The 57,671-nt window shown below is 71.9% G+C and carries 44 protein-coding genes and 1 pseudogene (1 of these 45 running past the window's edge); 21 read left to right on the forward strand and 24 right to left on the reverse strand.

Going from position 1 to position 57,671, the window contains the following annotated elements; genetic code table 11:
- Window positions 1–403 precede the first annotated feature (403 nt).
- A complete protein-coding gene (locus OO67_RS27005) occupies window positions 404–853 on the forward strand; it encodes a PTS sugar transporter subunit IIA (RefSeq protein WP_033304207.1) in 450 nt (149 codons plus the stop codon).
- Between the two features lie 75 nt (window positions 854–928).
- Window positions 929–2,599: a phosphoenolpyruvate--protein phosphotransferase gene (gene ptsP / locus OO67_RS27010; RefSeq protein ID WP_033304208.1), complete on the forward strand. Its 1,671-nt coding sequence runs from the start codon at window positions 929–931 to the stop codon at window positions 2,597–2,599.
- A 69-nt stretch (window positions 2,600–2,668) separates the two neighbouring features.
- On the opposite strand, the gene OO67_RS27015 is transcribed toward ptsP, so the two are convergent.
- Both OO67_RS27015 and OO67_RS27020 read right to left on the reverse strand, forming a co-directional pair.
- Window positions 2,669–3,583: a hypothetical protein gene (locus OO67_RS27015; RefSeq protein ID WP_051709898.1), complete on the reverse strand. Its 915-nt coding sequence runs from the start codon at window positions 3,581–3,583 to the stop codon at window positions 2,669–2,671.
- Window positions 3,584–3,660: 77 nt separating this feature from the next.
- Window positions 3,661–5,646 (reverse strand): acetoacetate--CoA ligase, encoded by a 1,986-nt coding sequence (locus OO67_RS27020; RefSeq protein ID WP_033304209.1) that lies wholly within the window; start codon window positions 5,644–5,646, stop codon window positions 3,661–3,663.
- 220 nt (window positions 5,647–5,866) lie between these two features.
- Between OO67_RS27020 and OO67_RS27025 the strand changes: the two genes are divergently transcribed.
- Window positions 5,867–8,236, forward strand: a complete 2,370-nt coding sequence (locus tag OO67_RS27025) for a glycoside hydrolase family 31 protein (protein WP_033304210.1) — start codon at window positions 5,867–5,869, stop codon at window positions 8,234–8,236.
- Here the strand turns inward: OO67_RS27025 and OO67_RS27030 are convergent.
- Complete coding sequence (locus OO67_RS27030) at window positions 8,227–8,724, reverse strand: NUDIX domain-containing protein (protein WP_033304676.1); 498 nt, start codon at window positions 8,722–8,724, stop codon at window positions 8,227–8,229. The two genes, OO67_RS27025 and OO67_RS27030, sit on opposite strands and share 10 nt — an antisense overlap.
- 60 nt (window positions 8,725–8,784) lie before the next feature.
- Between OO67_RS27030 and OO67_RS27035 the strand changes: the two genes are divergently transcribed.
- Together OO67_RS27035 and OO67_RS27040 are read left to right on the forward strand one after the other, a co-directional pair.
- Complete coding sequence (locus OO67_RS27035) at window positions 8,785–9,591, forward strand: M15 family metallopeptidase (RefSeq protein WP_033304211.1); 807 nt, start codon at window positions 8,785–8,787, stop codon at window positions 9,589–9,591.
- Between the two features lie 121 nt (window positions 9,592–9,712).
- Window positions 9,713–10,060, forward strand: a complete 348-nt coding sequence (locus OO67_RS27040) for an Mpo1-like protein (RefSeq protein WP_033304212.1) — start codon at window positions 9,713–9,715, stop codon at window positions 10,058–10,060.
- 131 nt (window positions 10,061–10,191) lie between these two features.
- On the opposite strand, the gene OO67_RS27045 is transcribed toward OO67_RS27040, so the two are convergent.
- From OO67_RS27045 to OO67_RS27060, 4 genes are read right to left on the reverse strand one after another with little or no spacing between them, the layout of a single operon-like run.
- Window positions 10,192–10,797 (reverse strand): GTP-binding protein, encoded by a 606-nt coding sequence (locus OO67_RS27045; protein ID WP_033304214.1) that lies wholly within the window; start codon window positions 10,795–10,797, stop codon window positions 10,192–10,194.
- A complete protein-coding gene (locus OO67_RS27050) occupies window positions 10,778–11,215 on the reverse strand; it encodes a DUF742 domain-containing protein (protein WP_033304215.1) in 438 nt (145 codons plus the stop codon). The genes OO67_RS27045 and OO67_RS27050 overlap by 20 nt, the downstream gene beginning before the upstream one ends.
- A gap of 9 nt (window positions 11,216–11,224) precedes the next feature.
- Window positions 11,225–11,668, reverse strand: coding sequence for a roadblock/LC7 domain-containing protein (locus OO67_RS27055; RefSeq protein ID WP_033304216.1), 444 nt, complete (start codon window positions 11,666–11,668; stop codon window positions 11,225–11,227).
- Complete coding sequence (locus OO67_RS27060) at window positions 11,665–14,469, reverse strand: nitrate- and nitrite sensing domain-containing protein (protein WP_033304218.1); 2,805 nt, start codon at window positions 14,467–14,469, stop codon at window positions 11,665–11,667. The genes OO67_RS27055 and OO67_RS27060 overlap by 4 nt, the downstream gene beginning before the upstream one ends.
- A 510-nt stretch (window positions 14,470–14,979) precedes the next feature.
- Here OO67_RS27060 and OO67_RS27065 point away from each other — a divergent pair.
- Window positions 14,980–15,450 carry a hypothetical protein gene (locus tag OO67_RS27065; RefSeq protein WP_033304220.1) on the forward strand — a complete coding sequence of 157 codons (471 nt, stop codon included), beginning with the start codon at window positions 14,980–14,982 and terminating at the stop codon, window positions 15,448–15,450.
- Window positions 15,451–15,471: 21 nt separating this feature from the next.
- On the opposite strand, the gene OO67_RS27070 is transcribed toward OO67_RS27065, so the two are convergent.
- The 7 genes from OO67_RS27070 to OO67_RS27100 all read right to left on the reverse strand — a co-directional run bounded on the left by OO67_RS27070 (window position 15,472) and on the right by OO67_RS27100 (window position 29,993).
- Window positions 15,472–20,205, reverse strand: a complete 4,734-nt coding sequence (locus OO67_RS27070; protein WP_051709902.1) for a hypothetical protein — start codon at window positions 20,203–20,205, stop codon at window positions 15,472–15,474.
- A gap of 76 nt (window positions 20,206–20,281) precedes the next feature.
- Window positions 20,282–21,193 carry a membrane protein gene (locus OO67_RS27075; protein WP_033304222.1) on the reverse strand — a complete coding sequence of 304 codons (912 nt, stop codon included), beginning with the start codon at window positions 21,191–21,193 and terminating at the stop codon, window positions 20,282–20,284.
- A gap of 67 nt (window positions 21,194–21,260) precedes the next feature.
- Window positions 21,261–22,787, reverse strand: coding sequence for a hypothetical protein (locus tag OO67_RS27080; protein ID WP_033304223.1), 1,527 nt, complete (start codon window positions 22,785–22,787; stop codon window positions 21,261–21,263).
- Between the two features lie 57 nt (window positions 22,788–22,844).
- Entirely contained in the window at window positions 22,845–26,459 is a 3,615-nt protein-coding gene (locus OO67_RS27085) for a hydantoinase B/oxoprolinase family protein (RefSeq protein ID WP_033304224.1), read from the reverse strand.
- Between the two features lie 172 nt (window positions 26,460–26,631).
- A complete protein-coding gene (locus OO67_RS27090; RefSeq protein WP_033304225.1) occupies window positions 26,632–27,762 on the reverse strand; it encodes a glycosyltransferase family 4 protein in 1,131 nt (376 codons plus the stop codon).
- A 177-nt stretch (window positions 27,763–27,939) separates the two neighbouring features.
- Complete coding sequence (locus tag OO67_RS27095; protein WP_033304227.1) at window positions 27,940–29,358, reverse strand: hypothetical protein; 1,419 nt, start codon at window positions 29,356–29,358, stop codon at window positions 27,940–27,942.
- 242 nt (window positions 29,359–29,600) lie between these two features.
- Entirely contained in the window at window positions 29,601–29,993 is a 393-nt protein-coding gene (locus OO67_RS27100) for an ankyrin repeat domain-containing protein (protein WP_033304228.1), read from the reverse strand.
- Between the two features lie 322 nt (window positions 29,994–30,315).
- Between OO67_RS27100 and OO67_RS27105 the strand changes: the two genes are divergently transcribed.
- Window positions 30,316–30,510: a hypothetical protein gene (locus tag OO67_RS27105; RefSeq protein ID WP_033304229.1), complete on the forward strand. Its 195-nt coding sequence runs from the start codon at window positions 30,316–30,318 to the stop codon at window positions 30,508–30,510.
- Between the two features lie 37 nt (window positions 30,511–30,547).
- Entirely contained in the window at window positions 30,548–32,173 is a 1,626-nt protein-coding gene (locus OO67_RS27110) for a membrane protein (RefSeq protein WP_033304230.1), read from the forward strand.
- An 81-nt stretch (window positions 32,174–32,254) separates the two neighbouring features.
- Here OO67_RS27110 and OO67_RS27115 read toward each other — a convergent pair whose 3' ends face one another.
- On the reverse strand, window positions 32,255–33,754 hold the full coding sequence (locus tag OO67_RS27115) for an SCO1417 family PLP biosynthesis transcription factor (RefSeq protein WP_033304232.1): 1,500 nt from the start codon (window positions 33,752–33,754) through the stop codon (window positions 32,255–32,257).
- A 101-nt stretch (window positions 33,755–33,855) separates the two neighbouring features.
- Between OO67_RS27115 and yczE the strand changes: the two genes are divergently transcribed.
- From yczE to OO67_RS37235, 4 genes are all read left to right on the forward strand, one after another.
- Entirely contained in the window at window positions 33,856–34,524 is a 669-nt protein-coding gene (gene yczE / locus OO67_RS27120; protein ID WP_033304233.1) for a membrane protein YczE, read from the forward strand.
- Complete coding sequence (locus OO67_RS27125) at window positions 34,521–35,294, forward strand: glycerophosphodiester phosphodiesterase family protein (RefSeq protein ID WP_033304235.1); 774 nt, start codon at window positions 34,521–34,523, stop codon at window positions 35,292–35,294. Before yczE ends, OO67_RS27125 begins: the two co-directional genes overlap by 4 nt.
- Window positions 35,295–35,340: 46 nt before the next feature.
- A complete protein-coding gene (locus OO67_RS27130; protein ID WP_033304237.1) occupies window positions 35,341–36,705 on the forward strand; it encodes an MFS transporter in 1,365 nt (454 codons plus the stop codon).
- 264 nt (window positions 36,706–36,969) lie between these two features.
- Window positions 36,970–37,344 carry an RNA polymerase-binding protein RbpA gene (locus OO67_RS37235; protein ID WP_078598328.1) on the forward strand — a complete coding sequence of 125 codons (375 nt, stop codon included), beginning with the start codon at window positions 36,970–36,972 and terminating at the stop codon, window positions 37,342–37,344.
- Between the two features lie 2 nt (window positions 37,345–37,346).
- Here the strand turns inward: OO67_RS37235 and fxsA are convergent.
- The 4 genes and pseudogenes from fxsA to OO67_RS27150 all read right to left on the reverse strand — a co-directional run.
- Window positions 37,347–37,874 (reverse strand): annotated as a pseudogene (gene fxsA, locus OO67_RS27135) (FxsA family membrane protein); the annotation flags it as partial.
- Between the two features lie 71 nt (window positions 37,875–37,945).
- On the reverse strand, window positions 37,946–38,713 hold the full coding sequence (locus OO67_RS27140) for a polyprenol monophosphomannose synthase (protein WP_033304239.1): 768 nt from the start codon (window positions 38,711–38,713) through the stop codon (window positions 37,946–37,948).
- Between the two features lie 534 nt (window positions 38,714–39,247).
- Window positions 39,248–40,888, reverse strand: a complete 1,641-nt coding sequence (locus tag OO67_RS27145) for an amidohydrolase (protein ID WP_033304240.1) — start codon at window positions 40,886–40,888, stop codon at window positions 39,248–39,250.
- Between the two features lie 67 nt (window positions 40,889–40,955).
- Window positions 40,956–41,396 (reverse strand): Lrp/AsnC family transcriptional regulator, encoded by a 441-nt coding sequence (locus OO67_RS27150; protein ID WP_033304241.1) that lies wholly within the window; start codon window positions 41,394–41,396, stop codon window positions 40,956–40,958.
- Window positions 41,397–41,599: 203 nt separating this feature from the next.
- Between OO67_RS27150 and OO67_RS27155 the strand changes: the two genes are divergently transcribed.
- On the forward strand, window positions 41,600–42,019 hold the full coding sequence (locus OO67_RS27155) for a hypothetical protein (RefSeq protein WP_033304242.1): 420 nt from the start codon (window positions 41,600–41,602) through the stop codon (window positions 42,017–42,019).
- A gap of 441 nt (window positions 42,020–42,460) precedes the next feature.
- Here the strand turns inward: OO67_RS27155 and OO67_RS27160 are convergent, their stop codons facing one another.
- Window positions 42,461–43,633 carry an acyl-CoA dehydrogenase family protein gene (locus tag OO67_RS27160; RefSeq protein ID WP_033304243.1) on the reverse strand — a complete coding sequence of 391 codons (1,173 nt, stop codon included), beginning with the start codon at window positions 43,631–43,633 and terminating at the stop codon, window positions 42,461–42,463.
- A 349-nt stretch (window positions 43,634–43,982) separates the two neighbouring features.
- Between OO67_RS27160 and OO67_RS27165 the strand changes: the two genes are divergently transcribed.
- Window positions 43,983–45,248 carry a glycoside hydrolase family 18 protein gene (locus OO67_RS27165; protein ID WP_033304244.1) on the forward strand — a complete coding sequence of 422 codons (1,266 nt, stop codon included), beginning with the start codon at window positions 43,983–43,985 and terminating at the stop codon, window positions 45,246–45,248.
- A 90-nt stretch (window positions 45,249–45,338) separates the two neighbouring features.
- On the opposite strand, the gene OO67_RS38310 is transcribed toward OO67_RS27165, so the two are convergent.
- Window positions 45,339–45,485 carry an SCO1431 family membrane protein gene (locus OO67_RS38310; protein WP_106972832.1) on the reverse strand — a complete coding sequence of 49 codons (147 nt, stop codon included), beginning with the start codon at window positions 45,483–45,485 and terminating at the stop codon, window positions 45,339–45,341.
- Window positions 45,486–45,801: 316 nt separating this feature from the next.
- Between OO67_RS38310 and OO67_RS27170 the strand changes: the two genes are divergently transcribed.
- The 3 genes from OO67_RS27170 to OO67_RS27180 all read left to right on the forward strand — a co-directional run bounded on the left by OO67_RS27170 (window position 45,802) and on the right by OO67_RS27180 (window position 49,138).
- Complete coding sequence (locus OO67_RS27170; protein ID WP_051709904.1) at window positions 45,802–46,281, forward strand: hypothetical protein; 480 nt, start codon at window positions 45,802–45,804, stop codon at window positions 46,279–46,281.
- A gap of 506 nt (window positions 46,282–46,787) precedes the next feature.
- The gene (locus tag OO67_RS27175) at window positions 46,788–48,122 is read left to right on the forward strand and encodes a hemolysin family protein (RefSeq protein WP_033304245.1); all 1,335 of its coding nucleotides are present in this window, start codon (window positions 46,788–46,790) and stop codon (window positions 48,120–48,122) included.
- Window positions 48,119–49,138, forward strand: a complete 1,020-nt coding sequence (locus OO67_RS27180) for a hemolysin family protein (RefSeq protein WP_033304247.1) — start codon at window positions 48,119–48,121, stop codon at window positions 49,136–49,138. The genes OO67_RS27175 and OO67_RS27180 overlap by 4 nt, the downstream gene beginning before the upstream one ends.
- Window positions 49,139–49,307: 169 nt before the next feature.
- On the opposite strand, the gene OO67_RS27185 is transcribed toward OO67_RS27180, so the two are convergent.
- Window positions 49,308–49,952 (reverse strand): DUF1707 SHOCT-like domain-containing protein, encoded by a 645-nt coding sequence (locus OO67_RS27185; protein ID WP_051709939.1) that lies wholly within the window; start codon window positions 49,950–49,952, stop codon window positions 49,308–49,310.
- Window positions 49,953–50,264: 312 nt separating this feature from the next.
- Here OO67_RS27185 and OO67_RS27190 point away from each other — a divergent pair, with 312 nt between their 5' ends.
- Complete coding sequence (locus OO67_RS27190) at window positions 50,265–51,473, forward strand: oxygenase MpaB family protein (protein WP_033304249.1); 1,209 nt, start codon at window positions 50,265–50,267, stop codon at window positions 51,471–51,473.
- 120 nt (window positions 51,474–51,593) lie between these two features.
- Here OO67_RS27190 and OO67_RS27195 read toward each other — a convergent pair whose 3' ends face one another.
- Window positions 51,594–52,799 carry a TetR/AcrR family transcriptional regulator gene (locus tag OO67_RS27195; protein WP_033304251.1) on the reverse strand — a complete coding sequence of 402 codons (1,206 nt, stop codon included), beginning with the start codon at window positions 52,797–52,799 and terminating at the stop codon, window positions 51,594–51,596.
- Window positions 52,800–53,081: 282 nt separating this feature from the next.
- On the opposite strand from OO67_RS27195, the gene OO67_RS27200 reads away from it, so the two are divergent.
- Window positions 53,082–54,110 carry an endonuclease/exonuclease/phosphatase family protein gene (locus tag OO67_RS27200; RefSeq protein WP_033304253.1) on the forward strand — a complete coding sequence of 343 codons (1,029 nt, stop codon included), beginning with the start codon at window positions 53,082–53,084 and terminating at the stop codon, window positions 54,108–54,110.
- Between the two features lie 274 nt (window positions 54,111–54,384).
- Here OO67_RS27200 and OO67_RS27205 read toward each other — a convergent pair whose 3' ends face one another.
- Window positions 54,385–55,755 (reverse strand): peptidase C39 family protein, encoded by a 1,371-nt coding sequence (locus tag OO67_RS27205; RefSeq protein ID WP_033304254.1) that lies wholly within the window; start codon window positions 55,753–55,755, stop codon window positions 54,385–54,387.
- Between the two features lie 186 nt (window positions 55,756–55,941).
- Here OO67_RS27205 and OO67_RS27210 point away from each other — a divergent pair, with 186 nt between their 5' ends.
- Window positions 55,942–56,556 (forward strand): uridine kinase family protein, encoded by a 615-nt coding sequence (locus OO67_RS27210; protein WP_033304256.1) that lies wholly within the window; start codon window positions 55,942–55,944, stop codon window positions 56,554–56,556.
- A 368-nt stretch (window positions 56,557–56,924) separates the two neighbouring features.
- A protein-coding gene (locus tag OO67_RS27215; RefSeq protein ID WP_033304258.1) for an AAA family ATPase crosses the window boundary here: on the forward strand, window positions 56,925–57,671 show its 5' end (the start). Its footprint extends 1,161 nt past the window's final position; only the first 747 of its 1,908 coding nucleotides appear in the window; the start codon lies at window positions 56,925–56,927; its stop codon lies beyond the right edge, outside the window.

Here is a 57,671-nt window from a genome sequence, read left to right on the forward strand (position 1 = left end):
AGACTCTTTCGTGTCCGATTCCCGGCCGAAGCGGGTTCCTGCTCATTCGCTTTCCAGTTCTTCGCTTTCGCGTTTCCCTTTCCGGCGAGTCCGACTCTAGCAGGCCTTTTCCCTTTCCTTTGACCGGGGTTCCGCGAGCATGCGGAAGCACAATCAGAGTTATGGTCTGGGCTTGGGAGTCGCTGCCGACCCCGGACTCGAAGTCACGTTGGGGTCAGGCAGGGGTACGACAGTACAGGCCGCTGTGGGGCGAGGCAAATCGTTTCCGGTGCGTCCCCGGGTCGGCCAACCGGTAGCTCTCGGGCGGAACCGGGACTTCATATGACTTACGCTGCTGATCAGTGCCGCCCTCCATCAGCCGTGGCGGTGACATACGGATCCCCACCCCCCTTGGAGGCCCTCCATGACCACAGTGACGTCCCCCCTCGCCGGCCGCGCCATCGGGCTCACCGCGGTTCCCGACCCGGTGTTCTCCGGCGCGATGGTGGGTCCCGGTACTGCCATCGACCCCGTGCGCGAGCCTTCGGAGGCCGTCTCTCCGGTGGACGGCATCGTCGTCTCCCTTCACCCGCACGCCTTCGTGGTCGTCGACGACCAGGGCCACGGGGTACTGACGCACCTCGGGATCGACACCGTGCAGCTCAACGGCGAGGGATTCGAGCTCCTCGTGAACAAGGGAGACACAGTGACCCGTGGTCAGGGCATCGTCCGGTGGGACCCCGCCGGTGTGGAGGCGGCCGGAAAGTCCGCGATCTGCCCGGTCGTGGCCCTTGAGGCCACTGCCGAGTCCCTCTCCGACGTGCGCGAGGACGGCGACGTGAAGGTCGGCGAGACGCTGTTCGGATGGCAGTGACACCCTCGGCGCAGTAACGAGCCAGTTGGGATCCACCGCGGCGGCTCAGCCGCCGCACAATCGGAGACGGGTGAAATGGAGACAACGCTGCGAGGCGTCGGCGTGAGCCACGGTGTGGCCATCGGCGAGGTTCGGCACATGGGTACGGCGGTACTCGAGCCGCCGGCCAAACAGATTCCCGCGGAAGAGGCCGAGCGCGAGCAGGGGCGTGCCCGCCAGGCCGTGGAAGCTGTCGCGGCCGACCTCATCGCGCGCGGCAACCTGGCGGGGGGCGAGGCACAGCACGTGCTCGAGGCCCAGGCCATGATGGCGCAGGACCCCGAGCTCATCGCCGATGTCGAACGCCGTATCGCAGTCGGCAGCACCGCTGAGCGCGGTGTCTACGACGCGTTCGCCGCGTACCGGGCTCTGCTGGCCAACGCCGGGGAGTACCTCGCGGGTCGCGTGGCCGACCTCGACGACGTGCGGAACCGGATCGTGGCGCGACTGCTGGGCGTTCCGATGCCGGGCGTGCCGGACAGCGATGAGCCGTATGTGCTGATCGCGCGTGACCTGGCTCCCGCGGACACCGCCCTGCTCGACCCCACGCTGGTGCTCGGCTTCGTCACGGAGGAGGGCGGGCCCACCAGCCACAGCGCCATCCTCGCGCGGGCGCTCGGAGTTCCGGCCGTCGTGGCTCTCCCCGGAGCGGGCGAGATCACCGAGGGCACGGTCGTGGCGGTGGACGGCAGTACCGGTGAGATCTTCGTCGAGCCGAGCCAGGAGAAGCGCGCCGAGATGGAGGCCGCCTCGGCGGCCCGCAAGGCGGCGCTGTCCGCGGTGACCGGTCCGGGGGCCACCTCCGACGGACACAAGGTGCCGCTGCTCGCCAATGTCGGCGGTCCCGGTGATGTGCCGGCTGCCGTGGAGGCCGGTGCCGAGGGCGTCGGACTGTTCCGCACGGAGTTCCTCTTCCTGGACGACAGCAAGCAGGCGCCGTCCGAGGAGAAGCAGATCGCGGCCTACCGCGCGGTGCTGGAGGCGTTCCCCGAGGGCCGTGTCGTCGTGCGGGTGCTGGACGCCGGTGCCGACAAGCCGCTGGACTTCCTGACACCGGCCGACGAGCCGAACCCCGCACTGGGTGTGCGTGGGCTGCGCAGTCTGCTGGACCACCCCGATGTGCTGCGGACCCAGCTGACGGCACTGTCGAGGGCGGCCGAGGGGCTGCCTGTCTACCTCGAGGTCATGGCCCCGATGGTGGCCGACCGTGCTGACGCGAAGGCGTTCGCCGATGCCTGTCGTGAGGCGGGACTGCAGGCGAAGTTCGGGGCGATGGTCGAGATTCCGTCGGCCGCGCTCAGGGCTCGCTCGATCCTGCAGGAGGTGGAGTTCCTGTCGCTGGGCACCAACGACCTGGCGCAGTACACCTTCGCGGCCGACCGCCAGGTGGGGGCCGTCTCGCGGCTGCAGGATCCGTGGCAGCCCGCGCTGCTCGACCTGGTCGCGCTCTCGGCCGACGCCGCCAGGGCCGAGGGCAAGAGCTGCGGTGTCTGTGGTGAGGCCGCGTCGGACCCGCTGCTGGCGTGTGTGCTGACAGGCCTGGGTGTCACCTCGCTGTCGATGGGTGCGGCGTCCATTCCCTACGTCCGGGCGACGCTGGCGAAGCACACACTCGCGCAGTGCGAGCGTGCCGCCTCCGCCGCCCGTGCGGCGGACTCCGCCGACGAGGCACGGCTCGCGGCGCAGGCGGTGCTGTCGGGCGAGTGACGCCGTCCGCCGGACGCAGTCGGATGTGAAGGGGTTCCCGCCGGTTCCGGCGGGGACCCCTTCGGTCTCTCAGTGGTGGGCCTCCGGTTCATCGGCACCGAGGTCGAATCCCGCGCAGTACTCGACGCCTGATTCCGGCGACACGGGTTCGCCCGTGTCGGCGTCGGTGCAGTAGGCGCTGAACACCTCGCCCGCCGTGAGCGGGAGCAGGCTGCCCCGGTGCAGGCGCCAGCCGTGCACCCGGTCCGGGGAGCCGGGCGCCGTGGTGCGCAGTACGACGCCTCCCTGGGTCTCGAGCGCGACGCCCACGGCGAGCACCGTGGCGAACTCGGCTCCTTCCGACGACTCGATGCGGGCCGCGTCGTCCGTGTTCCGGACGGTGTGGAGGACGGCGAGGAGCTGCTCGCTCTCCGTGGGCACGCTGCAGACGACATGATGCGTTCCCGGTCCCGCGGTCTCCAGCAGACGCATCAGCAGGTGGGACGCCCGGTCGAAGGCGGACCGGCCGACGTCCTGCCCGCAGTCCGCGCAGTCGCCGAGGCCGGCGAGGAGCATCGTCGCGTACTCCCATGTGGCGCGGCGGACGGCTCGTGAGACGAGCAGCGGGATCAGGGTGTCGATGGGCTGGCCGGTGTACGCCACGGTGGCGCCGGCTGAGGCGATCTCAGCGGTGTAGCGGCTGCGGCTCGTGTGCTCGTCCGGGTCGAGGCCGGACCCGGTGCAGAACTCCGCGTAGTCCTCCGGGTCGAAGAGGGCGACGGTGGTGTGTGTTCCCTGCGCGGCGAGCGTGCGCAGCAGGCCTTCGACCTGCCGCAGGTAGACGGAGTGGTCCTCGAAGGTGAAGCTCCGGTAGTGACGCATGGCCGCGAAGTCCTCGGGGTCGACCAGGAGGCCGACCGTACTGGACACTTCGCGGCGCAGTGTGCGTCGCATGGATGTGGCGGAGCGTTGCCGGCTGCGCTTGGTCTGCCTGATGTGCGCCATGTGTCCCCCTGTGCGCTGTCGATCGATGCTCACTCAGCGTAATCAGGGGGACTGACAACGGCTTGGGGGCGGCCTGGTCAGAGGCGCCTGCGGGCGAGGTCCTCGTAGAAGCTGAGGAGTTCGAGGTTGTCGACGGAGCCGGGGTTGACCGCCCGGGGAAGGGCTGTGCCCTGGAGGAGCCGTTTGACCGGGACCTCGATGCGCTTGCCGGTGAGGGTGTGCGGGATGCCCGGGACCTCGATGACCTCGTCCGGTACGTGTCGGGGGGAGAGGTTCTCGCGGATGGTCCGTTTGATGCTGTCGCGGAGTTCGTCGTCGAGCGTGGCGCCCTCGGCGAGGTGGACGAACAGGGGCATCCAGTAGCCGCCGTCCGGCTCTTCCAGGCCGATGACCAGGGATTCACGGATCTCGGGGAGCCGCTCGACCGCCTCGTAGATGTCGGCGGAGCCCATCCGCACGCCCTGACGGTTGAGGGTGGAGTCGGACCGGCCGTGGATGACGACCGAGCCGCGGTCGGTGAGGGTGATCCAGTCGCCGTGGCGCCAGACTCCGGGGTACATGTCGAAGTAGCTGTCGTGGTAGCGGCTGCCGTCGGGGTCGTTCCAGAAGCGGACCGGCATGGACGGCATGGGCGCGGTCACGACGAGCTCGCCGACCTCGCCGATGAGCGGTTCGCCGGCGGGGTCCCATGACTGGAGATCGGTGCCGAGACAGGGGGCCTGGAGCTCTCCGATGTGGACCGGCAGGGTGGGGACCGCGCCCGCGAAGCAGCTGCAGACGTCCGTCCCGCCGCTGACGGAGGCGATCCACAGGTCGACACCGGTGTCGGCGAACTCGTCGTGCAGCCAGCGGAAGCCGTCGGGCGGGAGCGGGGAGCCGGTGGTGGCGACGCACTGGACGCGGCTGAGGTCGTGGTCACGGCCCGGGTGGACGCCCGCTTTCCGGCAGGCCATGACGTAGGCGGCCGACGTGCCGAAGAAGGTCGCGCCGGTCTGTTCGGCGACGCGCCACTGGGCTTGGACGTCCGGATATCCCGGACTGCCGTCGTACAGCACCAGGGTGGTGCCGGTGAGCAGGCCGGAGACGAGGAAGTTCCACATCATCCAGCCGGTGGAGGTGTACCAGAAGAAGCGGTCGTCGGGACCGAGGTCGCAGTGCAGCCCGATCTGCTTGAAGTGTTCGAGGAGGATTCCGCCCTGGGACTGGACGATCGCCTTCGGGAGTCCGGTCGTGCCGGAGGAGTACAGCACCCACAGCGGGTGTTCGAAGGGGACCTGTTCGAACTCCGGTTCGGTGTCGGAGGCGGTGAGCGCCGACCATTCGAGGGCGCCTTCGGGCGCGTCCGTGCCGAGGAGCGGGATGTGGACGACCGCACGCAGGGTGGGGAGTTCGCGCCGGAGCTCGGCCACGGTGCCGGTGCGGTCGTGTTCCTTGCCGCCGTAGCGGTAGCCGTCGACGGTGAACAGGACGACGGGTTCGACCTGCTGGAAGCGGTCCAGAACGCTTCGGGCTCCGAAGTCGGGTGCGCAGGAGGTCCAGACCCCGCCGACCGCGGCGGTCGCGAGGAACGCGACGACGGCCTGGGGGATGTTGGGGAGGTAACCGCTGACCCGGTCGCCGGGCGTGACACCGAGGGCGCGGAGCTCGGCGGCCAGCGAGCCCGCCTGCCGCCGGAGTTCGGACCAGCTGAGGGCGACCTGGGTGTGGGTCTCGTCCACGTACAGCAGGGCGGGGGCGTCCGCGCGGAGCGGGTCGTCGGCCGTACGCAGGGCGTGCTCGGCGTAGTTGAGGGTGGCGCCGGGGAACCACTGGGCGCCGGGCATGGTGCGGTCGCCGATCACGGCCTCGTACGGGGTGGAGAAGCGTACGTCGAACCACTCGGCGACGGCCTGCCAGAAGGTGTCGAGTTCGTCGACCGACCAGCGGTGCAGTGCCGCGTAGCCGCCGTCGGCCGGTGCTCCGTGGTGTCCGGCCGCCCATCGCTGGAAGCGGGTGACGGCCGCGGCCTCGACGCGGGCGGGATCGGGCTGCCAGAGGGGGGCTTCGCCGGCTGCAGAGGTCATGGAGATTCCCTGGCCTTTCGGTGTACGCGAGGGTGTGCGTGCGTCCCGCGCACGGGCTGGGGTGTGCGCGTGCACGGCTTTGACGGACGATGCCATGTGATCGTCCCGCGCACCAGGGTCCCCCTGCCATGCTTGCGTGTCCCGCTGTGTGGCGCGGCCACAGGTGAACGGAAGCTGAACGGCCCACGTTTCCGTCGCGGCGAATGGCAGGGTGACCGTCATGGATGGTCGTGACCTGGTGCGCTCGATGAAAATGGCCGGTTCTGTGCAGGGGATGCGTACGGTGCGCTCGGCCTGGCGGCACAGGCGTGCGGATGCGCGGGCGCTGACGCCGCGCGGTGTGGAGCGGGCACGTGTGCCCGGCCTTCTGATCAGTGGGGAGCCCGGGCCGGGCGGTGGGGTCGTACGCTTCGCCCGCTCGCAGCTGCTGGTCAGGGTGGCGGTGGGCGGTGCGGTGTTCTGGTCATGGGACGGGGCGGGACCGCTGCCCTCGTACGCGTTGCCGGGGGACGGTCCGGAGCCCGACCCGCGGGCGCGTCTCGAACCGGACGCGAACGGCCGCTGGAAGGTGGTGTCGGAGCGGCTGACGGTCGTCGTGTCACGGGACGGGGCGGTGGAGCTGCGTACGCCTGGTGGCGTGCTGCTGCGCCGGGAGCTGCCGCCGCGCTGGTGGGAACCCGTGGAGGGTGGCGAGGCGCGGTGGGTGCAGCGGTCCGAGCTCCCGGCCGACGCGCGCTTCTTCGGACTGGGCGGGCGGGCCGGCGGGCCCCGGCTGAGGGAGGGCACGTACGGGCTGTGGAACACCGATCCCGGCGGACGATTCGGCCCGGGGGACGATCCGCTGTACCTGACGATGCCGGTGCAGGTGGTGGTCTCCGACGCGGGGACCCATCTGGCGTTCCACGACAACTCCTGGTCGGGCGCGGTGACTCTCCGGGAGGGTGAGGAGGGTGCCGGCTCGGGGCATGACCGGGCGGGCACCTGTGAGGTGCGGGTGGACGGCGGCCCGCTCCGCTGCTGGGTGGTCGCGGGTACCCCGGCCCGGGTGCTGCAGGGCTGGACGGCGCTGACGGGGTCGCCGGCGCTGCCGCCGTCGTGGGCGCTGGGTCCTCAGCACGCCCGGTGGGGGTTCGGCAGCGAGCAGGAGGTGCGGCGGATCGTCGCGGGGTACCGGGAGCGGAAGCTGCCGCTCTCGGCGCTGCACCTGGACATCGACCACTACGACGCGCATCAGGTGTTCACGGTCGACCGGGAGACGTTCCCCGGTCTTCCCCGGCTGGCCGAGGAACTGCGTGAGGACGGCGTCCGGCTGGTGTCGATCGTCGATCCGGCGGTGAGGGCGACGGCGGGCAACGCGGTGTTCGACAGCGGTCTGGAGGTCGGTACGGAGGGCGCGTTCGTCCGGGATCCGCAGGGTGTGCCCGTGCGCGGTGAGGTGTGGCCGGGCGAGTGCGTCTATCCGGACTTCACCGATCCACTGGTGCGGGAGTGGTGGGGTGCGCTGTACGAGGAGCGGCTCGGCCAGGGATTCGCCGGGGTGTGGCACGACATGAACGAGCCGGTGGCGTTCTCGGCCTTCGGTGACCCTTCGCTGCCCCGTTCGTCCCGGCACTCCCTGGAGGGCCGTGGCGGGGACCATCGGGAGGCGCACAACGTGTACGCGCTGGCGATGGCGAGGGCCGGTTATGAGGGGCTTCGCCGGCTGCGCCCGGGCGAGCGGCCTTTCCTGTTCTCCCGTTCCGGGTGGGCGGGGATGCAGCGGTACGGCGGCACCTGGTCCGGTGACGTGGCCACGGGGTGGCCGGGGCTGCGGGCCTCACTGGCCCTGGTGCTGGGGCTCGGACTCTGCGGGGTGCCCTACTCGGGGCCCGATGTCGGCGGGTTCGACGGGTCGCCGTCGCCCGAGCTCTATCTGCGCTGGTTCCAGCTGGGTTCGTACATGCCGTTGTTCCGCACGCACGCGGCCATCGGCGCGGGCCGGCGGGAGCCGTGGGAGTTCGGGCCTCAGGTGCTCGGGCATGCGAGGCGGGTGCTGGAGGAGCGGGAACGGATGCGGCCGTACTTCGTGACGCTGGCGGAGCTGGCCCGGCTGACCGGCGCGCCCTATGTGCGGCCGGTGTGGTGGGGCGCGCCGGGTGACAGGGAGCTGCGGGACTGCGAGGACGCGTTCCTGCTGGGTGACGCACTGCTGGTCGCGCCGGTGCTGGAGGAGGGGACGGACCGCAGGCCGGTGCGGCTGCCGCCCGGGCGCTGGTACGACACGGCGACCGGGCAGGCGCACGAAGGGCCGGGCCAGGCGGTGGTGGACGCACCGCTGTCACGGATTCCGGTGCTGGCGCGGGCCGGTGCGGTGATCCCTGTGCGGGGCCCGGAGGGTGGCGTCGAACTGGAGGCGTGGGCTCCGGCCGCCGGGCGCACCGGGGGCGGGCTGGTCGTGGGGGACGTGGGCGACGGGTGGGCGCGGGCCGAGGTGGAGCGCTACACGTCGTGCGTGAGGTCCGGGCGTGTGGTCGTGGAGCGTGACGGTGAGGAGGGACTGGTGCCGTATCCGGTCCGGGTGCGGGGGCTGCCGGCCCCGTCTCAGCGGTAGGCGCCGTCGAACCAGGACCGCACGGCCCGCGTGTGCAGAGGGAAGACGAGTTCGCCGGGGGTGCGCAGCACGTCGTATCCGGCTGTCTCGTCCGTCGGCGCGGAGGGCGGGAGTTCGCCGGCGGGGCGCGGCGGGAGCAGTCCGAAGAGCAGGAGGTGGCCGTCCGGGGAGCTCAGGGCGTCGGCGAGGCGTACGTCCGTCTCGTCGGCCCCGATGCCGGTCTCCTCGCGCAGTTCGCGTACGACGGCGTGGCGCCAGTCCTCGGTCCGGTCGATGTAGCCGCCGGGCAGCGCGATCCCGCCGGCGTGCGGAGGGATGCTGCGGGTGATGACGACGAGGCCGGTGCCGTGCGGTCCGGTGACGGGCAGCAGGGCGACGGCCACGGGCAGCGGGTTGCGGTAGGCGGTGTGACCGCAGGCCGTGCAGGTGCGGGGCCAGGCGTCGGTGGCGTACGAAGCCCCGCAGCTGCCGCAGTGGGTGTCCTTCACGGGCGGACTGTATCCGATCACTCTTCTCTTGTGGCCCCGAAGCTGATAGACGGTGTGCCCATGACAGGAACTGCTCGCATTCTCCGCGCCCTTGCCGCCGCCGGCGCCGCTCTGCTGGCCGTGACCGCCGCCGCCCCGGTGGCGGTGGCCAGGCCCGAACCCAAGGCTCCGCCGGAGTTCGTCGACCTCCGCTCCGTAGATCCGACGATCATCACGGAGATGCGGTACACCACCGCGCACAACTTCATCGGAGAACCGGTGGACGGCTACCGGCAGTCCGTCTGCATCCTGACCCGGCCCGCCGCCCGCGCACTGCGCACGGCCCAGCGGAGCCTCCTGCGTCAGGGCTACTCGCTCAAGGTGTACGACTGCTACCGGCCACAGCGCGCTGTGGACCACTTCGTGCGCTGGGCCCAGGATCTCGACGACCAGGTCATGAAGGACGAGTTCTATCCGCTGGTCGACAAGGCCCGGCTGTTCGAGGACGGTTACATCGCCGAGAAGTCCGGTCACAGCCGGGGCAGCACGGTGGACCTCACCCTGGTGAAGCTGCCTGCGCTTCCGACCAGGCCCTACGAGCCGGGCGAGGATCTGGCTCCGTGCTACGCGCCGAAGGACGAGCGCTTCCCCGACAACTCGGTGGACATGGGCACGGGTTACGACTGTTTCGACACCCTGTCCCACACGGACGACCCCCGGGTGGGGGGAGCACAGCGTGCCCACCGGCAGCTGCTCAAGCAGACGCTCGCCGGCCTCGGATTCTCGAATCTGGCGGAGGAGTGGTGGCACTTCACCTACAAGCCCGAGCTCTTCCCGGACACCTACTTCGACTTCCCGGTGGCGAGGCGCTCCGTCGCGGGGCACTGACCGCCTGCCCGGGAGGAGAACGGGCGACCGGGACCACCCCCGTGGGCTCCGGCCGCCCGTTCTTATTGTCGGACGCGGAACTGCCGTGTCCGGTTGCCGATCCAGCCATTACGGTGCCTTTATGTCACAGCAGACGTTCGAGTCGTATGAAGAGTTCTGGCCCTACTACGTCGCCATGCACTCCAGGGCGGCGACCCGATGGGTGCATCTGACCGGGACCCTGACCGGCCTCGCGATCACCGCGTACGGCCTCTCCCGGGGCCGCAAGCGCTACGCCCTGGCCCTGCCTCTGGTCGGGTACGGCGCCGCGTGGCCCGCGCACTTCCTCATCGAGAAGAACAACCCGGCGACGTTCGGGCATCCCGCGTGGTCGTTGCGCGGCGATGTGCAGATGATCCGGATGATGCTTGCCGGCCGGGACGGCGAACTGGCCGAGATCGCGGCCGAGTGGCTCGCCGGGAATCCGTGACCTGCGTGCGCGCGGAGGGTTGACGGCCCGTCACCCCGGGTGAAGACTCCTGTCACGCCCGCTGCCCCCCGCACCGTACGCGCGGTCCGTACCCCGGTCGGCGGGGGTACGGGCCGCGTCACGTGCGGATGTCAGGTCCTGGCGGGTTCCCGGAGCCGGTCGGCACGCACCATGGCGTGCTCCACGACCGCGACGAGCACATCCCGTACGGACGCCAGGTCGCGCGCGTCGCAGAGGAGCACCGGCACCTCGGGGTCGAGGTCGAGTGCCGCCCGGACCGTCTCGGTGGGGAACTGCTCCGCACCTTCGAAGAGGTTGACGGCGACCGTGAACGGGATCCCGCGGCGCTCGAAGTAGTCGACCGCCGCGAAGCAGTCCTCCAGCCGCCGGGTGTCCGCGAGGACCACCGCACCCAGGGCTCCCTGGGCCAGTTCGTCCCAGAGGAACCAGAAGCGGTCCTGTCCGGGGGTCCCGAAAAGATAGAGGACCAGGTCCTCACGCAGGGTGATCCGGCCGAAGTCCATGGCCACCGTGGTGGTGTTCTTGCTTTCGACCCCCGCCACGTCGTCGACGGGACGCCCCGCCTCGCTCAGTCTCTCCTCCGTACGCAGCGGTCTGATCTCGCTGACCGCGCCCACCAGGGTCGTCTTGCCCACGCCGAAGCCGCCCGCCACCAGGATCTTCAGAGTGACGGGCTCGACGTGCCGCTTTCTGCGGCTAGAGCGCCCGAAGGCCATTGATCACCTCGCGGAGAAGGCTCTCGTCCGGCAGCTCGGCCGGCGGAACGGGACGGGTGACGTGCACCAGTTCGTCCTCGACGAGGTCACCGACCAGGACACGGACCACCCCGACGGGGAGGTCCAGCCCGGAGGCGAGTTCGGCGATCGACTGGGGCATGTCGCTGCACAGTTCGACGATCTCCACGTGTTCCGGGGAGAGCGTCTGGTCCCTGCCGGGATCGTCCGCCGCCGGTTCGGGGATGACGATCGCGATCAGGTCGAGGCGATGACGGGTCGCGCTGCTGGTACGCCCCCGGGTCATCGCGTAGGGCCGGACCACCGGCCCCGCTTCGGCGTCGTACCAGCGCGAGGAGCCCGCTCCGGTGGGAGCGGATGGTGATCCGGACGCGGTGTCCCGGAAGGAGTCTGCGCTCATCCCCTCACCTCACCCTCCGGCGGGCAGACCGTCGGTACGGGGGGCGTTGGCCAGGTGCGCCCCCACGCGCTTGACCATCAGGGTCATCTCGTACGCCACCTGTCCGACGTCCGAGTCGGAGTCGGCCAGGACGGCGAGACAGCTGCCGTCGCCGGCCGCCGTGACGAAGAGGAAGGCCTCGTCGAGCTCGACCACGGTCTGGCGGACCCGGCCGGCGTCGAAGTGGCGTCCCACGCCCTTGGCGAGGCTGTGGAACCCCGAGGCGACGGCCGCCAGGTGCTCGCTGTCCTCCCGGGTCAGGTCCTGGGACGTGCCGGTGGCGAGGCCGTCGCTGGACAGGACCAGCGCCTTGCGGATGCTCGCGACGCGCTCGACCAGTTCGTCGAGGAGCCAGTTGAGCTGGCCGGAGCCCTGGCGTGCGGCGTTGTGTGCTGCGGCGTTCGGTGCGGTCATCGACCGTCCCCTCCCGGAGTCGTTCCTGGTGCTGTCTCGCCGGGGCCGGCCGCGTCCTCGGCGTTCTGCCGACGGCCGCGTTGCCAGCCGCGTTGAAGCGAAGCCATGCGATTGCGTACTTCGTCCGCGTCACGTTCGAGGTCGTCGTCCGTGTCCACGGGGGCGTGGCCGGAAGTCCGCCCTGCGGAGTCCTCCCGGAGCTGTGGGGCGAGGCTCGCCTGCCGGACCCTGCGAGGGAGGCCGCCCACCGTGTCCGGCGCGGACGGCCGGGGCGCGGGCCTGAGCCGCGTCGGGGCCCCGTCGGCCCGCCGCGTGCCCGGACCGGGCTCCGCGGTGACGGTTTCCGGTCCGGGGAACGAGGGGAAGCCCTCGGGTGCGCCGGGATGGGCGCGTCCCCCGTCGCCGATCCGGCGGCCCTGGTCGGTGACGAGCGTCGGCGGCTTGCGGCGCGGCAGCGGCACGGGGCCTGCGGGCCGCATCGGCCGGACGTCCGCGGAGCGGCCGTCCGACGCGTCGAAGGCCTGCTGGTGCTGTTCCCGGTCGGCCGCCCTGCGCAGGTCACGGGCCCGGAAGATGCCGCCGCGCTCGCTCTCGGTGTCCTCCAGATCGGATACGCCGTCGAGGACGGGCCCGAGAGCCGGATCGAGCTCCCGGTCGAGTGCCGGGTCGTCGGTGAACCCGAGCGGGCCCACCGGGCTTTCGAGCTCGACGGGACCGTCGAGCACCGACGGGTCGGTGAGGCCGGCGGGGACCGGGGAGAGCCCGGAGGGCCTGCCCGGAATGTCCTTGTCCGCGACTCCGTCCCTGCGGGCCTTGTCGCTGCCCGGCACGAGGCTGCCCGGCCGGCCGCCACCGATCGCCTTCTCCGCCCGGCGGTCGAGGCGGAAGCCTGTGCCGTGCGTGTCGGGAGCGTCGGTGAGCAGCTGCGCCGGGATGAAGACGACCGCGGTCGTCCCTCCGTACGGTGAGGTCTGCAGCGACACCCTGACGTTCTGCCGCTGGGCCAGCCGGCTGACGACGAAGAGGCCGAGCCGGTCGGTGTCGGAGAGCTCGAAGTCGGGTGTCTCGGCGAGCCGCAGGTTGGCGTCCAGAAGCACCTCCGGCGCCATGCCGAGCCCGCGGTCGTGGATCTCGAGGGTGAAGCCGTTGGCCACGCGCTCGCCGTGCACCTGGACGGCCGTGTGCGGGGGTGAGAACACCGTGGCGTTCTCCAGCAGTTCCGCGATCAGGTGGGTGAGGTCGGCCACGGCAGGGCCGCCCACGCCGATGCGGGGCAGGCGCCGGACCTCGATGCGCTCGTAGTCCTCCACCTCGGCGACCGCCGCGCGCACCACGTCCATCAGCTGGATCGGCTTGCGCCACTGCCGGGACGGGGCGGCCCCGGAGAGGATCACCAGGCCTTCCGCGTGGCGGCGCATGCGGGTGGTGAGGTGGTCGAGGCGGAAGAGGTCGGCGAGCTCGTCACCGTTCTCGGTACGCCGCTCCATGGTGTCCAGGAGCGTCAGCTGACGGTGCAACAGCACCTGGTTGCGGCGTGCGAGGTTGACGAAGACCTCGGAGACGCCCCGGCGCATGTCGGCCTGCTTGACGGCGGCCTCGACGGCGGCCCGCTGCAGGGTGTTGAGGGCCTGCCCGACCTGGCCGATCTCGTCGCGCTCGTAACTGAGGTGGGGGGCTTCCGTCTCCACGTCCACCTGCTCCCCCGCGGCCAGCCGCCGCATCACGCTGGGCAGCCTCACCCCTGACACCTCATGGGCGTCCTTGCGCAGCCGGGACAGGTCACGGACGAGTTCGCGCCCCACGCGCACGGACACGAAGACCGACACGAGCAGGGCGACGAATCCCAGGACACCGGCGACACCGGCCTGGATCAGGACCCGGTAGCCGGCGGGTTCGGCGCGGTCCTGGAAGCGGTTGGACATCTCGGTGCCGTCGTTGGCCAGGTGGTCCAGGACCGGCGGGGCCGCCTCCTGCCAGCGCTCGGCGTCGACCGCACCCGGTTTCGTGACCGGGCCCGCGGCGATGAGCCTCTGTTCGGCCGTTCGCAGCGGCTCGGTGTCGGGGCTGCTCCAGTACTGCTCCATACGGCTGCGCTCGCCGGCCGGCAGGAGCTCGAGGTTGACCTCGTACAGGAGCTTGCGGCTGGCGGCGAGGTCGGAGACGACGCGGAGTTCGGGGGCACCGAGGCGTCCGGCGATGAGGCCCGACGCGATCAGGGCGTCCTCACGGGAGAGCATCTCGCGGGCCCGGGAGATGCCGACCAGGGCCCGGACCTGCTTGTCCATCGACACGTTCTCCATCGTGTGGAGACCGTTCAGGAAGCGGTAGGACGGGTCGACGAGACCGTTGTAGAAATCGAGGGCCCTGGTCCGGTCGATGGTGCGCTTCTCGACGGATCCGCGCAGCGCGTCCAGCCCGTCGATCTCGCTGAGGATCGAGTCGAGCTGGGCCTCCGCCTCGGGGCTCAGCTTGTCGCGGATGTCCTCGCTCTCCGCGCTCTGCCTGACCTCGGCCACGACACGGTCGGTCTGGGCACGCTGGCGGCGCAGCAGGGGCAGGGCGTCCGAGGCCCGGGGGTCGGCGAGGAAGACGAGTGTCTGGCGGCGTTCGCCCTGGACGGCGCGGATGGTGTCTTCCAGGGGGTGGCCGACCTGCTCCACGATGGCGCTCGCGCCCATCAGCTCGCCGGCCTCACGACCGGTGACGTAGGTGGCGAAGACCCAGAGTCCCGTGAGGGAGGCGAGCGGCACCAGGAGCAACGCCACGATCTTCCTGCGGATGGACTTCCCGCGAAAGCGCATGGCCTCCCCCAGCTCGGCCCCGCTCAGCGGGGGTGGTTGTGTCGGTGTCCCCGGTGGGTCCGGTCGCCCGGACCTCCTGGTTGTTCCGGTGTTCCTGCCGCGGCCCACCGAGCGTCGGCCGGAGTTCCGTCAACAAACGGCGCGAGCCTACTACTGACCTACCGGTAACTCGAAGACGTGTCCGGACGAATTCCGGCCGCACCGCCCCGAGTTGCTCACCAGTTGTCCCGGTATTCCCGGTGAAGAAATTCGCGAAAGCGACAGAGAACTGCTGGCCGGAGACGATGGATTCACACACGGCAGTTGGCTGGAATTCTTCGTTCCGTGACCTTTCGGGGCTGGTTGCTGCCCCCGGGCGGGAATCTTCACGACGTGGCGTTCGTCCACACGTACGGGGCAGAAGAACCCCACGGGGGTACGTGCGACAGGCGACCGGCTCCGCCCGCGTAGAACGGGCGCGAGCCGGGCAGCCACCCTTGAGTCGGACAGTGGTGGGGAGTTGAAGGTCCTTTGGACACGGACGAGCGCAGGAGCACGGCCGCACCGCCGGCGGGCACGAGTGCGGCAGGTGCGTCTGCGGCGGGTGCCCGGATCCCGCGGCAGCTGTGGGTCGAGGAACCCGCGATACGGCGGAGGATGCCGGACCCGGTGAGGACGGCCGCCGTGCGCGCCGTCCTCATCATGTCGCTGACGATCATCCAGGCCATGGTCGCCTTCCTCTGCACACTGGCCGGGTCCTGGCTCGCCTTCCCGATGGTGCTGAGCGGCGTGGCCGGCACGGTCGTGGCGACGTGGTCGGTGCTGGACGTCTGGGTGACCCGCCAGGTGTGGAACCAGCGCAACGGCGTGGTGTCCGTGCCCAGCAGCACGGCGCGCAGCATGCGACGGGAGCGCCGGGCCGGCAGGCGCGCCGCCCGTGCCCAGGCGCGCAGGGAAGCACGGATACGACGCCGGGGCGACGGCCGGCTCTCCCGGGCCTGACGGCCGCGCTCCGGCTTCCCCCTACCGCTTCTCCGAGGCCTGCGCGGGCCCGGTGTGCGTACCCGTCGTCTCCGTGCGCATCTCCGGGACCGGCGCGCCGCCCACGGTGCCGGGCGCCTCGCCGGTCCGCTTGAACATGCGGGTCGCGGTGATCTCGCCGTGGACGGTCTCACCCTCCGGGTCCTGTTGGGGCAGACCCGGCCTGAGGTGCTCCTCCACGCTGATGTACTTCAGCCCCGCGCGCAGGTCCGCATCGTTGCGGAGGCGGATGACGAGCGGGAATTCGGCGAGCGCCGTGGTGTCGAAGAGCCCGGTCGTGTAGAGCAGCTGGACTCCCAGCGCGTCGGAGACCGCGCGCTGAAGCTCCAGCAGATACGTGGCGTTCGCGCGTCCGATCGGGTTGTCGAGGAAGAGGGTGCCCGCGTGGCGGTGCCGGTCGCGGCCCCGGTCGTTGCTGCGCAGGGCCGCCATCGTGCAGTACAGCGCGATCGCGGCGGTCAGCAGCTGGCCTCCGGAGAAGACGTCGCCCATCTGTCCGACCGGCACACGCTCGGCACGCAGCACCGCGTCCGGCTTGAGGATCTCCACGGCGATGCCCTTGGGCTGCAGCGCCGCCTGAACACCTCGCAGCAGAAGGGACATGCCGTCCCTGCGCATGTCGGAGTTCTTCTTGAGGGCCGCGTGCGTGGCCTCGTCGATGACCTCGCCGAGCCGCTCGGTGAGCGTGGCCTGGTCGGGTTCCTCGAAGCGGATCCGGAGGAATTCCTGGCCGGACCACTCCCCCAGTCCTTCGGGCAGCTGCGAGAGCCGCTGCGCGGAGCGGAGCGTCGTGAGGGCAGACTCCACGAGCCCGCGGAGCCGGTCGACGATGGAGTCGCGGTTGCGCTCCAGCTGGGCGAGCTCGTCGGTGAGCACGCGCAGCCTCGGAGCGAAGGCCGCGGCCCACTTCTCGGCGTGGTCGGGCAGGGCGGCCGCCGGGAGTTCCCGGATCTGCTGCCGTGCCGGTGTGCGGACCTGTTCGTACCGGGTGGAGTTGGCGTGCCGCACGAGGACGTCGCTCGCCTCCCGCACGGAACTCTCCGCAGCCGACAGGTCGGTGGCGCAGCCGCGCAGTGAGCGGCGTGTCTCGGCGGCGGAATGCCGGGCCTCCTCCAGGGTGCCCTGGTACGGGTCGGAGGCTTCGGTCTCCTCGTCCGCGCCGTGGTCCCTGAGCAGGTCACGCAGGAGCGCGGCGGTCTCGTCGAACCCGCCCGCCGAGTCCTCCGCGGTCCGGTGGGCGCGCAGCAGCTCGGCGTGGGCGGCGCGCGCGGTGTCCAGCGCCGTGGTGGCGGAGGCCAGTTCGGCCGTCGCCGTGCGGAGCAGGGCCTGGGCCTGGTCGGCGTCGGCAGGAACCAGGTCGGCGGGGAGCTGGGTGTGGTGGGGCGCCTCGTCGGCGGGGGCGAGCCGTTCGGTCTCTCCGCGGAGCCGGCCGAGCTGTTCGCTGGCCGTGGACGCCCTCGTCTCCAGAAGCTGGACCAGGGACTCGGCGCGGGCGGCGGCCGCCTGCCGGGAGGGCCCGTCGGCGCCGTCGGTGCCTTCGAGGAGCAGCGCCGCGCGTGTACGGACCTTGTTGGTGAGGCGGTCGAGTTCGGCCAGGGCCGCGCTCTCGTCGCTCTCGGCACGCGCCTGCTCGGCCCGCAGGTCGGCTCCGACTCCCACCTTCTCGTACAGCTGTGAGGCCGCACGGTATGCCTCGCGCAGAGCGGGCAGGGAGGTCCGCGCGGCGGAGGCGTCGGGCTCCGGGAGCGTTTCCGGGGCACCCGCGATCTCGGCGCGTTCGGCGCGCAGGGCACGGGCGGTCCGGTGGGCGTCGTCCGCGGCGCGCTGGGCGGCACGGCGGTCCTCGTCGGCTGCACGTGCCCGCTCCAGACACGCCGTGGCGCGTGCCTCGGATTCGGCTGCCTCGTCGGTCAGTTCACGCAGCCGCGCCTGCCAGCCCGCCCGGTCACGGAGGCGGTGGGCGAGGCCGGCGAGCGCGTCGGCGGCGCGGCGGGCGCGCTGGGCCGCCTCCTGGCGCTCGTCCCGGACACGTGCGGCGTCGGCAGCGGCCTCGTCGGCCTCGGCGCGCACGGTACGGGCCTCGGCCAAGGCGGATTCCGCGGTTTCCGCGGCGGCGCGAGCGGTACCGGCGGCCTCGCCGAGCTCGGCCAGCATGCCGGGCGGGCAGTCGGCGCGCCACGAGCCGATACGGGCGGCGAGGGAGCGGTCGGCGGTGAGGCGGGCCGCGAGCGACCTGATGTCCTCGTCGCGTGCCGCGGCCCGCGCCCTGAGCGTCTGGCGCTCCTCGTCGGCGGCGTGTTCGTCGTGCATAGCGGGGTTGGGCGGGACGAGGAACACGTCGTCGGCACCGGCGCCGTCGGGCGCCGGTACGGGGGCGAGGAGAGCGGCCGTGGTGCCGACGGCGACGGCCGACCGGGGCAGCAGTGCGGCGGCGGCCAGGACTTCACGGGCGCGGGTGTGCGCGTCGGGGTCGGTGATGACGACACCGTCGACGAGCTCGGGCCGTGCGGCCAGGACCGCCGCGTGGTCGGCGGGATCGACGGCCTGGGCGAGGTAGCGCCAGCCGGGCAGGGCCGGGATGCCGTGCTCACCGAGGTATTCGACGGTGGCGAGGACGTCGGGGCCCGGCGGCAGCAGTCCGCCGTCCCCGAGGGCTCCGAGGATGCGGGAGTCGTCGGCGGCGGCGGTGCGCAGGTCGAAGAGCCTGCGTTCGGCGGCGGCGACGCCCTGGTCGAGGAGCTCGCGCAGCTCGTCGGCGCTGTTGTCGAACTCCTCGGCGGTGAGGGACTGCGCCTCCCCTCCGGTGGGCTCGTCGTTGCCGTCCGTTCCCGCGTCCGCGCTGCGCGGACGCGGGACACCGATGCCGGAGGCCGTGGGGAGACCCAGCAGGTCGGCGAGACGGTGGTCGGCGGCGATCGACTCCGCGGCCCTGCGCTCGGCCTCGTAGGACTGTTCCGCTGCCTGTGCGCCGTCGGCGGCGCGGGCCGCGGCGAGCTCGCTGCGGCTCTCCGTCGCCGCGGCCTCCCGGGCCCGGTCGGCGGTTGCCCGGGCGGCCTCCCGCGCCGTGTCCCAGGCGGCTACCGCGGCCTGTTCCGCGTCGTTCGCGGCGAGGGCCGCGCGGGCCGGGTCGGCGTCCGGAGCTGTGTCGTCGAGCCAGCCCGCCCGGACGGCCTCGGCCGTCTCCTGCTCGACCTCGGCGAGACGCTGGCGCAGGTGGCCGGCCTCGCTGCGGGCGCGCTGGGCCTCGGTGGCAGCGGTGGTGGCGTCCCGGTGCGCCGTTTCCCCGGTGGCCTGCAGGGTCGCTGAGCGCTCCTCCTCCTCGTCGGCCACCTTCTCCCCCGCCTCGGCGGCGGTGTGCAGGGCGCGTACGAGATCGGCGGCGGCCGTGGCGCGCGCGGCCAGGGCGGGAGCCGCGTCGCGCTCGGCCTCCCGGATGGCGACGGCGACCCGGGCCGAGCGGTCGGCGGCCGCCCGGTGGCGCAGGACCGCTTCGGCGGCCTGCCAGGCGGCGTGGAGGGTGCGTGCCTCGCCGAGCTCACGGCGCTGGGCCGCGGCACTCCTCTCGGCAGCGGTCAGGGCGAGGGAGGCGTGCCGGTAGGCCAGCTCGGCCGCGATCAGGTCGCGGTGGCCCCGGGCGGCGTCGGCCTCGGTGACGGTGTGGGCGGCTGCGGTGACCAGCTGGGCGAGCTCGGCGGTGCGGCCGCGTTCCTCGGCGGCGCGGGCGGAGAGCCTGCGGGCGAGGGTGCGGGTGCGCCGCTCGGCACCGGCGTGGACGTCACGGCTGCGGGCCCGGTTGGCGGTGGCCTCGACGATCCGGCCCAGCAGGTCGACGGAACCGGCGGTGAAGTCGCGTTCCGCGGTGAGCTCGGCTCGTCGGCCGAGCTTGTTCCCGAAGCCGCTGACGAGGTCGGCGAGGCCGTCCGTGTCACGGGTGTCGGTGACTGCCCGCAGGAGCAGGTCGGTGAAGTCGGAGTCCTTCTTGACCGCGAAGAGTCCGGCGGCCTCCCCCTCGTCGGCGTTCATCTCACGCTGGTAGCGGAAGAGTTCCGGGTCGAGCCCCAGGTCGCCGAGGTGTTCGTTCCAGCGGTCGTGGATCTCTTCCCAGTGCACGTCGAGGTGCGGGTAGAACTTGCCGGCGTCGGTGAGGGCGTCGCGGAAGCCCTTCATGGTGCGGCGCCTGCCGCGGGCACCGGAGGCGCCTTCGACGGGGCGGCCCACCGAGGTGGCCTCGGCGACGGGAAGGCTGTCGAGGCTGAGGCCGGGCCCCGGGCGGAAGGAGTACCAGGCCTCGGCGAACTTGCGGGGGTCGTTGGAGACCTGGCGGCCGCGCCATTCGCTGACCTTGCCGACGACGACGCACTCTCCGGTGAGCGTGTGCTGCCACTCCAGGGCGACGTGTCCGCAGTCGTCGGCGAGCAGGAACTTGCGCAGGACGCCGGAGCTGGCGCCGCCCAGGGTGTTGCGGTGCCCCGGCAGCATCACGGAGAAGATCAGCTTGAGCAGGACGGACTTGCCGCCGCCGTTCTCCAGGAACAGCACTCCCGCGGGTGCGGGGCGGCGCGGGGGGCCGACGGGCTCGTCCTCGAAGAACTCCGCCTGGGCCGGCGCGGGCCTGGGCACGGGCGCGCCGACGCCGCGCAGGTCGAGCACGGTGTCGGCGTAGCGCGCACCGGCGGGCCCGATGGAGTAGAGGCGGACCCGGGACAACTCGTACATGGCGGCGGACTCTCGTCGTTCAGGCGGCGGGGGGCGACTGGTGCGGCAGGGGGTGGGGGGCGGGGCGGGGCCGGGCTCAGGAGTGGAAGGGAAGTCCCGCGTCGGCGGCCAGCTCCAGGCCGTCGGTGTCGGGTGGGGGCAGCAGGGTCGCCGACCCGTCCGTGACCGGGACGACGCCCAGTTCCAGCAGCTCGGCCATGGCGGCGCTGCCGGCCATGTCGCGTACCTGGAGCTGGTAGCGGGCCGTGGTCCGGTAGGCGCCCCCCGAGTCGTCCCCGGTGCGCTGGAGGAAGCCCGAGTCCGTGAGGAAGGCGACCGCCTTGCCGATGATGCCGGTGGTGGAGCCGGCGAGCCTGCGGGCGTCCTTGGTGGCGCCGGTGGCACTGCGGCGGGCGTAGACGCGCCACCCCGACTCCAGACCGGGGGCGTCGGTGGCCGGGTCGGTGTTGTCACCCTGCTCCTCGGCGCGCTCCTCCAGTCGTCGGCAGGCCTGGCGCACGAAGGCGTCGACACCGTTGACCGTGATGCGGCCGATGTAGGAGTCGTCGGCCAGGTCTTCGGGCCGCGGGAAGGCCATGGCGGCGACGGCGAGGTGGGCGAGGCCGTGCAGGAAGCGGTCGGCCGAGTCGGAGGAGGCGCGCCTGGCGTAGTCGCCCATGCGGACGGTGAAGACCGAGTCCTCTCCGGCGGTCACCGCCATCCCGGCGCGGGTGGAGACCTCCAGGACGACGAGTCCGAGACCGGTGGCGACGGCGTCGGCGAGCCTGGCGAATGCGGGCTCCTCGCGGTAGCGCCGGAGCAGCTCGGTGTATTCGGCGTCCCGGGCGGGCATCAGTTTCGGCTGCAGCCCGAAGGAGACCAGGCGGGCCGCGTCGGCCGCGTCCGCGGGGGTGAGAGCGGCGGGAGCGGCCGGCCGGGCGGCGTCGGCCGCGTGCGTGAGGGACTGGTCGCCCCACGCATCGGTGTGCTCGGCGTGCTGCTCGCTCAACTCTGTGACTCCTCGGTACGGGTGCCGCTCTCGGGCGGCAGGGGGCGGGTGGTCGGGCCGGGAACGCTCATGAGGCGTCCTTGCGGTCCGCGGCCATCCCCGCCGCGTCCAGCAGGGCCATGCCCACTATCAGGTCGGCTCCGCCGAACTCGTGGTCCTCGAGCGGGGTGCCGTCGTCGACGGCGAACAGCAGCCGCCGCTCGCCCTGGCGGTAGGCCGTGCCGACCGGCGGACTCGCCGCGTGCACGGCGAGCAGGGCGACCAGGTAGGGCAGCTCGGGGTCGCGCAGCCGGGCCTCGGCGAGAAGTCCTGAGAGCCGGCGCGGGGCGTCGTGCTCCAGGTCGAGCAGCTCCATGGCGTGTCCGAGCTGCTCCTCGCTGAACCGGCTGTCGTCCGGGGTGGCGATGAGGTCGGGCTCGGGCATCTCGGCGCCGAGGTGCTCCCGCTCCACCGGGGGCATGAGCAACAGGTCGACGAGGTCGCCGACCCGGACCGAGGTCGGCGTGCGCAGCCCTGTGCCGTGCGCGAAGAACGCGTCGGTGGCCCGGGTGGCCTGTTCGACGGGGAGCGGCAGCAGCGGTACGACGAGCTGTCCGTAGAGGTCGAGGCCTGCCCGCGCCGTGGGGGTGGCGAACGCCTGCCGGTCCTGTTCGGCCCGGAAGAGGGGCCCCGCCTCCAGAAGCCGGGACTGGAGCTGGGTGTGGCGGCGGATGCAGTCCTTGACGATGTCGACGAGTTCGGCGGCGCGGCGCTTGTTCTCGGGTTCCTCCGCCTCGTCCCTGGCCTTGCGGATGTTGGTGAGGATGGCGTTCTCGTGGCGGTAGCGGTCGGCGACGTGGTCGAGCGCCTCGGTGATCATGTCGGGTACGGCGTTGAGCCAGTCGACGGCACGGACGTTGCGCCGGGTCGCCTCGAGCGTCCTGCGGAGCGTCTCGGCGTACTGCACGGTGCGGTACCGGGCCTGTTCCGCGGCGAGCTGCGCGTCGGCGAGGCGGCCCCGGCTGATGAGGACCTCCAGCTTCACCTCGGCGGCGATCTGGGCGCTGGTGACATCCGTGTCCAGGGCGCCGACCAGGACGTTGACCGCCTCGTCGGTGGTGCGGAGGTAGACGATGCCGCCGTGGCCGGGGACCTCCTCGATGAGCTTGAAGTCGTAGTCCCTGCGGACGTAGACGCCGTCGGGTCCGAAGGTGCCGTACACGGCGCGGAAGCCGCGGTCCACGCTCCCGACGTTGATCAGGTTCTCCAGGACCCAGCGCGCCACCCGCTCGTGCTCGGTGACGGGCCGGCGCGGTGCCTGGGCGGCGACCCGCGGGAGGAGCCTGGCCACTATCTGGTCGTGGTCGGCACCGGTGTCGAAGTCCATGTTGAGGGTGACCAGGTCGATCGCGGCGAGGGCGACTTCGGCCATCGCGTAGACCGTGTACTCGCCTGCGAGGTTGGCCTTGCGCACGTCGAGGTCGTGCAGCGGAGCGGTGCAGGCGAGCGCGCGCAGCCGACGCGAGAGCCCCTCATCGGCGGCGGGGCCCGGGGCGGGCCTCGGTCCCGCGCTGAGCTGGGGCGCAGCGGTCTGGGTGTCGGCAGGCGAAGTCACGCTGCACAGATTAGGTCCTCGCACCGACAACGGTCGAAACGGCGCAGAAGCGACCGGTCACGGGCGACCGTGACCGCCCCCTCCGGGGGTGCGCAGCACCAGGACGTCCCCTGTCCCCAGCTCGGCGGTGTCACAGCCTTCGAGTGGCGTCACTGTCCTGCCGTCGGCCCGCTCGACGTACTGCTCGCCGAGCGCTCCCGGTCCGCCTCCCGCCATGCCGTACGGCGGGACCCTGCGGTGTCCCGACAGGAGTGCCACGGTGACGGGTTCGAGGAAACGGATACGGCGTTCGACCCCGCGGCCCCCGTGCCACCGGCCCGTGCCTCCGCTGCCCTCGCGTACGCCGAAGCTCTCCAACAGCACCGGGTAGCGCCACTCGAGGATCTCGGGGTCGGTGAGCCGGGAGTTGGTCATGTGGGTCTGCACAGCGTCGGCCCCGTCGAAGCCGTCACCGGCACCGGAGCCGCTCGCGACGGTCTCGTAGTACTGGACCCGGTCGTTGCCGAAGGTGAGGTTGTTCATGGTGCCGGACCCCTCGGCCTGGACACCCAGGGCCGCGTAGAGGGCGCCGGTGACGGCCTGGGAGGTCTCGACGTTGCCCGCGACGGTCGCCGCCGGGTGGACGGGGGCCAGCATCGATCCCCTCGGGACGCGGATGTCCAGGGGGTTCAGGCAGCCGCTGTTGAGGGGGATGTCGTCCTCGACGAGCGTACGGAACACGTAGAGGACTGCTGCCATGACCACGGACTTGGGTGCGTTGAAGTTGCCGGTCTGCTGCGGGGAGGTGCCCTCGAAGTCGAGGACGGCGCGGCGGGCGTCGCGGTCCACGCTCACGCTCACCGCGATGACGGCGCCGTTGTCGGTCTCGTAGCGGCAGGAGCCGTCGTGCAGCCCGGCCACGATGCGGCGTACGGACTCCTCTGCGTTGTCCTGGACGTGACCCATGTACGCCTCGACGACGTCCTGGCCGAACTGGCGCGTCATGCGCCGTAGTTCGGTGATCCCCTTCTCGTTGGCCGCGATCTGGGCGCGCAGGTCGGCGAGGTTGGTGTCCGGGTCGCGCGAGGGGTGGACGGCGGCCGTGAGCAGGTGCCTGGTCTCCGCCTCGCGGAAAGTTCCGTCGCGTACCAGCAGCCAGTTGTCGAACAGGACGCCTTCTTCCTCGATCGTACGGCTGAAGGCGGGCATGGAGCCCGGGGTGATGCCGCCGATCTCCGCGTGGTGACCGCGTGACGCGACCAGGAAGCGCAGCCGGCTCTCCTGGCCGTCGGTGGCCTCGTCGAACACGGGCGTCACGACGGTCACGTCCGGCAGGTGTGTTCCCCCGTGGTACGGGTCGTTGACGGCGTACACGTCACCGGGCCGCAGGGACCCCCCGTTGCGCCGCAGCACCTCCTTGATGGACTCGCCCATCGAGCCCAGGTGGACCGGGATGTGCGGGGCGTTGGCCACCAGGTTGCCGTCCGCGTCGAACAGCGCGCACGAGAAGTCCAGCCGTTCCTTGATGTTGACGGAGTGCGCCGTGTTCTCCAGTCGCACGCCCATCTGTTCGGCGATCGACATGAAGAGGTTGTTGAACACCTCGAGCATGACCGGGTCCACCCGGGTACCGACGGCGGTCCGTTCGGGTCGCGGCTCCGTCCGGCGCAGCACGAGGTGCCCGGCCGGTCCCGCCGTCGCCTTCCAGCCGGGGTCGACGACGGTGGTGGCGTCGTCCTCGGTGACGACGGCCGGGCCGTTCACGGTGTCCTCGGCGCGCAGTGTCGCGCGGCGGTACAGGCCGGCGTCCCGCCATCCGTCCCCGGTGAACATCCTCACCGTTCCGAGGGGCCGGACCGGTCCTTCCCCCGTACGCGCACCGGCCTGGAGCGGGGTGTGCGATGCGGCGGTTCCGGTGGCTTCCACGGAGACGGCCTCGACCACCAGGGGCTTGCCCATGGTGAATCCGTAGCGCGCCCGGTGCGTTGCGCCGAACGCCTCGGTCATGGCGGCCACGGTGCCGAGGGCGACGGGCAGCGCGGCGTCCGTACCGGCGTAGCGCAGAAGGATCCGCGTCCGGGTGCCGATGGCACTGTCGGGAATGCCGTCGGCACGGAGTTCGGCGCGGGTGCGCTCCGCGAGGCTGTCGCTGATGCCGCGCACCCGGCCCCCGGTCGCCTTGTCCTCCAGACCCGCCTCGACGGATTGTTCGCGCATCGCGGTGGCGTCGGCGAGACCGATCCCGTACGCGGAGAGGACACCGGCGAGCGGCGGTACGAGGACGGTGTCGACACCCAGGGCGTCGGCGACGGCGCAGACGTGCTGGCCCCCGGCGCCGCCGAAGCCGGTGAGCGCGTAGCGGGTGATGTCGTGGCCCCGTTGGACGGAGATCTTCTTGACGGCGTTCGCCATGTTCAGCACGGCGATCTCCAGGAAGCCCGCGGCGACCTCGGCGGCCGTCCGCCCGCTGCCTGTGGCGGCCGAGACCTCCTCGGCCAGTTCACCGAAGCGTTCCTCCACGAGACCGGCGTCCAGCCGCTGGTCGCCGCCGGGGCCGAAGACGGCGGGGAAGTGCTCAGGGCGGATGCGGCCGAGCATCACGTTCGCGTCGGTGACGGTGAGCGGACCACCCCGGCGGTAACAGGCGGGGCCGGGGTCGGCCCCGGCCGAGTCGGGGCCGACCCGGTAGCGCCGGCCGTCGAAGTGCAGGACGGACCCGCCGCCCGCGGCGACGGTGTGGATGCTCATCATGGGCGCGCTCATCCGCACTCCCGCCACCTGGGTCCCGAGCTCGCGTTCGAACTCTCCCGCGTAGTGGGAGACGTCGGTGGAGGTGCCGCCCATGTCGAAGCCGATGACCCGGTCGTAGCCCGCCTGCCCGGACGTACGCACCATGCCGACGACGCCTCCTGCCGGCCCGGAGAGCACCGCGTCCTTGCCACGGAAGTGCGCCGCCTCACGCAGCCCGCCGTTGGACTGCATGAACATGAGGCGGATCCCCGGGAGTTCCCCGGCGACCTCCTCGACGTACCTGCGCAGGATCGGCGAGAGGTACGCGTCGACGACGGTGGTGTCCCCGCGCGGCACGATCCTGATCAGCGGGCTGACCTCGTGGGAACAGCTGACCTGGGTGAATCCCGCCCGCGTGGCTTCCTCCGCGACCGCTCTCTCGTGGTCCGGGTGACGGTAGCCGTGCATGAGCACGACGGCCGCACTGCGGATCCCGTCCTCCGCGGCCGCCCTCAGCCGGTCCGCCACGACGGCGCGGTCGAGCGCTTTCACGACCTTCCCCCGGGCTTCGGTGCGCTCGGGGACCTCGATGACCCGCTCGTACACCGCTTCGGGGAGCAGGATGCGGCGGTCGAACAGGCGCGGCCGGTTCTGGTACGCGATCTTCAGGGCGTCCCGGAAACCTTCGGTGATGACCAGGACGGTCGGCTCGCCCCGCCGCTCGAGGAGTGCGTTGGTGGCGACGGTCGTGCCCATCTTGACGCCCGCGACCCGGTCGGCGGGGACGGGGTCGTGGGGGCCGAGACCGAGCAGCAGCCGGATTCCGGCGACGGCCGCGTCACGGTAGCGGCCGGGGTCGTGCGACAGCAGCTTCCGGGAGATCAGCCGGCCGCCGGGGTCACGTCCCACCACGTCGGTGAAGGTGCCGCCGCGGTCGATCCAGAACTCCCAGCGTCCGGTCATCCCTCCATTCTGGCGCGGCGGACGAACCCTCGCACGAACGGCGTACGGGGCATTCCGGGCTCACCTCGGTCGGTGACCGCTCGGCCGGGTGCCCAGCCGTCCGAGCCGCACCCCGCGGGCACCGAGGGCGGGACCCCCGCCCGGCGGGCGGCCGGCGCACAGCCGTGCCCGTTCACGCCGCCACCGCCGTCCGGCCGCCCAGGACCTCGTCGTAGTGACCCAGGAGCTGGTCTCCGACGGCTTCCCAGGTGCGGCCCTCGACCGTCGCCCGCGCGGTCCGCCCGAAAGCCGCGGCCCGCGCCGGATCCGCGAGGAGTGCGGCGACCGCCGCCCGTACCGCCTCCGCGTCGTGGGGTGGCACCAGCAGCCCGGTGCTTCCGTGGGCGACCAGGTCGAGCGGCCCCCCGGCCGCCGGGGCGACGACCGGGACCCCGGAGGCCATGGCCTCCTGCACGGTCTGACAGAAGGTCTCGTACGGCCCGGTGTGCACGAAGACGTCCAGGGACGCGAAGAGGCGGGCGAGTCCCTCCCCCGTGCGCCGGCCGAGGAAGACCGCGCCGGGAAGCGCCCGGCGCAGCGCTGCCTCGCTCGGTCCGTCGCCGACGACCACGACGCGCACCCCTGGCAGCGAGCAGGCACCGGCGAGGAGTTCGACGTGCTTCTCGGGGGCGAGCCGGCCCGCGTATCCGATGATCTTCTCCCCACCGGGGGCCAGGGCGCGGCGCAGGGCCTCGTCGCGCAGACCGGGGCGGAACCTGACGGTGTCGACCCCGCGCGGCCAGAGCCGCAACCGGGGCACACCGTGGTCGGTGAGGTCGCGCAGCGCGGCGGAGGAGGGGGCGAGGGTGAGGTCGGCGGCGCTGTGTACGGCACGCATCCGGCGCCAGGCGGCGTTCTCGCCCGCACCCAGGTACGTGCGGGCGTAGCCGGCCAGGTCGGTCTGGTAGACGGCCACTGCGGGCAGTCCCAGCCGGGCGGCGACCGCCATGCCCCGTACGCCGAGGACGAACGGGCCGGCCAGGTGGACGAGTTCGGCGCGATGTCCGATGAGGGCGGCGGCGAGCCTCCGGCCGGGCAGGGCCACACGGACCTGCGGGTAGCCGGGCAGAGGAAGTGAGGGGACGCGCACCACCGGGCAGGGGTCGCCGGTGGACGAGGTGCCGGCGGAGGCGTTCGCCCCGGCCGGGGCGACGACGAGGGTCCGGTGGCCGCGGGCGGCGAGGTGCCGGGCGGTCTGCAGGGTGCAGTGGGCCACACCGTTGACGTCGGGAGGGAAGGATTCGGTGACGATGACGACACGCATAGGGGTGTTGTCACCACGCCGGGCGTGCCCTGGCCGACGTGGATCTGTCGGCCCGGGGAACGTCCCGTGAGCGTTTGCGCCGCAAGATCCGTCGGCCCGGGGAAACGCCCCATGGCCGTTTGCGCCGCGCGCCCCCGACGCGCGGCCTCGGGCTCCGTGGTCAGGCGGAGCGCCGGTTCAGACTGCGGGTGCGTCCGGTCCGATCCTGCTGCGCACCGCGGTCTGCACCTCGGCCTCTTCGGCCGGGTCGGCGGCGAGCCGCCGCAGTCGTTCGGCGACCCGGATGTCCCCGGTCTCCGCGTGGTGTGCGGCCAGTTCCCGGGTGGTCTCCTCGCAGTCCCAGAGGCACTCGACGGCGAAGCCGCTGGCGAAGGACGGGTCGGTGGCCGCCAGTGAACGGGCGGCCCGGCCGCGCAGGTGCGAGGAGGACGTCTCCCTGTACACATGGCGCAGTACCGGCGCGGCACAGGCGATGCCCAGGCGCCCGGCGCCGTCGACGAGGGTGCACAGGCGCGGGGTGTCGGGGCCCTCGCCCCTGACCGCCTCGCGCAGCGCGGCAAGGACGAGCGGGGCGTCCTGTACGGAGCCACGGCAGGCGAGGACCCCCGCAGCAGAGGCCCCGAGGGCATCGGGCCGGTGGGCCCAGCCCCGGGCCCGGTCGACCGCCGCTTCTCCGCACATGCGCTCGAAGGCGGCCACGGCCGCATCGGCGACGGTGCGGGACGGGCCGGTCACGGCTTGCTCGATCAGGTCGAGCACGGCAGGATCCTGGGCCTCGGCCAGGTAGTGCAGGGCGGCGCAGCGGGCACCCTCGGAGCCGCTGCGGGCGGCCTCGATGATCAGGGGGCGGTCCTCGGTCCCGGCGACGGCGGAGAGGCAGCGGGCCGCGGGGACGTGGAGGGCGCTGCCGCGTTCCAGTCCTTCCTGGGCCCAGTCGAAGACGGCCTGGACGCTCCAGCCGGGGCGAGGTCCGCCCGGCCTCATCTGCCGCTGCCACCGGTCGAACGATCCCTGTTCCGTCGCCGCCCTGACCCTGGCGCCGACCGCTTCGCGCGGGTCGTCGGCCCAGAGCCGCCAGGGGCGGGGCTCGAAGGCGTCCCGCACGGCGGCGGCCAGCTCGGCGGTTCCCTCCGCGGTGGCGGGGAAGCGGGCCAGCACCGCCCCGGCGAGGGAACGCAGCCCGGCGTCGTCGTCTCGCAGGGCCAGTTCGTCGAGTGCCCAGGCCCAGTTGGACCCGGTCGCGGCGTACCGGCGCAGGAGTACGAGGGCGTCGTCGCGCCCGTAGGAGGCGAGGTGCCCGAGCACGGCCAGCGCGAGACCCGTGCGTGAGTCGTCGGTCCGGAGGTGGTCCTCCGGATCCCACAGGTGCCGCTCGATCTCCTCGGTGCCACCGTCGAGATCCAGGTAGAGCCGCGCGTAGTAGAGGGAACGGTTCTCGACCTGCCAGTCGTGACGGGGATCGCTCAGGACGCAGTGGTTGAGAGCCGCGAGGGCCTCGGGACGCGGGGCGGCGAGCGCGTGGAGCGTGCCGTCGCCACGGCCCCTCTGCAGCAGGCCGAGCAGTGTGCCGCTCGGCGCTATGAACGGATCGAACATGGGGAAAGCCTCACATCAAGCTGTCGACGCAACCGGGACTGTGCTGTTCCATGTGCCGGGGTGACATCCCCTAGGCCGCGCAGCAACATGATCGGCCGACCGCCGTCTTCTGCCTGGTGCTCATCTTCCTCTGCCTCTCGTCGGTGGCCCGAAACGGACCCGCGACGTCATGATGACCCAGCCATTTCGCCGACGCGACCACATTTACGGCGCACCGGCCGGCCGGCGGCGCGGACGGCGTCTCAGCGCGCACCGAAGAGTTCCAGCAGGTCGTCCTTGCCGAACATGCGCGCGGTGTCCACGGCGGAAGGAGTTCCGGCGGCCGGATCGGCCCCTGCGGCGAGCAGTGCGTCGATCACCTCGCGCTCGCCCTTGAAGACAGCTCCGGCCAACGGGGTCTGCCCCCGGTCGTTGGCCCGGTCCGGGTCGGCCCCGCGGTCGGCGAGCGCGACGACGGCGGGGGCGTGCCCGTGGTACGCGGCGAGCATGAGCAGCGAATCGCCCCGGTCGTTGGTGAGGTTCGCGGGGACGCCCGCGTCGACGTAGGCGGCGAGCGCGTCGCTCTCGCCCCGGCGGGCCAGGTCGAAGACCTTGGTCGCCAGCTCGACCACCTCGGGGTCGGGTGTTTCGCTCATCGGAGGGGCCGCCTTCCATTGACCGCCGGCCGTTGCCGACCTGGTGGGGGGTACGGCCGGGGCCGTACGAGTGAATCGACAGGGTACTGCTCCGGGGCGGTCGTCAGCCTGCCCCTCGGAGCCGGAAGACACACCGCCGGGCCCACTTTCCGGCGGGGACCGGGCTCGCGCGGCTCACGGAGCTTCCGGGCGACCACTTTCCACCCATCTGTTGAGTGAAATGGAAGGCTATTCACTCAGTTGCACCTTTTATCGTATTGGTACATCTTGTGATCCTGGAAGTACTCATGGTGACTGTCCCCATCAACCAGGAGAACCGCTCATGATCCTCTCCATCTCAGGCGTGGTACTGCTCGGCATCATCGTCTTCCTGTTCTTCAAGAAGGACGGGCTGAAGGCGTCCCACGCCCTCATCTGCGCTCTGTTCGGCTTCTACCTGGCCGGCACGGCCATCGCCCCGAGCATCACGGCCGGCGGCGCGAGCCTCGCCGGCATGCTGGGCGGGATCAAGTTCTGACGCTCCGACACCGCTCCCACCTCTTCAGGAGACCGACGTGGACCGGCGACCACTCCCCCGCATTCTGAGCAGCGGCAGCGCTTCGATCACCCGCAGTCGCGAGATCGCACGCACGGCCGCCGACAACGCCACCGACGTCCTCCATCCGCTGATCACGGTCACCCGTGGCCTGCGGCTGCTGGCGGGAGCAGGTCGGCAGAGATGGGCCGCGACGCCCAGGGACCGGCGCGGACACGTGCTGTTCCTTGTCGCGGCATGCGTACTGGTGGTGGCGCTCATCCCCTACGGGCCGCTCCTGGCCCTCATCACGGTGATGGGCGCTGCCGCATGGCGGGGGCGCGCGCGGAACCCCGCGAAGACCGGCCCCGACGAGACGGAGACCGCACGGCTCCAGGCGCTGTACGAGGCGCTGGTGCCGCACTTCTCCGTGTCCGACGACCCCAGTCCGCTGTTCTCCCACGGCGGCGACTGGGAGAAGGCGTTCGGCACCTCGTTCGCCTTCGACGCCGACGGGCGTCCCACCCGGCTCCAGGTGAACTACCCGGCGTACTTCGACGACGGCGATCCCGCGTCACGCGCACGTGTCGAGCAGGTGCTCCACGCCAAGTCCGGCCGGAACCGTGAATACCACTTCTCCTGGGACGAGGAGAGCAACCACCTCCTCATGACGGTGCTCGCCGCGCTTCCCACCACCATCGCCGCCCAGCGGTTCGTCACCGCGCCCGGCGAGACCGTGCTGGGGTTCACCGACGCCGACGCGGTCCCGCGCACCGTTCCGGTCCAGGACGGCGACGGGACGCGGGACGCCTCCCCGGTGATCTGGCGGACGGGCGCCCGCTCGGCGGAGCCCCATCTGCTGATCGCCGGCCACCCCGGCAGCGGCACCACGACCCTGATGCGCTCACTCGCCCTGCAGGCCCTCCAGCACGGCGACATCCTGGTCGTGGAGGGCGGCGGCACCGGCGAGTACGGCTTCCTGACCGGCCGGGACGGCGTACTGGCCGTCGAGTGCGGGCTGGGCGGCGCCCTGGCGACACTCGAATGGGCGGCGCACGAGACGGAGCGGCGGCTCATCGCCGCCAACCGGGCCCGCCAGGCCGGGCATCCCGAGCCCGAGGACATCAAGCGCCCCCTGTGGATCCTGCTGGACCGCCCGAGCGCGCTGGGACACCTGGCGGCCGCCGACGGCAGGCAGGATCCGCAGGAACTCCTCCAGGTGCCGCTGCGGCACGGTCGCGCCGCCGGGGTGACGGTCGTCGTCGCGGACCAGTTCGACAGCCTCGACGCCCTCACGGAGACCGTACGGACCCACACCAGGGCACGTGCCGTGCTGGGCCCCGCGGACCGCGACCAGGTCGAGGCGGTCCTGGGAGTCCAGCCGCACACCACTCCGGTCACCGAGGTCCCGCCGGGCCGCGGCTACGCCCGGCTGGGCAACGGGCCCGTCATGCGACTGCAGGTACCGTCCACCCCGGACCCGCACGACGACGCCACGAGCGAGGCGCAACGGCAGGCGGTACTCGGCCTGTTGCCCGGTGGCGGCCCGGCGGAGGAGCGAGCCGCACCGGAGGCGTCGCCGGAGGCCGCCCCGGAAACGGTCGACGAGCCCGTGCCGGAGCACCTGGACCGGCTGGTCAAGACACCGGCCGTCGCGGAGGGCTGAGGCCCGGTCAGCTCGGGCCACGAAAGCCGGGCGCCTCAGGCCACGAAAGCCGGGCGCCTCAGGCCACGAAAGCCGGGCGCCTCAGGCCACGAAGGTCCGGGGCGCCTCGGCTCCCGCGCTCGCCCCGGAAGCGACGAGTGCGGCGGCAGCGGCCAGCCGCAGCGCCGCCTCGTCCGCCAGGGGGCCGCCCACGGTGAAGGGCAGCCGCACGTAGCCCTCGAAGGCCCCGTCGACCCCGAACCGGGGCCCCGACGGGACGCGGACGCCGACCCGCTCGCCGGCCACGGCCAGCCGGGAGCCGGAGAGCCCGCCGGTACGCACCCACAGCGTGAGACCGCCACGCGGCGCCTCGAACTCCCACTCCGGGAGCTCCCGGCGCAGCGCCCGCACCAGGTCGTCCCTGTTCTCGCGGGCCTGCTCACGCCGGACCGCCACGGCCTGTTCCCAGCCGCCCGTCCCCATCAGCCAGTTGATGGCGAGCTGTTCCAGCACCGGCGTCCCCATGTCGGCGTACGCGCGTGCCGCGACCAGGCTGCGGATGACGTCCGGCGCCGCCCTCACCCAGCCGATCCGCATGCCGGCCCAGAACGCCTTGCTCGCGGATCCCACGGTCAGGACGGTGCTGCCCGCCGGGTCGAACGCACAGACCTTGCGCGGCATCTCGACGTCCGCGTCGAGATGCAGCTCGGTCATGGTCTCGTCGACCACCAGGACGGTGCCCGCCGACCGGGCGGCCTCGACCAGAGCACGACGCTGCTGCTCGTCGGCCAGGGCCCCGGTGGGGTTGTGGAAGTCGGCGACGACATAGGCGAGCCGGGGCGCGGCGTCCCGCAGCACCTGTCGCCAGCGGTTCATGTCCCAGCCGCCGAGGCCCTCCTCCATGGCCACGGGCACCAGCCTGGCGCCCGACTCCCGCATGAGCTGGAGGATGTTGGCGTAGCTCGGGGACTCCACCGCGATGCGCTCACCGCGCCCGGCGAAGAGATGGCAGATGGCGTCGATGGCGCCCATCGCCCCCGTGGTGACCATGATCTGTTCGGGCATCGTGGGAATGCCGTGCCCGGTGTAGCGGTCCGCGATCATCTGCCGCAGCGCGGGAAGACCGGCCGGGTAGTCGCCGTGCGTGTGGGCGTACGGCGGCAGTTCCTCCAGCGCGCCCTGGACGGCCCGGGTCAGCCACGGCTCCGGGGCGGGCAGCGAGGCGCATCCCAGGTCGATCATCGAGCCGAGGGACTCCGGCGGCAGCGGTTCGAGGCCCCGGGCGGGCAACGGGTTGCCCGCCGGGACCGCGGTCCAGCTGCCGGCTCCGCGGCGCGACTCCAGGAAACCCTCCGCGCGCAGCGCCTCGTACGCGGCGGTCACGGTGGTCCGGCTGAGGGACAGGGCCAACGCGAGCTCCCGCTCGGCGGGAAGCCGCGCGGCGACCGGTACCCGGCCTTCCAGGACGAGCAGCCGCACACCGTCGGCGAGCGCCCGGTAGGCGGGCGGCTTGCGCCCGCCGGGCGCCAGGGGGCGTTCCTGCTGGCCCTGGAGCTGGCGAGCGAGCTGTGCCGCACCCACGGTCGAAGTCCACTGCGCCATGTAAATCAGTCCACCTTCCTCGGATTGGCCATAGTTGGTGGCCAATCCCCTGCCACAGAGTGACACGCGACAGTCCACCACCACCACACAGGGGGAACCACTTGACCGAGACCACCGCCCGGAGCGGAACGCGGCTCACCCGGCGGCTGACGCATCTGTACACGGGACTGGCCCTGTACGGGGCGAGCTCTGCGCTCCTGGTCCGTGCCGGGCTCGGGCTCGAACCGTGGGGCGTGCTGCACCAGGGGCTCGCCGAGCGGACCGGGATCTCCATCGGGGTCGTCTCGATCATCGTCGGAGCGGTCGTCCTGCTCCTGTGGATCCCGATCAGGCAGCGCCCGGGGCTCGGCACGGTCTCCAACGTATTCGCCGTAGGTATCGCGATGGACGGCACGCTCGCCCTCGTACCGGACGTGCACGGCCTCGGCGCGCAGATCCCGGTGATGGCCGCGGGCATCGTGCTCAACGGCGCCGCAACCGGCCTGTACATCTCCGCACGCTTCGGACCGGGGCCACGTGACGGTCTGATGACGGGCCTGAACCGCCTCACGGGGCGCTCCATCAGGCTGGTGCGTACGGCGATCGAGGTGGCCGTGGTCGTGACCGGTTTCCTCCTCGGCGGTTCCCTCGGGGCCGGCACGGTCCTGTACGCCCTGGCCATCGGCCCGCTCGCCCAGTTCTTCCTGCGCTTCTTCGACCTTCCCGCGCCCGGCGCCCGCACCGTGGCCGTTGCCGGGCGGACACCGCGAGGGGCGATACTTCCGCGGTGACCGCAGCGACCTCGGGGCGCCACCCCTATCTGGACCACCCTTCGACGATTCCCTTCGCCCACCGCGGCGGAGCGGCGGACGGCATGGAGAACACCGCAGCGGCGTTCCGGCGTGCGGCGGGCGTCGGCTACCGCTACTTCGAGACCGATGTGCACGCCACGGCGGACGGCCGCCTGGTCGCCTTCCACGACCCGACCCTGGACCGGGTGACGGACTCCCGGGGGCGCATAGCGGGGCTGCCCTGGAGCGAGGTGAGCCGGGCGAGGGTGGCCGGCAGCGAGCCGCTGCCGCTCTTCGAGGAGCTGCTGGAGGAGTTCCCGGACGCCCGCTGGAACGTGGACATCAAGGCGGAGCCCGCCCTCGCCCCGCTCGTCGACCTGATCCGCAGGACCGACGCCTGGGACCGCGTGTGCGTGGGGTCGTTCTCCGAGGGACGCGTGGCCAGGGCCCACCGCCTCGCGGGCCCGCGCCTGGCCACCTCCTACGGGGTACGCGGCGTACTCGGCCTGCGGCTGCGCTCGTACGGCATCCCGGCGGCGCTCCGGGCGGGCGCGGTCTGCGCGCAGGTCCCGGAGAGCCAGAACGGCGTCCGGGTCGTCGACCGGAGCTTCGTCCGCACGGCACACGCGCGCGGCCTGCAGGTCCACGTCTGGACGGTCAACGAACCGGAGCGGATGGCGGCGCTCCTGGACCTCGGGGTGGATGGCATCATGACCGATCACATCGAGACGCTGCGCACGGTACTGAGCGGGCGGGGGGCCTGGGCCTGACGCCCGGGACGGCCGCGCCGGCGCGGACAGAACGAGGGGACGCGGTGTGAGCACCGGTACCGCAGGGACCGCGGACCCGGCCGGGCAGCCGGCCGAGGCCGCCGAACGCAGGCGCCAGCAACACGGCTGGTACTTCTACGACTTCGCCTGCTCGGTGTACTCCACCAGCGTCCTCACGGTCTTCCTGGGCCCCTATCTGACCTCGATAGCCAAGGCCGCCGCCGACGCGGACGGGTTCGTGCATCCACTGGGGATACCCGTGCGGGCGGGCTCCCTCTTCGCGTACGCCGTATCGGTGTCCATCGTCGTGGCCGTGATCGTCATGCCGGTCGTCGGCGCGGCGGCGGACCGCACGGGACGCAAGAAGCCCCTGCTCGCGGCGGCCGCGTACACAGGTGCGACGGCCACGGCCTGCATGTTCTTCCTGGAGGGCCACCGCTACCTGCTGGGGGCCTTCCTGCTGATCGTCGCGAACGCCTCGATCTCCGTGTCGATGGCCCTGTACAACGCGTACCTGCCCCAGATCTCCACCCCGGAGGAACGCGACGCGGTCTCCTCGCGCGGCTGGGCCTTCGGGTACACCTCGGGCGCGTTCGTCCTCGTCCTGAACCTGGTCCTCTACACGGGCCACGACTCCTTCGGGCTGTCCGAGTCCGACGCGGTCCGCATCTGCATCGCCTCGGCCGGGGTGTGGTGGGGCGCCTTCGCCCTCGTACCGCTGCGGCGGCTGCGTGACAGCCGGGTGGCGCCCGGCGGCGACGGCGCGGTCGGTCCGGGCTGGCGGCAGCTGCTGGCGACACTGCGCGACATGCGCCGTCACCCGCTGACGCTCTCCTTCCTGCTCGCCTATCTGGTCTACAACGACGGCATCCAGACGGTGATCTCCCAGGCCTCGCTGTACGGCTCCGAGGAGCTCGGCCTCGACCAGACGACCCTCATCACCGCGGTGCTGCTCGTACAGGTGCTCGCGGTGGCGGGGGCGCTGGGGATGGGGCGACTCGCCCGGCTGTACGGGGCGAAGCGCACGATTCTCGCCTCGCTGGCGGTCTGGACGCTGATCCTGGCCGCGGCGTACGTGCTGCCCGCCGGCGCGCCCGTGTTCTTCTACACCCTGGCGGCCGCGATCGGCCTGGTGATGGGCGGCAGCCAGGCCCTCTCCCGGTCGCTGTTCTCCCACCTGATCCCGCGCGGGAAGGAGGCGGAGTACTTCTCCGCCTACGAGATGAGCGACCGGGGACTCAGCTGGCTGGGGCCCCTGGTCTTCGGTCTCGGCTACCAGCTCACCGGCAGTTACCGGGACGCGATCCTGTCCCTGGTGCTCTTCTTCGCACTCGGCTCCGTGCTCCTGGCGAGGGTCCCCGTGCGTGCCGCGGTGGCCGCCGCGGGCAATCCCGTGCCGGACCGGATTTAGACGTTGAAGTGAAAGGCCGGTAGTGTACGCCTTTGGTCTGCCCGGCGGACCGTTACTGCGTGTGGAAGAAGGTGAACCGTTGGGTGACATCTTCCACCAAAGGTGACAAACCGGGCACCGGTGGGTAGTAAACCCAGACCAAGCAGCGGCACGACGGGCGACGCATGACCGGCAACGGGAATCTTTACCGCCGACCGGACGTTGACCGGATGACGACGACAGCGACACCTGTCCTGTGGGCGACAAGCCCGGGAGGCACGATTCATGAGTGAGCGAGCTCTCCGCGGTACGCGACTCGTGGTTACCAGCTACGAGACGGACCGCGGCATCGATCTGGCCCCGCGCCAGGCGGTGGAGTACGCATGCCCGAACGGACATCGATTTGAGATGCCGTTCTCGGTAGAGGCGGAAATTCCGGCGGAGTGGGAGTGCAAGGCGTGCGGCGCCACGGCACTCCTGGTGGACGGGGACGGCCCCGAGGAGAAGAAGGGCAAGCCTGCGCGTACGCACTGGGACATGCTCATGGAGCGGCGTACACGTGAGGAGCTCGAGGAGGTGCTGGCCGAGAGGCTGGCGGTTCTGCGCTCCGGTGCCATGAACATCGCCGTGCACCCGCGGGACAGCAGGAAGTCTGCCTGACCGCGTATCACCGCACCGATCAAGAGCCGCGGGCCGCGACACAGAACACGGGCCTGCTGGAAGGCGTCCGAGAGGCCACCGGGCGTCGCCGCCCTCATCCGGCGGTCGAGGGAGCGTTCCGCGTGGCGTCCGAGCACCGAGCGGACAGGGGGCAGCAGGAGCAGGAGTCCCGCCGCGTCGGAGATCACGCCGGGGATCATCAGGAGCAGGCCGCCCAGCATCAGGAAGCCGTTGCCCTTGCTGCCGGCCGGGGTCGCGGCCGGGGTGGCGGGAGCGCCGGGCTGGCCCGGCATCTGCTGGAGGGTCTCGGTGAGGTTGCGGAAGGCCCTGCGCCCTGCCCGCTTGATCACCGCGGCACCGAGCACCGCGCCGGCGACCAGGATCAGCAGCACGGTGAAGCTGTTCGCCGCACCGGCCACGACGGTCAGCAGCCAGATCTCCAGCACCAGCCAGGCGGCGACGCCCAGCGGCAGGACGGTACGGGCGCGTGAGCGCCTTGGACGGTTCGGAGGCGGTGTGCCGGTCGTCATGCCCCCAGTGTGCCTGCACGGGCGTGCAAGCGGCGTAAGGGGGTGATCAAGGGGCTGCGGGACGGAACCGGTCAGGGGGCCTTGCGGCCCAGTACCTTGTTGGCCCGGCCGGTGATCCCCCAGCCCGTCACCCGCCAAAGGGCCTCGACGAGGATGTCACGGCTCATCTTGGAGTCGCCGATCTCGCGCTCCATGAAGGTGATCGGCACCTCGACGACGTGATAGCCCGCCTCGACCGCCCGCCGGGCGAGGTCGACCTGGAAGCAGTAGCCCTGCGAGGCAACCTCGTCGAGACCGAGACCGTCCAGGGTCCCGGTGCGGAAAGCCCGGTAACCGCCGGTGACGTCACGCACCGAGAGGCCCAGCAGCATCCGGGAGTAGAGGCTGCCGCCGCGCGAGATCATCTCGCGGTGCCTGGGCCAGTTGACCACCCGGCCACCGGGCACCCAGCGCGAGCCGAGGACAAGATCGGCACCCTTCAGGGCGGTGAGGAGGCGGGGCAGTTCCTCGGGCTGGTGCGAGCCGTCCGCGTCCATCTCGACCAAAACGCCGTAGTCGTGCTCGGAACCCCAGCGGAAACCGGCCAGGTAGGCGGCGCCCAGCCCTTCCTTGCCCTTGCGGTGCAGGACGTGGACCTGACTGTCGCCGGCCGCGAGCTCGTCGGCGACCTTGCCGGTCCCGTCGGGGCTGTTGTCGTCGGCGACGAGGATGTCCGCCTCCGGAACGGCGGCGCGCACCCGGGCGACGATGAGTGCGACGTTCTCGGCCTCGTTGTAGGTCGGAATGATCACCAAGACTCTGCCGAGCGGGCCGAACTGCCTCTGACCGCCGTCGTTCACTACTGCCCCTTAAAGTCCGTACGCAGGTGCACACCATATCCAGCAGGCCGCGGGAGGGCTCCGACGCGGTCATGGGGCGGCGTACGCCGCGTGGACAGATGCATGGAACTGCGGACAGAAGGACAGCGCTGCGGATCGGGGCCCGGCGTCCTTCGGGCCGACCTGGGACCCGCTGGCTGCGGGTCGACCGAGAGCCGTTGTCTACTGAACCTCCGGGCCCCACCCGGGTCGCACCTGCCGTCCGGACGAGACCTTCCCTCGCCCCCGAGGCGCGGGCGCTGAACCTGGCTGTCAGTGGTGGTGCGCCGGTGCGGCACACCGCCCCGTGACCCAGCGGCGTTCGACGACTGCGTGGAGGTCTGACCGGTCGGACGTCCAATGGTGGACCCGGCCGAACCTACCGGCCCGTGGGCGCTTCCTGTCAACAGTCGTTCGACCTGCCACTTCTCTCCGAAACGCCTGGTCAGCGCCGAGGACACGCAGGTCGTCGCAGACCCCCCGCGCCTTCGATCGGCGGTACGAAATGTCCTGACGTCACTCGTTCGGCCGTACGTAGACAGTTTGTCCGAAGACCACCGTGCGCAGACAGACCGGAAGCTCCGCGCCCGGCGTGAGATCGGGCAGGCCGGGGGTGCCGGAACGGGGGTCGGTCGACCACCGCGCCACGCGGTCGTCGGGTGCCTGGACCAGCAGTTCGCCGGTACGCCAGACGGCGTAGTCGGCCGGGGCTCCCGGAACGAGTACGCCCCCGTCGTCCCGCCCGACGGCCCGCCAGCCGCCCCGGGTGTGAGCGGTGAAGCCGGCGCGTACGGAGACACGGTGCGCGGGTGTGCGGTGATGGGCGGCCGCCCGCACGGTTCCCCAGGGGTCCAGCGGGGTGACCGGGCTGTCCGAGCCGAACGCGAGGGGCACACCGGCGCGCAGGAGGGCCGCGTACGGGTTGAGGGTCGCGGCGCGCTCGGCACCCAGGCGCCGGGCGTACATTCCGTCGGAGCCGCCCCAGGCCGCGTCGAAGGCCGGCTGGACGGAGGCGGTGAGGCCCAGTTCGGCGAAGGCTGCGATCGTCTCCGGGGTGAGCATCTCGGCGTGTTCGATCCGGTGCCTCGCGGCCCGTACCCGGGCGAGCCCGAGGTTCTCGGAGGCGGCCCGGACACCCGCCACCACGGCGGACACCGCGGCGTCGCCGATGGCGTGGAAGCCCGCCTGGAGCCCCGCTTCGGTGCACGCCGTCACGTGTGCGGCGATCCGCGCGGTGTCGAGGCGGCCGGTGCCGGTGTGCGGAGCGTCGGCGTAGGGCTCGTGCAGAAGGGCGGTGTGCGATCCCAGGGAGCCGTCGACGAAGAGGTCACCGGCCGCGCCGACGGCACCGAGCTCACGGATCCGCCGGGCGCCCTTCGCGTCCTCGACGGGCTCCGCCCAGTAGCCGAAGACCCGGGGCCCCGGCTGCTCGGAGGCGAGTCGCAGCAGCCCGGTGAAGTCCTCCTCGTCCGAGATGTCCGGGCCCGCGCACTCGTGCACGGTGCCGATCCCGAGCGAGGCGGCGTGCGCCAGCGCGGCACCCTGCGCCCGCGCCCGCTGCCTCGGCGTGACGGCGGCGTGGGCGGCCGCCCGCACCGCGTGGTGCGCGTCGCCGGTGAGGGGGGCCTCGGGGTGGTAGCCGGGCATTGCGGTGACGCCCGGGACCAGGTCCAGGAGCGCCGTGGTCACTACGGCCGAGTGGACGTCCACCCGGGGGAGGTAGGCGGCCCTGCCGCCTGCCGCCTCGTCGAGCTCCCCGCGCGACGGTGGCCGCTGCTCGGGCCAGCGTGCCGCGTCCCAGCCGTGGCCGAGGATCACCCCGCCCCCCGCATGGCTGTTCGCGAACGCACGTACGAGCCCGAGGGCGTCGGCGAGCGTGCGCGCACCCGAGAGGTCCAGCCCCGTGAGTGCGAGTCCGGTCGATGTGGTGTGGACGTGGGAGTCGGTGAAAGCCGGGGTGACCAGGGCACCTTCCAGGTCGATCACCTCGTCGACACCGCTCGCGAAGGCGTCGGCAGCCCCCTCCGAGCCCACCCAGGCGACATGGCCCCTTTCGACGACCATCGCGGTGGCGAACGGATCGGCGGGGCTGTGGACGTCTCCACCGCGCAGCAGCACGGTGCGGTGTTCGCTCTGGGGGGCGGTGCTCTCGGTCATGGGACCAGTCTCGCGCCTGCCAGGACCGTTCCCTCCCGCACCCCCTCCGCAACGGACGGGAAGGGCCTCAGATGCGCGGCGGCCGTGCCTCGTAGGGCGTGGAGAGCACGACGGTCGTACGGGTGGACACGCCGGCCAGCGTGCGGATCCGCGTGAGCAGGTGCTCGAGCTCCAGAGGGCTGGAGACACGCACCTTGAGGATGTAGTTCTCGTCGCCGGCGACGCTGTGACACGCCTCCAGCTCCGGCACTCCGGCGAGCCGTTCGGCGATGTCGTCGGGTGCGCTCGGGTCGAAGGGTTTCACCGAGATGAACGCGGTGAGGGGCAGGCCGACGGCCTCGGGGTCGACGACCGCGGCGTAGCCCCGGATCACCCCGCGCTGCTCCAGCCGGCGGACACGCTGATGAACGGCCGAGGTGGACAGGCCGGTGGCCTTGCCCAGGTCGGTGTAGCTCATCCGCCCGTCCTTGACGAGCAACTCCACAATCTGACGGTCCAGCTCCTCCATGCGGATCAACCTATTGCCCAGGGTCCCTCCAGGCACAGTCGTGGGAGCCCCGGAAGGGCACGTTCGAGGGGCATGTGACGAATACCACAAGTTTACGGGTGGGTAGCCGACTGCCTCGCGGTTACCGCCGACTTCCGGCGGGAAGTGCTTGCTGTGGCCGGGGCCGTGGCGCCATGCCGGCCCACCCGAGGGGGGAAAGACCCATGCAGAGCCTGAAGCTCACCGGACGTACCGAACCGGAAACCGACGAAGACGCGGCATACACCGGTTCCGACGAGGACGCCGTTCCCGACCCGTACGACACGTTCGAGATGTACCGGGTGATCTGCCCGGACTGCGCCCAGCCGATCGCGCTCCTGGCGGACGAGGACGTCCTCCCCGAGCACGCGCTGTGCCCCACGCCGTGGAATCCGTTCGTCCTCACCGTCTGCCCCGGTACGAGCCGTGACGCCTCCCGCGCCCGCCCGGCCGACGCGTCGCCCGGGACCCAGGAGCAGGAGACCGCACTGCTGTTGACGCTTCCTCAGGGACTCGACTGGCGGATGCAGCCCTTCTCGCACGCCGGCGGTCCGGGTTCGCGCCCCCTGCGGTACGTCCCGCAGACGCGGCGTCACGCCGCCTGACGTTCCCGCGCCCCGAGGCGCACCTCTGCACGCACCACGACGGCCCGGCCGGCGTGGTGCGGACAGTTCACCGGCCGGCCGGGACCGCGGCACCCGCAGGAACGGGCACGCGAATCGGCCGGACAGTGACCCGGGACCCCGTGGCGGCGTTGGCTCCGTATGACCACGCCGCATCCACCGGCCGGCCCAACTGGGCGGCCGGAACGCCGCGGCCCCGTACGCCGCCGCCCCGCCGCACCGACGTCCGGAGAATCGGTTCCTCAGCCCGGACCGCCGCTCCGTGAGCCCGCGCGGCAGCCCACACCGCACACCACCGACCCGCCCGCCCACCGGGCGGTGCTGCACCGTTGGGAGGGCACGGGCCGGGCGCTGCAGGGCCGCCACGACCAGGAGTGGAACCGGATCATGACGACACCGGTGTGCCGGACCGGCCCGTCCGGGTCAGCGTGTCTCGGGACCCGCGAGGTGACGGGCGATGACCATGCGCTGGATCTGATTGGTGCCCTCGACGATCTGGAGCACCTTCGCCTCGCGCATCAGCCGCTCCACCGGGAAGTCGAGGGTGTAGCCGTAGCCCCCGAGCACCTGGACCGCGTCGGTCGTCACCTGCATGGCCGCGTCGGTGCAGAACAGTTTCGCCATCGCCGCCTGTCGCGAGAACGGCAGGCCCGCGTCGCGCAGCCGTGCCGCCTCCAGATAGAGCGCCCTGCCGGCCTCGATGCGGGTGGCCATGTCGGCGAGCATGAAACGCAGACCCTGGAAATCCGCGACCGGCCGTCCGAACTGACGCCGGTCGGTGGCGTACCTGACCGCCTCCTCCAGGGCCGCCTGCGCGACTCCGACGGCACAGGCGGCGATTCCCAGCCGCCCCGAGTCGAGCGCGGACAGGGCGATGGCGAAACCCTGGCCTTCGTCGCCGATGCGGCGGTCGCCGGAGATCCGTACGCCGTCGAAGTGCAGCTGGGCGGTGGGCGACCCCTTCATGCCCATCTTCTTCTCGGGCAGGGCCGCGCCGAGGCCCTCGGCGTCGCCGGGGACGAGGAAGGCGGTGATACCGCGGGGGCCGTCCTCCCCGGTGCGGGCCAGCACCGTGTAGAAGTCGGCGACGCCGCCATGCGTGATCCAGGCCTTGGTCCCGGTGAGGACCCAGTCCTCACCGTCCCGCACGGCCTTCGTGCGGAGCGAGGCGGCGTCGGAGCCCGAGGCCGGTTCGGAGAGGCAGTAGGCGCCGAGCAGGCCGCCTGCGAGCATCGCGGGGAGGTGGGCGGCCCGTTGCTCCTCGGTGCCGTATCCGGCGAGCGCGTGACAGGCCAGCGAGTGGACGCTCACACCGAGGCCGACGGTGAGCCGGGCGGCCGCGAGTTCCTCGAGGACCTGGAGGTAGACCTCGTACGGCTGGTCGCCGCCACCGTGCGCGGAGTCGTAGGGCAGTCCGAGCAGTCCGGATTCGGAGAGCAGGGTGAAGACCGGGCGCGGGAAGAAGCCCGCTTCTTCCTCCTCGGCCGCCCTGGGAGCGATCTCCTTCGACACGATGTCGCGTACGAGCTCGACGAGCTGCCGGGACTCCTCGGTGGGCAGACGGCGTTCCACCGGCTGCGGGGCACGGTCGGACATGACGGCGCTCTCCTCCCTGTCGGGCGTGACGACGGTCGTGCGCTGGGTGTGCGCGGCGCCGCCGGGCGGTCCCGGGCGATGCCCGGAAATCTACGGCTCCCCAGCCGATCCTGCCTTCCCGGATCACGGGAGGCGCTGGCCAGCGGCTGTGGCGCGTTGAGTATGCCCGATCGGAGCCCATGCGTCACCGGGTAGCGGGAGCCTTGATCAGGGAAATTGGTCCGAACCATTGACCCAACTGGTCTAGTCCTCCTACGGTCTCCCCCGATGCCTCATCGCGTCCATGCCAATCACGGTTGGGCGGGGCAGGCACCCCCCACATCCAAGCCCTCCCCCACGAGGAGCCACAATGACCGGACTTCACCGTCCTCGCGCCCGCTTCCGGGCGCTCGCCGCGACCCTCTGCACCGCCGCTCTGGGAGCCGCCCTCCTGGGCGTCGCCGGTACGTCGTCCGCGGGTGCGGCTCCCGCCGCCTCCGCACCGGCAGCCGACGGAGCCGCCCCCACCGCGGCCGGGGACAAGGTGGTCGGATACTTCACCAACTGGGGTGTCTACGACCGCGATTACCACGTCAAGGACATCGAGACGTCGGGCTCGGCGGACAAGCTGACGCACATCAACTACGCCTTCGGGAACGTCCAGGGCGGCAAGTGCACCATCGGGGACAGCTACGCCGACCACGAGAAGGCGTACACGGCCGACCAGTCGGTGGACGGCGTCGCGGACACCTGGGACCAGGAACTGCGGGGCAACTTCAACCAGTTGCGGAAGCTGAAGAAGCTGCACCCCGATCTGAAGGTCCTCTGGTCCTTCGGCGGCTGGAGCTGGTCCGGCGGCTTCGCCGAGGCCGCCAGGAATCCCGCCGCCTTCGCCGACTCCTGCTACGCCCTGGTCGAGGACCCGCGCTGGGCCGATGTCTTCGACGGGATCGACATCGACTGGGAGTACCCGAACGCCTGCGGCCTGACCTGCGACACCAGCGGCCGTGACGCGTACGGCGACCTCCTGTCGGCGCTGCGGTCGAAGTTCGGCACCGGCAATCTGATCACCTCGGCGATGACGGCGGACGGGTCCGACGGCGGCAAGATCGACGCGGTGGACTACGCGGGCGCGGCGCAGTACCTGGACTGGTACAACCCGATGACCTACGACTTCTTCGGCGCGTTCGCGGCGCAGGGGCCGACGGCCCCGCACTCACCGCTGACCTCCTACCCGGGCATCCCGACGGAGGGGTTCAACAGCGACGCGGCTGTCTCCAAGCTCAAGGGCCTGGGCATCCCCGCGGAGAAGCTGCTGCTGGGCATCGGCTTCTACGGCCGCGGCTGGACCGGCGTCACCCAGCCGGAACCGGGCGGCACGGCGACCGGGGCGGCCCCTGGGACGTACGAGGCGGGCATCGAGGACTACAAGGTCCTGAAGGACAGCTGCCCCGTGACGGGCACCGTGGCCGGCACGGCGTACGCCCACTGCGGCAGCGACTGGTGGAGCTACGACACCCCGGCCACCATCGCCGCGAAGATGGACTACAAGGACCAGCAGGGCCTGGGCGGCACCTTCTTCTGGGAGCTGAGCGGCGACACGACGGACGGTGAGCTCATCAAGGCCATCCACTAGCCCTGGCGGGGTACACGCACCGCAGGGCGGGTCAGGGGTGGGGTGCCGGGCGGGCGCCCCACCCCACCCGTCGTACGCGGTTGCCGCAGGTCACATGAGTCCCGCCTGGGTGACGAACATGGCGAGGACGACGACGAGCGTCCAGCCCAGAACGTGTTCCAGGATCTTCGGGCCGTCCTCGGGTCCGCCGGTGCGGGCGCGGGAGTGGGTCCGGTTCTCGGCTGTGGTCGCGGTCATGGCATCTCACTCGGTCGTTCGGCAGCGGGCGTCCCCCGTGACCCGACCACAGTGCCGGCGGAGGCGGGCCGCGCGGTAGAGATCCGGGTCACAGCGGCAGGCCGGCGGGGGACGTGGGCGAGGGCACGGATCCGCGCTCCCGCTGGGGATGCGCGAGCAGAAGGGCGCAGGAGGGCGGGGCGGCTGTGTGCCATGCCACACCGCCGTGCAGGACGGGAAGCGGGTGCCGCATCGCGTGCGTCGGCGCTTCACGGGGCAACCGGCGCCGGTCATCCTGCCGATGTCCTGCCGCGGAGAGGGGCCCCCGCTTCGGGGCATGAACCCCGCGGTCCTCTTCGGCATGGCGTACGGATGCGCCGACAACGAGGACGACTACTTCCGGACCGGTTCCTTCGCACCGTGCCCCGGCCGGTACAACCTCGTCGCCCCGGAGGAGTGGGGCGACAGGATCCGCGGCGCCCACCCCGGCTACGCCGGCGAGCGGCCGCGTGTGCAGATCCGGCACGGCGGCTCCGACCAGCTGATCAACAAGAAGTCCCTGGAGAAGCAACGCGACGGCTGGACCGACGTGCTCGGCATCCCGCAGACCCCGTCGTCCACCTCGCGCCCCGCCGCCGGCGTCACGAAGCAGGTGTACGGCGACGGGCAGGTCGAGACGTATCTGATCGACGCGATGGGCCATGAGGCACCGGTCGATCCCGGCACCGGCATCGACCGGTGCGGCACCGCGGGCCAGGGCCACGGCTCGCTCTGCGGTCCGTACTACGCCGCGCGGTTCTTCGGTCTGGGCGGCTGAGACGCGTACGCCCGCCGCACACGGCGGAGGCCGGCCGACGGTGCCGGAAGAGTCCCCCTCCCCCAGCCGGCCTCCCACCACCCGGCCCCACCGCCCCAGGGGACGAGCGGCCCATAGCTGCCCACCGGGCGCGGTGGGCACTCACCGTGGGCGGCGGTTCCCTGCCGGGGCCACGCAACTTCTACAGGCGAGTAGAAGCATAGAGTTGTCCCCGCGGGCCGGAGCGCGCTCCGGAGACGCCCGCCGGAGGGTCGGAGCCCACGCTCCCGAACCGGCCGCCCCCGGCGTTCGCCTCCCGTGGCAGACCGGTACGGGGTGGGCGGCTCGCCTGCCGCGCCGGTGTCCTCGGTGGCGGGGAACCCGGTCCCGGCCAGAATCGTTTTGTGCATGCACGTCTAGATGAGGAGTCATCGCTTGTCCGCCAGATCGACGGACCCTGCGGGATGTGGTCCCCGGCCTTCCCGCCCCTCCCCTCCTGAACACGGCTCGCCGCGGGGTGGTGCCCGATGAGCGCCGCGCAGGCATGGCTGGGGGTGCTGTCCGTGTTCGTGCTGACCGCGGGAACGGGCTACTTCGTCGCCCAGGAGTTCGCCTACGTCTCCGCCGACCGGCTCGCCCTCGCCCGGGAGGCCGAGGCCGGTGACAGGAAGGCCGCCCGCGCGCTGAAGGTGCTGGGACGGTTGTCGTTCATGCTGTCGGGCGCCCAGCTGGGCATCACCGTGACCGGCCTGGTCGTCGGCTTCATCGCCGAGCCCTCCGTATCCGCGCTGCTCAGGCCCGCCCTGTCCGGACTCGGCATTCCCGCCGGCGCCGTGAGCGGGATCTCCGTGGTGCTCGCCTTCGTGCTGGCCACCGTGGTGCAGATGGTGCTGGGCGAACTGGCCCCGAAGAACCTGGCCATCGCCGTCCCGGAAAGGCTGGCGAAGGCACTGTCCGGCTCCACCCTGGCGTATCTCAAGGTCGTCGGCCCCGTGGTGCGGATCTTCGACGGCGCGGCGAACGGACTGCTGCGGAAGACCGGCATCGAGCCGGTCGAGGAACTGCACCACGGTGCCACCCTGGAAGAGCTCGGCCACCTGATCGGGGAGTCCCACGAGCAGGGGCAGCTGCCGCGTGGCACCGCAGCGCTGCTGGACCACGCCCTGGAGTTCTCCGAGCGCACCCTGCACGAGGTGATGGTGCCGCGTGCCGACGCGGTCTTCGTCCGCAAGGACGCCACCGCCGCCGAGGCGATCGGTCTCATCGGCAAGCACGGCCACTCCAACTACCCGGTGCTGGGCGACCACCCGGACGACGTCGCGGGCGTGCTGGGCGTGCGGGACCTCATGGCACTGCCCGCCGGCCGGCTCACCGCCACCGCCGGCGCGGTGGCACGCGAGGCGCTGCTGCTGCCGGACACCCTGCCGCTGCCGGGCGCCGTGGAGCGGATGCGGGAGCGGGACGACGAATTCGCCGTGGTCCTGGACGAGCACGGCGGTGTGGCCGGTGTCGTCACCTACGAGGACATCGCCGAGGAGCTCGTGGGCGACATCGCGGACGAGTCGGACACGGTGACCGAAGTGGCCGTCGCGGACGGCGGCGGATGGCTCGTGGACGCCGGGCGCCGCCTGGACGAGGTGGCCGAGACCACCGGGATCGAACTGCCCTCCGAGGAGGACTACGACACCGTGGCCGGCCTGATCATCGACCGGCTCGGCCGCTTCCCGGCCATCGGCGACCACCTCACAATCGGGCTGCCCGACGGCGCGGTCGCGGCGATCGACGTACGCGCACTCGACCGCCATGTGCCGGAGCGCGTCCGGATCGAGCGTCTGGCCGAGAAGCCGGAGGAGCAGGCATGAGTTTCCCGATGGCGGTCTTCGTCACCGTACTGCTGCTGATCGGCAGCGGGTTCTTCGTCGCAGCCGAGTTCGCGCTGGTCGCCGCCAAACGGCACCGCATGGAGAAGGCCGTGGCCGAGGGGAGGCGCGGCGCCAAGGCGGCGCTGGCCGGCATGCGCGAGCTGTCTCTGATGCTGGCCGGCGCCCAGCTCGGCATCACGGTCTGCACGCTGGGTCTGGGGTCGGTGTCCAAGCCGGCGATCTCGCACGAGCTCGACCCGCTGCTGCACAAGCTGGGGCTTCCCAGCGCGCTCAGTTACGGTGTCGCGTTCGCCGTGGCGATGATCGTGGTGGTGTTCCTGCACATGGTGCTCGGCGAGATGGCGCCCAAATCCTGGGCCATCGCCCACCCCGAGCGTTCCGCGATGGTGCTCTCCCCGCCCTTCCGGAGTGTGGTGAAGACCGTGCGCCCGCTGATCTGGGTCCTCAACCGGGTGAGCAACGGCCTGGTGCGGCTGTGCCGGGTCGCCCCGCGCGACGAGCTGACCTCGGTGCACAACCGCGAGCAGCTCACCCACCTGGTGGAGGAGTCCGAGCGGCTCGGTCTGATCAGCGAGACCGACTCCGACCTGCTGACCCGCTCGCTGACCGAGCCGGAGACCCCGGTGCGCGACCTGCAGATCCCGGCCGCCGGCATCTCCGCCGTCGACGGTGACGCGGAAGCGGAGGAGATCCTCCGGCTGGCCACGGACACCGACCGCACCCGGCTGCTGGTCCGCCTGCACGGGAGTGCCCTCGGGTCGGTGCACGCGCGTGACGTCCTCGTCGCACGCGCCCAGGGCCGGACCACCCTCGCCCGTGAACTGGCCCGTCCCGTACCCGAACTGACCGGTGACGCCACCGTGGCCGAGGCGATCGAACTGCTGCGCCGGCGCCGGGCCTCGATCGCCGTCGTCCGGGACGCCTCGGGGCAACTGACGGGGATGGTGAGCCTGGACGACCTGCTGGCCCGTTTCCTGCAGCCGCAGAGGGCGTAGCGGAGAACAGGGGAGAGCGTCCCGGCAGCTGCCGGGACGCTCTCCCCTGTGCGCACCTGAGGCCGGGCGGGCCGACGGCTCCCCCTTCCCGGCGCTTCGGGACCGAACACCTCTCCGAGACCGGTCTCCACACCTGGCCGTCCCCGCCGGTACCGCGTACCGGTGGGTGTCAGTCGATGGCCCGCCGCGCCGGCCGGCGCAGCCAGCGCCCCATCCGACGTGGGGGCCGCACCACGACGCGGCCATGGGTCATCTTTCCGACCAGCTCCACGCGCAGTGTGACCGGCGCACCAGGAACCGCGGCCTGACGGAACGTGACCTTGCTGTGCTCCAGCCGGAGGGCATCTGCGTCGACCACGATGCCCGGCTTGGTGATCAGCGTCAGGGTCTTGCCGCACATGTCCAGGTCGATCCGCAAGGTGTCCTGCGTGATCAGTGCCTGGGTGAAGTCGAGCGTCACCTCGCACCACTCCACCGCGAGTTCCAGCCTCCGGGGCACCACCCAGCGCTGCGCGCGTTCGACCGAGCTGAACTTCTGGTCGATGCGGAGTACGTCCTTGACCTCGGTGACGGCCACACCGGCCGAGGGCGACACGGGCGGGAGGTCGACGGTGAGAGCGGTGAGCTCGCCCACGGTCCGCGCCGACAAGGCGGCCCCCACCCGCTCGTCCAGCTCGGCCGGGGTCAGGCGTCCGTCCCCTGCCGCGACACGCAGCACCTCCACCACGCGGTCCCGGTCGGCGTGGGAGGCCCGCAGCTCGGGAGTGGAGCCAGGGTTGGAGCGCTTGTCCGTGGGCGAGATGTCTCCCGGCATGTTTCCCCTGGTCCCGTCGATGGCCTTCACGTGCACCAGCCGACGGTGCGGCTGGAGGACCAACGCTATATCGCGACACGGCTCCCCGGCCAGGCTCGGGTCGGCGGCCGTCCGGGCCCGCACGGTCGGCAGGCCGCGGGATCAACTGTCCGGTAATGGCGTCGGTCATGACCATTGCTGACGGTGGCACTCCTCGCTATGTTAATTGAGAATCACACTGATCAGCAAGATCCGAAACGTCGTGGTAGCGCAACTGGCAAGCCAGAAGCGGCGCACAACGCCATCTGGTCGAGCAGGGAAGTGGGTAAGTTAATGAACAATCCCAGCAGACGAAAAGTTCTGTCCCTCGGTGTCGCACTCGGCCTCGTGGGCGTGGCGGACCCCGCCAGGGCATGGGCGTGGGGGCCGGCGGGCTCGGTGGCGGGAGCCGGGACGGGCGTCGATCCGGAGTACGTCTGGGACAGCGCGACAGATCCCCTGATGGTGTCGCTGCTCGAGAACGGCCAGGTGCCGTCGGTCAACGCCGCGATGGCGAGGTGGGTGAACAACGGTGACGCGCTGCCCGGCGGCCTTCCGGCCGAACTCACCGCGCATCTGAGGACGGTCAACAGGCTGCCCTCCTGGGCGAACCCCGCCAAGCTGGCCCGCGCCGCCGACTTCAACCGGCGCAAGGACACCTATCTGTTCATGCTGTACGGCCTCGGCAGCGGAATCATGAGCACCGTGATCCCGCGGGAGGCCAGGAGCGTCTACTGGTCCTTCGGCGGCGCCGACATGAAGGACCGCGCGGCCAAGACCTTCACGTTCGGCTACGACCTGTCCCAACTGGACGCCTTCAAGCCGACGGGGCAGTTCATCGTCACCGCCAACAAGACGCGACTCGTGCACGGAGCGGTGCGCCACCTGCTGCCGCAGTCGCCGCACTGGAAGGCGGGCGCCGACCAGGCCATCCCGATCAGCGTCGCCGACATCCTGGTCACCTTCCACAGCCTCGGCACCTACGTGCACCGGAAGATGCTCGACTGGAGAATCCCCATGTCGGCCGCGGACCAGGAGGCCTTCCTGCATTCCTGGCAGGTCGCGATCCACCTGCTCGGCGTGCCTGACGAGTACATTCCGCAGACCTGGGCGGCCGCGGAAGCCCAGTCGGCACAAGTGCTCACCCCGATCCTCGCCCCGACACCCGAGGGCCTCGACCTGGCCGAGGTGCTGCTCGGCCTGACCGCGGAGATCGATCTCGGTGTCACGCGCGGGTTCCTGAACGAGTTCGTGCGCTACGCCCTGAGCAACGAGGTCGGAGACTGGTTGAAGCTGCCACGCGACTACGCGGCAGCGGCCCTGGTCCGCACCGCGTGGCCGGCCTTCATCCTGTTCCGCGAGGGGCTGTCGCCCGTCATGCCCGGCACCTTCTACATGTTCGACCAGTTCGTGCGTGCCCTGGCCATGCTGTTCCTCAACAAGGGCGCCTCCACGAGCACCACCCCCATCACGATCCCGACCGGGAACAGGCCGGCCGGCTGAGCGGCCGGTCCGCCCCACGAGGCGCCCGCCCCTCCGCAGCCACGCCGGGGGGGCGGGTGCCCCGTTGCCACGCGAGGCCCTGACGCAGCTCCCCGACGCGAGCCCGGCCCCGGTGACCGTTCAGAGACCCAGCGCGCCCACGACCAGAGCGGTCACCGCGGTGCGGTGGTCGTGGCGGTCCTGCCACCGCAGCCCGCGTCCGGCCTCGACCGCCACGCCGAACCCCGCGTGCACCAGCACCCGGGCCTGACGCGGGTCCAGTTCCGGGCGGGCCAGCCGCAGCTGCTGCTCCCAGACGGCGATGTGTTCACGCTGCGCGAGGACCAAGGGCCGCCGCATGTCGGCCGGCAGGCCGGCGAGCTCGGCTTCGGCGACGCTGTTGAGCGCGGTGTACTCGAAGCTGTACGCCACGTACGTCGCCGCCAGCGCGATGATGGCGTCGCGCGGGCCGGGCACCCCGTGAAGACTCTGCTCCACCCCCTGGGCCAGAAGCCCCGCCGCCTGAAGGCACGCGGCCGCCAGGATGTCGACCTTGCCCTGGTAGTGGCGGTAGAGAGCCGACGGAGCCAGCCCCACCGCTTCCGCGATCTGTCCGTTCGTGACACTGGCGAACCCGTCCCGTGCGAAGAGCGGGATGGCGGCCGCGAGGATCTCCGCGCGTCGCGTACGGGGCACCGGCTGGGCGGGCAGCTCGACCGCGCGGGTGTTGCGTGCCGCCGCCGGGTCGGTCGCGGCCACGCGCAGAGCGGACGCCGACAGGAGTTCCTCGGCGCGGCGTTGAGCGATCGATGTGTGATGCATCGCGATGGACCCGATCGCACCGAGGGCTGCCGCGGCCCGCAGGCGCTCGTCCGGCAGTGGGTACTCGCGCTGCACCGCCTCGTCGACCCGCCCGACGACGTGCCCGAACTTGGCCCTGAGATGCCGGCGGTCCTCGCGGTTGAGGTACCGGGCCTCCCATCGGTACACACCGCCCGACGCGCGATGCGCGACGGTCACCCTGGTGACGGCGGTGAGCACCTCGGCCAAGGGTGCCCCGGTGGGCACCTCGCCGAGCGCGTCGACAAGCCGGTCCGCCATCAGGTCGGCGCACTCCGCGAACAGCGCGTACTTGTTCGGGAAGTGCCGGTACAGGGCCGCCGCGGTGATGCCCACACCCGCTGCGATCTTCTCCATGGACGCCGCGTGATAGCCACGCTCGCTGAAGACCCGGCCGGCCGCCTCGACGATGAGCTGCTTGCGGTTGCGGGGCCGAACGGCCGCGGTCGGACCGGCGGTCACGGCCGAACGGGCGGATGCGGAGACGGGGCCATGCCGGTCAGTCAACCACACCTCATCCAAGGGTCCCGGGCTCTCTCGACACGGACCGCACGGACGGCGAATCCCCGGATCACTCCCGGGCGGCCGGGGCCCGCCGCCGTCCGGCCGGCACCGGAGCCGAGGGGGCAGGACCTCCGAGGGCCGGGCTGCTCGGAGCCGCTTTCCGGACCTCTCCGCCGACGGTGAAGCCGGCCGCATCCGGAACCGTGCAGGCCCGTGCCGGCGTCCAGGTACCGGGAACCGGTGACCACGATCATCTCGCCGGGCACGACTCCGGAGTGGGGACGAATGACGGGCACGGTTACTGACGCCCCGCACGAGGCGGACCGGCGGCGGCCACCCGGCCGGCGCGGACGGGTGTGGGGGCTGCTGGGCTGCGGCATCACGCTTGCCGTGCCCGCCGCTCTGCTCCTGGTCCGGCTGACAGGACTCGACGCGGGAACGCCGCTCGCGGTGCCCATGGCGCTCTTTCCCGTCTCGACCGTTCTCGGTGCGCTGGTGCTGGGCGTGATGGCCGCCGTTCCCGCCCTGCGGTCCCGATGGGCCGTGGCCGCCGTCGCGGCTCTGGTGGTCGCCCACGTGACGCTGCTGGCACCGAGGTTCATGGCCGATCACCGGCGGGTGCCGGCGGAATCGGTGGAGCTGCGTGTCGCCACCGTCAACGCCGACGGCGGCGCCGCCGACGCCCGGGCGCTGGTGGAGTTGGTCCGCACCGAGCGGATCGACGTGCTGGCCGTGGAGCAGATACCGTCGGGTGGTGTGGACGCGCTCGACAAGGCGGGCCTGGGTGCGCTGATGCCGCACCAGGAGCTCCACCCCGAGTACGACTCGTCGGTCTACTCACGACACCCGCTGATCCACGCCGGCACGACACAGGTCGACACCGCCTGGCCCCAGACCACCGCCGAGGTCGCGGTCGGCGGGCACAGGGTGCGGTTCGTGGCCGTTCACACCTACTACCCCCTCGGGGACGCGAAGCGCTGGACACGGGACATGGCTGCCCTCACCTCCCTGGCCCGCCGCAGTGGTCCGGACACCGTGTTCCTGGGCGACTTCAACGCTTCTGTCGACCACACCCCGATGCGGGAACTGCTCGCGGCCGGCCTCACGGACACCCATGCGGAACTCGGCCGCGGATGGGCCCCCACATGGCCCGTCGGCCATGCTCTCGTCCCACCTCTGATCCAGCTGGACCACGTCCTGCACGGCTCCGGCCTGGTGGGTGTCTCCGTCGGTGAGCGCACCGTGCCCGGTACGGACCATCGGGCGGTCGTCGCGGTTCTGGCGCTGCCACCGGCGAAGGGCGGGGCCGGCTGACCGGGGCCAGGTATGCGGGCGACGGGCATCAGGCGGCCGGATGTGGCGACGAGTCCCGCATGTACCGACCGGTGGGGAGGCGGTTGTCCGGACGCCCCGCGGCACGAACGGGTCCCCGTGACCGCGACGACGAGCGGCGTGTCCGTCCACGAAGGCTCTCGATGGCCAGGACACCGCTCGGTCGAGGTCACGGCGGACCGCTGCTGTCACCTCGCCCACGAGGGCCGCGAACGATGCCGTCGGGCTGCCGAGGTGACCGTACCGCCCTGCCGGCTCAGGTCAGACCGAGCGAGCGCAGCACCCGCTGCTGACCTGCGGATACACCGGCCGGCCAGTAGACGTAGCAGACCCCGCCCGTACCGCTTCTGACCGCGCCGTTCGCGTCGTACCGCTTCGTGCGCAACCAGATGTTCTCCCACTCGCGCCGCTGGTATACGCGGCGCACCGCGTCGTTGGACGGCGATGCGGGATCATTGGCGATCACGTCGCCGTCGGCCGTGAAGCCGATGACGGTCATCAGGTGGCCCGCTGTCCCGTAACCGGCCCCCGTCAGCTCGCCCTTGAGGAACGACTGTGACGTGATGACCGGGATTCCCGCGGCGGTGAGCTTCTCCAGATCGGTCAGCGAGCCGAGCCGGGTGACCACGGCGTTCATGTCCCTGTACGTCGCGGCGTAGGCCGCGTTGAAGGGCCAGTTGCCGCAGCCTTCGTACTGGTAGTCGAAGGTGTGGCGGGCCGCGTGGCAGACCTGCGGGTCGGCGAGGCCGGGCTTGACCCAGGCCAGGTCCTCGGGGGTGGGTTTCCGGCCCCAGTACTCGATGATCATCTGCGAGGAGGTGGGGCTGCACCAGGCCTCGCCCCCGTTGTCGTACTCCGGGTACTCCCCCACATGGACGTTCTGCGAGTACCGGGGCACGGGCAGCTCCCGGGCGGCGCCGGGTGCGGTGGCCGGGACGGTGAAGCGGTCGGGGATGTCCGAGGCCATGGCGCCGACGCGGTGGACCGTCGGCGTGAGGCTGGTGCCGGGGGCGCGGTGGAGGGTGAGCCTCAGGCGGTAGGACACCAGCCGCAGCCCGCTCGCCACGTCGTCCAGCGAGAAGGTGTCGGTCCAGACCGTGCTCCTGCCGTCGGTCTGGTCGTCCACGGAGGTGCGGCGGATGTCCGTGTCACCGGCGGCCCAGCGGCCCATCACGTACCAGGGGGTGTCCGTCCCGTCCGAGTACCGGCCGCGCATCTCGATCTGGATCCAGGTGCCCTGGGGGGTGTGGGCGTTCCAGGAGGCGATCACCTCGGTGGCGGGGACGGCCGAGCGGTGGACCGGTGAGGTCCAGGTGGCGTACTCCCAGGCCTTGGTCGTGCCGGTGTGCGGGTCGGTGTAGTCGGTGCTGCCGGCGGGAGCGGAGATCACGAGGCCCGGCCGGCGGCCGGCGACGGCCCGGGTACCGGCGGAGGACCCGCAGCGCCAGTCGGTGTACGTGGTCCAGAAACGGTTGTCCACGAGCGAGGCTGCCGCCGGGGATGAGGAGGTGCGGGAGGTGCGGGAGGGGGCGGCGCTCGCCGGGACGGCGGAGGCGGCGGCGCCTGCTCCGGCCGCTGCCGCGATCGCGGCGGTGAGCACGGTCCTGCGTGAAGTCGGTCTGGTCATGGGCGAGACCCCCGGTCGTTGAGCGGATTGGGGCTGCGGGTGCCGATCGGTGCGCCAACTATCCCGGGTCGGCGCCGGTTCCGGCCAGTGATTCGACCCGTGCCGCGGGAGCAATATTGGTCTGGCCCACTGGCGTGACCTGCGCAGCGCCGGAAGCGGGCCCGCGGGCTCTCGTAGGGTGGAGAGATGAACGACCTGGCGGATCACGCGCGCGGGCTGCGCACCCTTCCCCCGTCCTGCGGGCCGGTGCGGCTGATCGCGGTCGACGGCCACGCGGGGTCCGGCAAGAGCACCTTCGCCGGCCACCTGGCCGCCGCGCTCGGCGACGCCCCCGTGCTGCATCTGGACGACCTGGCCACCCACGACGAGCTCTTCGGCTGGGCGGACAGACTCCGGGCCCAGGTCCTGGATCCGCTCTCACGTGGCGAGCCCGCGCTCTACACCCCGTACGACTGGACGGCCCGGCGTTCCGGGCCGCCGAGGACACTGGATCCCGCCCCCGTGATGCTGATCGAGGGGGTGGGTGCGGGCCGCTCGGCGGTGCGGCCGTTCCTCGCGGGACTGCTGTGGATCGAAGGCGACAGCGAGGCTTCCTGGGAGCGGGGCAGACACCGCGACGGCCCCGGCCTCTCGGATTTCTGGGACGGCTGGACCGTCGCGGAGCAGCGGCATTTCGCCGACGATCCCTCGTATCCCTTCGCTGATGCCGTGATACGCCGGATGCCGATGGGGTACGAGTGGCTGGAAGGGCTTCATCCGACAGCGGTGGCGAGTCGAATCATCACGGACAGTGAAGCCTGAGCATCGCCATACCGGGCAGTAGGAAAAGGCCCCGGAGGTGCCCCAACTCGGCTTGACCGAGGGCCCGTACAGGTCTTACGTTCTCAATGTGCGGCTTTCCGAAGCCCTCGAAGACGCGAAGCCCCCGGTCGTTCCCCCGTGACCGGGGGCTTCGTTCTGCCCTCCCGCCCGCGCCCGGCCGGGTCGGTCGCTCACCCTGGGTCACCACCCCCGAAGCGCCGGTAACGCCCTTAACCGCTCACTCCCTGTACAGGTACGATGCCTCTCGGGTGTGGTCAATTCCCGTCCCCAGCACGGTGATTAGGTGTGTCGCGCTGGGCATGCTGTGCGGGCGGGGCATTCTGGGGGCACGGTTTGTGGGGGACCTGATGGACATCGGCACGCCGGGCACGCAGGCCCCGGCCGACCTTGCCTGGCTGCGCGGGGTGGACGCCTACACCATGGGCGCGTACCCGCAGGCCGAGGAGGAGTTCAGAGCCGCGGTGCGTTTGGATCCCGGCATGGCGGACGGCTGGCTGGGCCTGCACGCGCTGCGGATCGACACCACCACGGCGCTGTTACGCATGTACCGCCATCGCGACCGATTCGGCGAGCAGCGCACCCGCCATCGCCGCACCCTCAACTCGTGGTACTGGCTCGGCTGGTGGGTGCAGCCCGTACTGGAGAGCCCGCGCGATCTACTCCTCGCGCACGCCTCGCACTGGCTGGACGGGCGCCATGTGCCGGAGCTGGACCGGGCGTTGGCGGGCCTGCCGCCGGTCGACACCGATCCCCAGGTGCGCTTCCTGCACGCCTGCCGCTCCTACCTGGTCAAGGACTGGGAGCAGCTCGTGCGCACCACGGAACAGCTGATCGACGACCCGCTGCTCGGCATCGAGGCGGGCCTCTTCGGCGGCATGGCGCGGGTGCGCCTGGAGATGTACGGGCAGGCGGAGCCCCTCCTGTCCGCCGCGCTGATGCGCTGTCGCAGCGAACAGCCGCAGCGCAAGGAGCTGCGCTACTGGCTGGCGCGGGCCCACGAGGGCACCGGCCGCAGCGCGGCGGCACTGCCGCTGTACCGCGCGGTGCACCGGGTGGATTCGGCGTTCATGGACACCTCGGCCAGACTCGCGGCG

Origin of the sequence: Streptomyces atroolivaceus (genome assembly GCF_000717025.1) — a bacterium.
GTDB lineage: Bacteria > Actinomycetota > Actinomycetes > Streptomycetales > Streptomycetaceae > Streptomyces > Streptomyces atroolivaceus.

Excerpts from the sequence above, each read along its gene's own strand:
- OO67_RS27005 (WP_033304207.1), top strand. The coding sequence starts at position 404 with ATGACCACAGTGACGTCCCCCCTCGCCGGCCGCGCCATCGGGCTCACC.
- ptsP (WP_033304208.1), top strand. The coding sequence starts at position 929 with ATGGAGACAACGCTGCGAGGCGTCGGCGTGAGCCACGGTGTGGCCATC.
- OO67_RS27015 (WP_051709898.1), bottom strand. The coding sequence starts at position 3,583 with ATGGCGCACATCAGGCAGACCAAGCGCAGCCGGCAACGCTCCGCCACA.
- OO67_RS27020 (WP_033304209.1), bottom strand. The coding sequence starts at position 5,646 with ATGACCTCTGCAGCCGGCGAAGCCCCCCTCTGGCAGCCCGATCCCGCC.
- OO67_RS27025 (WP_033304210.1), top strand. The coding sequence starts at position 5,867 with ATGGATGGTCGTGACCTGGTGCGCTCGATGAAAATGGCCGGTTCTGTG.
- OO67_RS27035 (WP_033304211.1), top strand. The coding sequence starts at position 8,785 with ATGACAGGAACTGCTCGCATTCTCCGCGCCCTTGCCGCCGCCGGCGCC.
- OO67_RS27040 (WP_033304212.1), top strand. The coding sequence starts at position 9,713 with ATGTCACAGCAGACGTTCGAGTCGTATGAAGAGTTCTGGCCCTACTAC.
- OO67_RS27045 (WP_033304214.1), bottom strand. The coding sequence starts at position 10,797 with ATGGCCTTCGGGCGCTCTAGCCGCAGAAAGCGGCACGTCGAGCCCGTC.
- OO67_RS27050 (WP_033304215.1), bottom strand. The coding sequence starts at position 11,215 with ATGAGCGCAGACTCCTTCCGGGACACCGCGTCCGGATCACCATCCGCT.
- OO67_RS27055 (WP_033304216.1), bottom strand. The coding sequence starts at position 11,668 with ATGACCGCACCGAACGCCGCAGCACACAACGCCGCACGCCAGGGCTCC.
- OO67_RS27060 (WP_033304218.1), bottom strand. The coding sequence starts at position 14,469 with ATGCGCTTTCGCGGGAAGTCCATCCGCAGGAAGATCGTGGCGTTGCTC.
- OO67_RS27070 (WP_051709902.1), bottom strand. The coding sequence starts at position 20,205 with ATGTACGAGTTGTCCCGGGTCCGCCTCTACTCCATCGGGCCCGCCGGT.
- OO67_RS27085 (WP_033304224.1), bottom strand. The coding sequence starts at position 26,459 with ATGACCGGACGCTGGGAGTTCTGGATCGACCGCGGCGGCACCTTCACC.
- OO67_RS27090 (WP_033304225.1), bottom strand. The coding sequence starts at position 27,762 with ATGCGTGTCGTCATCGTCACCGAATCCTTCCCTCCCGACGTCAACGGT.
- OO67_RS27095 (WP_033304227.1), bottom strand. The coding sequence starts at position 29,358 with ATGTTCGATCCGTTCATAGCGCCGAGCGGCACACTGCTCGGCCTGCTG.
- OO67_RS27100 (WP_033304228.1), bottom strand. The coding sequence starts at position 29,993 with ATGAGCGAAACACCCGACCCCGAGGTGGTCGAGCTGGCGACCAAGGTC.
- OO67_RS27105 (WP_033304229.1), top strand. The coding sequence starts at position 30,316 with ATGATCCTCTCCATCTCAGGCGTGGTACTGCTCGGCATCATCGTCTTC.
- OO67_RS27115 (WP_033304232.1), bottom strand. The coding sequence starts at position 33,754 with ATGGCGCAGTGGACTTCGACCGTGGGTGCGGCACAGCTCGCTCGCCAG.
- OO67_RS37235 (WP_078598328.1), top strand. The coding sequence starts at position 36,970 with ATGAGTGAGCGAGCTCTCCGCGGTACGCGACTCGTGGTTACCAGCTAC.
- OO67_RS27145 (WP_033304240.1), bottom strand. The coding sequence starts at position 40,888 with ATGACCGAGAGCACCGCCCCCCAGAGCGAACACCGCACCGTGCTGCTG.
- OO67_RS27150 (WP_033304241.1), bottom strand. The coding sequence starts at position 41,396 with ATGGAGGAGCTGGACCGTCAGATTGTGGAGTTGCTCGTCAAGGACGGG.
- OO67_RS27155 (WP_033304242.1), top strand. The coding sequence starts at position 41,600 with ATGCAGAGCCTGAAGCTCACCGGACGTACCGAACCGGAAACCGACGAA.
- OO67_RS27160 (WP_033304243.1), bottom strand. The coding sequence starts at position 43,633 with ATGTCCGACCGTGCCCCGCAGCCGGTGGAACGCCGTCTGCCCACCGAG.
- OO67_RS27165 (WP_033304244.1), top strand. The coding sequence starts at position 43,983 with ATGACCGGACTTCACCGTCCTCGCGCCCGCTTCCGGGCGCTCGCCGCG.
- OO67_RS38310 (WP_106972832.1), bottom strand. The coding sequence starts at position 45,485 with ATGACCGCGACCACAGCCGAGAACCGGACCCACTCCCGCGCCCGCACC.
- OO67_RS27170 (WP_051709904.1), top strand. The coding sequence starts at position 45,802 with ATGAACCCCGCGGTCCTCTTCGGCATGGCGTACGGATGCGCCGACAAC.
- OO67_RS27175 (WP_033304245.1), top strand. The coding sequence starts at position 46,788 with ATGAGCGCCGCGCAGGCATGGCTGGGGGTGCTGTCCGTGTTCGTGCTG.
- OO67_RS27180 (WP_033304247.1), top strand. The coding sequence starts at position 48,119 with ATGAGTTTCCCGATGGCGGTCTTCGTCACCGTACTGCTGCTGATCGGC.
- OO67_RS27185 (WP_051709939.1), bottom strand. The coding sequence starts at position 49,952 with ATGCCGGGAGACATCTCGCCCACGGACAAGCGCTCCAACCCTGGCTCC.
- OO67_RS27190 (WP_033304249.1), top strand. The coding sequence starts at position 50,265 with ATGAACAATCCCAGCAGACGAAAAGTTCTGTCCCTCGGTGTCGCACTC.
- OO67_RS27200 (WP_033304253.1), top strand. The coding sequence starts at position 53,082 with ATGACGGGCACGGTTACTGACGCCCCGCACGAGGCGGACCGGCGGCGG.
- OO67_RS27205 (WP_033304254.1), bottom strand. The coding sequence starts at position 55,755 with ATGACCAGACCGACTTCACGCAGGACCGTGCTCACCGCCGCGATCGCG.
- OO67_RS27210 (WP_033304256.1), top strand. The coding sequence starts at position 55,942 with ATGAACGACCTGGCGGATCACGCGCGCGGGCTGCGCACCCTTCCCCCG.